The following is a 56,627-nucleotide window of genomic DNA, read 5'->3' as shown; positions in this document are numbered from 1 at the left end:
TAACAAAGTGCGCAAGGCGGCGCGCCGCGCGCCGCTTTGTGTTACTTCAGGTAGCCCGCCGAGCCGAACCAGTCGAGCGCGTCGCGCAGCCCTTCGCGGTACGGACGCGCACGGTAGCCGAGCTCGCGCTCGGCCTTCGCGGACGTGAAATACATCTTGTTCTTCGACATCCGCAGCCCGTCCACGGTGACGAACGGCTCCTTCTTCGTGAACTTCGCGACCGCTTCGGCGCCGACCGCGAGCGGGTACAGCGGCCAGCGCGGCAGCGCGATCGTCGGCGCCTTGCGTCCCGTCATCTGCGCGATGTCGGCGAGCATCTGCTGCAGCGGCAGATTCTCGCCGCCGAGGATGTAGCGCTCGCCGATCCGGCCGCGCTCGAGCGCGAGGAAGTGGCCGTGCGCGACGTCGTCGACGTGCACCAGGTTCAGCCCCGTATCGACGAACGCGGGAATCTTGCCGAGCGCGGCCTCGACGATGATGCGGCCGGTCGGCGTCGGCTTCACGTCGCGCGGGCCGATCGGTGTCGACGGGTTGACGATCACGGCCGGCAGCCCTTCGTCGGCGATCATCCGCTCGACCGCGCGCTCCGCGCGCACCTTGCTGCGCTTGTACACGCCGATCGCCTGCTCGGCCGTGAGCGGCCGGTTCTCGTCGGACGGATCGCCGGCGCTCGTCACCTTCAGCGTCGCGACGCTGCTCGTGTAGACGATCCGCTCGACGCCCTCCGCGCGGGCCGCGCGCATCGTCGCGACCGCCCCCTCGAGGTTCGCGCGTTCGATTTCGTCGGGATCGGGCGCCCACAGCCGGTAGTCGGCCGCGACGTGCAGCAGGTAGCGCACGCCGCGCAGCGCGGCGCGCATCGACGCCTCGTCGCGCATGTCGCCGGTGACGATCTCGGCATCGAGATCCGCGACGTTCGTGCGCGGGCTGGTCGGGCGCACGAGCACGCGCACCGCATAGCCTTTCTGCTGCGCGATGCGCGCGACGGCCGAGCCGACGAAGCCGGACGCGCCGGTGACGAGAACGAGATCGCGGGAGGTATCAGTCATGCGTTTCCTTCAGGGCCGCGCGCGGGCGGCGCGGCGGTTGAGCATCGGCGAGATTGTACGTGGTCGGCGCACGCGACGACGCCTGGCCGGCGCGTGTGCGAAGCGGCCGGCGCGACTACAATGCCGGGCTTGAATGCAACGGGAGGGCGACGCGATGAGCCGCAATGAACTGGACGAACGGATCGAAACCTACTACGTGCGGGTGCGCGGCGTCGTGCAGGGCGTCGGCTTCCGTCATGCGACGGTGCGCGAGGCGCATGCGCTGAAACTGCGCGGCTGGGTCGCGAATCTCGAGGACGGCAGCGTCGAGGCGATGATCCAGGGCCCCGGCGCGCAGATCGACCGGATGCTCGCGTGGCTGCGTCATGGGCCGCCGGCCGCGCGCGTCACCGAAGTGACGTTCGAGGAGCGCCGGACCGAGCGGCGCTTCGAGCGTTTCCAGCAGCAGTAAGCGGCGCGGAACGACCATGACGGGGTATCCGGAAGCCGGTCGCGGCCTCATGTTGTCGGTGACGGCGTCGACGCTGTTCGCGCTGATGTCGGTTTACGCAAAACTGCTCGCGCCGCTCACGGGGCTCGACATCTTCGCGTGGCGCGTCCTGTGGACCGCACCGGGCGCGCTCGCGCTGATCGCGCTGCGCGGCCGCTGGCCGGCGCTCGTCGGTCTCGTGCGCCGCACCGCGCGCGACTGGCGCCTGCTGCTCGCGCTGCCGGCGAGCGCGGCGCTGCTCGGCGTGCAGCTGTGGCTGTTCCTGTGGGCGCCGCTGCACGGCCGCATGCTCGAGGTGTCGCTCGGCTATTTCCTGCTGCCGCTGACGATGGTGATCGTCGGCCGCTTCTACTATCACGAGCGGCTCGACCCGCTGCAATGGGCGGCGGTCGCGTGCGCCGCGCTCGGCGTCGCGCACGAAGTGTGGGCGACACGCGCGTTCGCGTGGCCGACGCTCGTCGTCGCGCTCGGCTATCCGCCGTATTTCGTGCTGCGCCGGCGGATCAACGCCGATTCGCTGGCCGCGTTCGCGGTCGAGATCGTGCTGCTGTGCCCGATCGCGTTCGTGATGGTCGCGACGAGCGCGACGCGGGTCGACGGCCATCCGGTGCTGTGGGCCGCGCTGCTGCCGGGGCTCGGCGTGCTCAGCACGCTCGCGCTCGCCAGCTACCTGAAGGCGAGCCGGATGCTGCCGATGGCGCTGTTCGGGATCCTCGGCTACGTCGAACCCGTGCTGCTCGTCGCGGTGTCGCTGCTGCTGCTCGGCGAGACGCTGAGCGTCGCGAAGCTCGCCACCTACGGGCCGATCTGGGCCGCCGTCGCGCTCACCGCATGGCACAGCGCGATGCTGATGCGGCGCCTGCCCGCACGCGGATGAGCGCCGGTCGCGATGGCGCGGCCGCGCGGAACGTGCATCGCACCGCGCTTCCCGCCGCGATCGAACGGCGGCGATCCGGTGGCCGAACGAGGCGATGCTGACCGCAAGCTGGCGTCGCGCTGACGTGAATCTGGCGACGCCGACCGACGCGCTCCGTCAGGCTCGCGCGTGTAATCGAACAGAAGATTCGGTTGCACTTTGTTACTTAGGGTCTTCCCCGATCGGCCATTAGACTGACCTGACCGACTACCCTTCGTATGCAGCTTTTCGATGAACGGTCATCTCCGTGCCGGGCCAGCCGGGTTGGTGCGATGCGGGCATACGCGTATCGCCGCTGACCGCGCTCGCCAGCTTCTTCCCGATCCCTTCCCCGGTGCCCGTCGCACCGCCGTCGTGCCGGTGCGCTCATGTCGTTGAGCCCGTCGCCGTCCGTCACGGTCCTGCCGCCGCGCGGCGGCCGCCTGATCGAAATCGACTTCTTCCGCGGGCTCGTGCTGTTGATGATCGTCGTCGATCACATCGGCGCGAGCGTGCTGTCGCGCGTGACGCTGCATGCGTTCGCGCTGTGCGATGCAGCCGAGGTGTTCGTGTTTCTCGGCGGTTTCGCGACCGCGAGCGCGTACGGCGCGATCGCCGAGCGGCACGGCGCGCGCGCCGCGCAGCAGCGGTTCGTGCGGCGTGCGATGCAGATCTACCGCGCGTTTCTCGCGACGTCGACGCTGATGCTGGTCGTGTCGGCCGTGCTCGACCATTACGGAATCGATGCCCCGAACCTCGCGCTCGACGATGTCAGCGTGATGCTCGCGTCGCCGCTCACGGGCGCCGCCGAGTTGCTGACGTTCCAGCGCCAGCCATATCTGGCGTCGGTGCTGCCGATGTACGTGCTGTTCGCGCTCGCGTCGCCGGTGATCGTGCCGTTCGCGCGTCGCCATCCGTGGCTGCTCGTTGCGTTCAGCGTCGTGTCGTGGGGCGCGGCGGGCTGGCTCGGCCCCGAGCTGCTGGATACCGACGGCTTCCGCTGGAGCTTCAACCCGTTCGCGTGGCAGTTGATGTTCGTCGCCGGCGTGCTGGCGCGCTGCCAGCCGTTCTACCGGCGCATCGCGCTGGGGCGCTGGGGCGCGGCGGCGACCGGGCTCGCGTGCGCGGTCGTGCTCGGTTGCGCGAGCTACAAGCTGTTCTCGGGCTTGCCGTTGCCGGAAGGCGTGTTCAAGCGCGACCTGGCGCTGCCGCGCGTCGTGAGCTTCGCGGCCGTCGCATGGCTGATGGCCGATTGCGTGCGCTTCGGCTGGATCGCGCGGATCGCGCAGGGCGTGCGACCTGTCGTGGCGGTCGGCCAGCGCGGGCTGATCTGCTTCGTGGCGGGCGCGGCGATCTCGCTCGTCCTCGATTCGCTGCTGCATCCGGTCGTGGGCGGCGCCGACCTGCGGCATGTCGGCGTGGGCCTCGTGGCCGACGCGTGCGCGCTCGGGCTGATGATGGCCGTGGCCGGTTCGGGGACGTGGATCGCGCGGTGGCGCGGCGCGGCTGCGTGAGCGGCGCGGAAGGCGGCGCGTGCCGGCCGCGGCGTCAGTGAGGTGAGCCGATACGGGAGCGGGGCACGGCGATTGCGTCGTCGGATTCGGCGTCGTCGCGTTCGTCCGGTGCCGGATCGTCGCGCTCGGCGAGCACCGCGTCGGCTTCGGCTGCGGCCCGGGCGGCGCGTATCGCGGTGCAGCGCTGCGCGTGCCGGATGTCCGACAGTATCCTCAAGAGCCGAGTCGTCTTGTTTTTCATGATCTTCTCCCGCCAGTGCGCATCGCGACGGAGCGGATGCGCCGTTGCAACCAGTGTAGGACGTGCCGGCCGCGCTGGCGGGAGAATATGGCGTGCGGGCCGCACGCCGAGGGATAGTACTTACCGGGCCGGGGCGACGCCCTGCGCCTGCAGCGCTTCCTCGCGGCGCTCTTCCGCACAGCGCTGGTGCTGGCGCGACAGGCGGTTCATCAGCGGCAGCAGCAGCAGCGCGAGCACCATGCCGATCGCGGCGAGCCAGCCGAGCTTCTCGAACAGCGACAGGTAGAGCGGCAGCGATTCGGTGGCCGGCAGTTCGTGCGACGGCATCTGCGCGAAGTTCGCGACGACGCTGCCCAGATACTGCGACACGCCCGTCGCGACGAAATACGCACCCATCATGAAGCCGCTCATGCGCGCCGGCACGTAGCGGGCGATCATCGCGAGGCCGAGGCCGCTCACCAGCAGTTCGCCGAGCGAGTACAGGCCGTAACCCCACACCATGAACCACGACGACACGCGGCCGTCCACGGCATAGCGGCCGCTGATCGTGAACACCAGGTAGCCCGCGGCCACCGCGCCGAAGCCGAGCGCGTACTTCGCGGCGACCGGCAGGTCGCGGCCGCCCTTCGCGACGGCGTTGTAGACCCACACGAGCAGCGGGCTCAGCAGCATGATCCAGATCGGGTTCAGCGCCTGGAACTGCGCGGCGCTCCACGTGAACAGCGTCGTGCCGAACACGATGAAGCGCGGATCGACGTTGCGCAGCGCGAACAGCGTCAGCGACGTCGACATCTGCACGTAGAAGATGAAGAACAGGATCACCTGGCCGATCAGCACGAGCGCCGCGATCAGGCCCGCGCGCTCCGAGCGCTCCGACTTCGCGATCATGTACGCGAAGATCGCGAGGATCGCGAACGCGGCCGTCCATACGCTGGCCACGGCGAGCTGCTTGTGCTGCAGCACGTACAGCGTGACCAGCGCGAGCGCGACGCCGCCGGCCGCGACCGCGCCGAGGCGCTTCCAGCGGATCGGTTCGTCGTCCGGCTGCGAGCCGACGTGCGCGAGCGTGCGATGCATCAGCATGAAGTTGAGGATCGCGAGCAGCATGCCGCCGCAGCAGACCGCGAACGCGGTGTGCCAGCCCCAGTGATCCTTGATCCACGGCGTCGCGAGCATCGACACCGTCGAGCCGATGTTGACCGCCATGTAGTAGATCGTGAACGCGCTGTCGATGCGCGCGTCGTCGCCTTCGTAGATGCGGCGCACGAGGTTCGCCGCGTTGGCCTTGAACAGGCCGTTGCCGACGACGATCACGCCGAGCGACGCGTACATGTACGTCAGCTGGTCGTTCGGCACCGAAAGCATCAGGTAGCCGGCACACAGCACGGACGCGCCGACGATCATCGTGCGGCGGGCGCCGAGCACCTTGTCGCCGATCCAGCCGCCGATCGACGGCGCGGCATAGACGAGTGCGGTGAACGCACCCCAGGTCAGGTTCGCATGGCTGTCGGTGAAACCGAGCCGGTCGACCATGAAGAGGACCAGGAGCGCGGCCATGCCGTAGTAGCCGAAGCGCTCCCACATTTCGATGAGGAAGACCGTCGTGAACGATCGGGTTTGTGAAACAGGTGAATGCATCATCAATCTCGGTTGAAACGGACGGCACGGATCACGCGTCGTCTTGGGGTCGAACTGGCGCCGGAGCACTGAGGCCGGGTAGGCTTGCGTCGGCGATGGAGCAGTCGGGCGGTTAGCCCGGGCCGGGGTCGGACTCCGCCCGACAAGGCGGTGCGCGGCCCCGACCGGCGCGCGAATGGTAACGTTTGCCGGTCCGGTGCGTCGGGTCCGTGCCACTTAGGGAAACTCCCGATATGGCAACAGCTTTCAGGAACATTCGTCTCATCATGTATTTGTAAGCTTGACGCCCGTTCTCCGCAAATTCCCGGAGAGCCGCTTGCAGCTTGCCTGTGAAGCCCGCGAGTCTGGCAAGATAGCGCGTCGTTTCGTTCGCTTCGGGCCCTGTTTAGTGCACCGGGCTCAACGCCGAAGGCGTGTACGAACCCGAAGATTAAGCTATCTCCAATTAACTTAGTTACTTTCCATCAAACATTTTTTGACGACCACTTTTCGGCCTGCTATGGTTCCCCCCACTGAAAACTCGCGATCGGCAGACGCTGTCGCACTGGGCAGCAAGATTCGCGCGTTGCGCCAACGTCTGAAGCGCACGCTCGACGACACCGCTTCCGCCGCGGGGATTTCGAAGCCGTTTCTGTCTCAAGTCGAGCGCGGGCTCGCGTCGCCGTCACTGACGTCGCTGGCCGGTATTGCCCACGCGCTCGGTGTGACGGTGCAGTACTTCGTGGATACGCCGAGCGAGGAACGCTCGGTCTGCCGAGGCGATCAGTTGCGCTTCTTCGGGTTTGCCGATTCGGCGAACCTGTTCGCGCGGCTGACGAACGTGTCCGAAGGGCGCCAGCTGGAGGCGATCCTCGTGAGGATGCCGCCGGGGCAGAAGCGGTCGGAGGTGACGACACATGCAGGAGAGGAGTTCCTGTATGTGATTGAAGGGGAAGTGTCGCTGACGCTGGAAGGCAAGACGTTCGTCCTGCAGGCCGGCGACAGCTCGCACTATCAGTCGACGGTGCCGCATAGCTGGGTCAACACCGCGAAAATCGAGTCGGTGGTGGTCTGGGTCGGTACACCGAGGCTGTTCTAACGCACAGGTATTCCTTCGTTTCCAAGACGGAATGCCTGTCGAAAGAAACGTAAGGAATACTAAAATGCTACACGAGAATCACGGGCCTCCTCAATCGCTGCGCCCGTCAGCGTCTCACGCGTAATCCGCGGCATCCGCCGCGCGACGCGCACCGAACCAACCTTCTCAAGACTGCCACGATGAAATCCTTGCATGCCATGTCGGCCGTGCTGGCCGCGCTCGCCCTGACGACGCCTGTTGCCCACGCCGTTACCGTCCCGTCGAACGTCGCGCTCGCTCCTCAACAGGACCTGACGCGGCAGGTGCCCGCCGAAGTCGAGTCGCTCGATCCCGCGCACATCGAGTCGTGGACCGGCAACACGATCGGCCTCGACCTGTTCGAGGGGCTGGCCCGCATCGATGCAGCCGGCCAGGTCGTGCCGGGTGTCGCGCTGTCGTGGGAACGCAAGACGCCGACGACGTGGATCTTCAAGCTTCGCCATGACGCGAAGTGGAGCAACGGCCAGCCGGTGACGGCCGCCGATTTCGTCTATTCGTGGCAGCGCCTCGTCGATCCGAAGACGGGTTCGAAGTACACGATCCTCGTCGAGTTCGTGAAGAACTCGAAGGACATCATCGCGGGCAAGGCCGCGCCGTCGACACTCGGCGTGCGCGCCGTCGATCCGTACACGCTGGAAGTGACGACCGACGTGCCCGTCGCGTTCTTCCCCGAACTGACCGCGATGGTGCCGCTCGCGCCGGTGAACAAGGACACGGTGACGAAGCTCGGCGACGCATGGACGCGCCCGGGCAACATCGTCAGCAACGGCGCATACCAGCTCGTCGACTGGCAGCCGAACAACCGCATCGTGATCTCGAAGGACGCGAAGTACTGGAACGCGCCGAAGGTCGTGATCAACAAGGTCACGTACCTGCCGATCGAGAGCGACGAGACGGCGATGCGCATGTACCAGGCCGGCCAGATCGACTACAGCTACTCGATCCCGTCGGGGATTTTCCAGCAGGTCAGCAAGCAGTTCGGCGGCGAACTGCGCCAGGGCCTCCAGCTCGCGACCTACTACTACTACCTGAACAACAGCGATCCGGTGCTGAAGGACAAGCGCGTGCGCCAGGCGCTGTCGATGGTGCTCGATCGCGACGTGCTGACGCAGAGGCTCACGCAGGCCGGCGAGAAGCCGATGTACGGCCTGATGCCGAACGGCACGAAGGGCGTGCAGCCGTTCACGCCGGACTGGGCGTCGTGGCCGATGGCCAAGCGCGTCGAGACCGCGAAGAACCTGCTGAAGCAGGCCGGCTATTCGGACGCGAAGCCGCTGTCGTTCACGCTGACGTACAACACCAACGACCTGCACAAGAAGGTCGCGCTGTTCGCCGCGTCCGAATGGCGCACCAAGCTCGGCATCAACACGAAGCTCGAGAACGTCGAGTTCAAGGTGCTGATGAAGGAGCGTCACGACGGCAAGGTGCAGATCGCGCGTGACGGCTGGTTCGCCGACTACAACGACGCGATGACGTTCTTCGACCTGCTGCGCTGCGGCAGCGCGCAGAACACCGTCGGCTACTGCAACAAGCAGGCCGACGCGCTCGTCGACGAAGGCAACCAGAAGCTCGACGACAAGGCGCGCGCCGCGCTGCTCACGCAGGCGCACGACCTCGCGCTGAACGACACGCCGATGGTGCCGCTGTTCCAGTACTCGGCCGATCGTCTCGTGAAGCCCTACGTGGGCGGCTATTCGCTGAAGAACGTGATCGACATGCGTGCTTCGCAGGACATGTACCTGATCAAGCACTGAGCGGAGCGATCATGCTGGCCTACGCATTGAGGCGCACGTTGTGGGCGGTGCCGACGATCCTCGCGGTCGTCACCGTCTGCTACCTGCTGCTGCACTTCACGCCCGGCGGTCCGTTCGATACGGAAAAGCAGTTGTCCGCCGCGACGCTCGCGAACCTGAACGCGAAGTATCACCTCGACCAGCCGCTGTGGAAGCAGTACCTGATGTACCTCGATTCGCTGCTGCACGGCGATCTCGGTCCGTCGTTCCGCTACGTCGACTGGTCGGTGAACGACCTCGTGAGGAAGGCGCTGCCCGTGAGCCTCGGCGTGGGCGGCGTGTCGATCCCGATCTCGATCGGGCTGGGCGTGCTGCTCGGCACCGTCGCGGCGGTGCGCCGCGACAGCTTCATCGACCGCATCGTGATGCTGATCGGCAACGTCGGCAACGTCGTGCCGCCGTTCGTGCTCGGCCCCGTGCTCGTGTGGATCTTCGCGATCCTGCTGAAGACGTCGGCCGGCAACGGCTGGCTGCCGGCCGGCGGCTGGGGCGACGGCGGCTGGCAGTACCGGCTGCTGCCGATCGTGCTGCTGACCTTCATCAACATGTCGCTGCTCGCGCGCGTGATGCGCGGCTCGATGATCGAGACGCTGTCGAGCAACTACATCCGTACCGCGCGTGCCAAGGGCCTGCCGGGCTCGACGATCGTGCTGCGCCATGCGCTCAAGCCCGCGCTGATGCCGGTCGTGTCGCTGTTCGGCACGGTCTGCATCTCGTCGATCACGGCGGCCGTCGTCACGGAATCGGTGTTCGCGCTGCCGGGCCTCGGTCAGCTCGTCGTGAACGGCGCCATCAACCGCGACTACACGCTGGTGCTCGGCCTCGTCGTCCTGACCACCGTCTGCGCGGTGCTGTTCAACCTGCTGGTCGACCTCGCGTATGCGTGGCTCGATCCGCGCATCCGTTATTGAGCGAGGCACCGCGATGACTCCGACTACTCCCGTCGTCGGTCTGCCCGTGCAGACCGATTCGCCGCCGCGTTCGCGCTCGCCGCTCGCGCTCGCGATGGCGCGTTTCCTTCACAACCGCGCAGCCGTGTTCAGCCTCGTGCTGCTCGCGCTGATCACGCTCGCCTGCTTCGTCGGCCCGTGGCTGCTCGCGGCCGATCCCGCCGCGAGCGACTGGGGCGCGATCAGCCTGCCGCCGACCTGGGCGAACCAGCACTGGTTCGGCACCGACGAGCTCGGCCGCGACCTGCTGGTGCGCACGCTGATCGGCGGCCGCGTGTCGATCGAGGTCGGCGTGCTCGGCACGCTCGTGTCGGGCCTGTTCGGCGTCGCGTGGGGCGCGACCGCGGGCTTCGCGGGCGGCCGCGTCGACTCCGTCATGATGCGCGTCGTCGACATGATGTACGCGATTCCGTACCTGCTGATCGCGATCCTGATGATGACCCTGTTCGGCCGCTCGTTCATGCTGGTCGTGCTGACCATCAGCGCGTTCTCGTGGATCGACATGGCGCGCGTCGTGCGCGGCCAGACGCTGTCGCTGCGCAACCGCGAGTTCGTCGATGCGGCGCGCGCGATCGGCGTGACGCCGGCCACGATCGTGCGGCGCCACGTCGTGCCGAACCTGCTCGGCGTGGTCGTCGTGTACGCGACGGTCTCGGTGCCGGGCATCGTGCTGACCGAATCGGTGCTGTCGTTCCTCGGCCTCGGCGTGCAGGAACCGATGACGAGCTGGGGCGTGCTGATCCAGGACGGCGCGCAGAAACTGGAATCGATGCCGTGGCTGCTGCTCGCCCCGGCCGTCATGCTGTGCGTGACGCTTTATTGCGTGAATTTCGTCGGCGATGGCCTGCGGGATGCGCTTGACCCGAAGGATCGTTGAGATGGCCGCATTGCTCGAAGTAGACAATCTCGGCGTGCGCTTCACGCGCAAGGATGCCCCGCCGATCGACGCCGTCAGCGGCGTGTCGTTCTCGCTCGAAGCCGGCAAGACGCTCGGCATCGTCGGCGAATCGGGCTCGGGCAAGAGCCAGACCGTGATGGCGCTGCTCGGCCTGCTGGCCGGCAACGGCACGACGACTGGCGTCGCACGCTACCGCGGCGACAACCTGCTCGACATGGACACGCGCGCGCTGAACGCGGTGCGCGGCGACCGGATCGCGATGATCTTCCAGGATCCGATGACGTCGCTCAATCCGTTCCTGACGATCGAGCGGCAGATGACCGAGACGCTGCAGCTGCACCGCAAGCTGTCGCGCAAGGAAGCCACGAAGCGCGCGATCGAGGCGCTCGAATCGGTGCGCATTCCCGACGCGGCGCGACGCATCCGCATGTATCCGCACGAGTTCTCGGGCGGCATGCGGCAGCGCGTGATGATCGCGATGGCGCTGCTGTCCGAGCCGGAAATCCTGATCGCCGACGAGCCGACCACCGCGCTCGACGTGACCGTGCAGGCACAGATCATCGACCTGCTGCGCGAGCTGAACCGCGAACGCGGCACCGCGATCGTGCTGATCACGCACGACATGGGCGTGGTCGCCGGCCTCGCGGACGACGTGATGGTCATGTACTCGGGCCGCACCGTCGAATACGCGCCGGCCGAATCGATCTTCGCGGCGCCGTCGCATCCGTACACGATCGGCCTGCTCAATGCGCTGCCGCGCCTGACCGACGCGGACGATGCGCCGCTCGTCGCGATTCCCGGCAATCCGCCGATGCCCGGCACCGCGCCGGCCGGCTGCGCGTTCGCGAAGCGCTGCACGTATGCGGAAGAGCGCTGCGGCGCGGCGCGCCCCGCGCTCGAAACCTATGGCGCCGCGGGCGCGGTGCGCGCATGCCACCGCCCGGTGGCCGATCTGACGGGAGGTCTGCGATGAGCGTCAATGAACGCCGCGATGCCGGCGCGACGGACGACACGCTGCTGTCCGTCGACAATCTGAAGGTGCATTTCCGCGTGCCGCTCGGCGGCTATCCGTGGTCGCCGAAGGGCACGCTGCGCGCGGTCGACGGCGTGTCGTTCGACGTGAAGCGCGGCGAGACGGTCGGGCTCGTCGGCGAATCGGGCTGCGGGAAGTCGACGCTTGCGCGTGCGCTGATCGGCCTCGTGCCGATGACGGCCGGTACGGTGAAGTGGCGCGGCGAAGCCGTCACGCCCGATCACCTGCGCGGCTCCACGATGCGGCGCGAAGTGCAGATGATCTTTCAGGATCCGCTCGCGTCGCTCGATCCGCGCATGACGATCGAACAGGTCGTCGCCGAGCCGCTCGTCACGCACCAGGCCGGCCTCGGCCGTGCCGAGGTGCGCCGCCGCGTGGTCACGATGCTCGAACGCGTCGGCCTGAACGCGCATCACCTGCTGCGTTATCCGCATGAATTCTCCGGCGGGCAATGCCAGCGCGTCGGCATCGCGCGCGCGCTGATCGGCGCGCCGAAGCTCGTGATCTGCGACGAGCCCGTGTCGGCGCTCGACGTGTCGATCCAGGCGCAGATCGTGAACCTGCTGCGCGACCTGCAACGCGAACTGTCGTTGTCCTATCTGTTCGTTGCACACGATCTCGCCGTGGTGAAGGCGATCAGTCAGCGTGTGCTCGTGATGTATCTCGGCCGCGTGATGGAGTTCGGCACGCGGCATGACGTGTACGGCGTGCCGCAGCACCCGTACACGAAGGCGCTGCTCGATGCGGCGCCGACGCCGGAGCCGGCGCGCGAGCGTGCTCGCCGTCCGATGCTGCTGGCGGGCGAGATGCCCTCGCCGCTCAACCCGCCGTCCGGCTGCGCGTTCCGCACGCGCTGCCCGGTCGCGATCGACGCATGCGCGCGGGACGTGCCGCTGCCGGAAGTTCGGCAGGGGTCGGCGGCGCGTGTCGCGTGCATCCGCGCGGGCGTGGCGTGAAGTGAAGTAACTCGGCAAATAAAACCAGGCAGGTCAACAGGGGCAGTGGCGGCGCGAATGATCTTCGCGTCGCGGGTACAGGCGCGTCCTTAACCGGGCGTGCCGGGGGGCCGGGAGCGGATCGCGACCGGCGTGGACGGATATCAACACAAGACGAGAATGACGATGAAAAAACAGAAGACGATCGGGACGGCATCGAAGATGCTGCTCGCATGGGGACTGCCGGCACTCGCAGGCGTCTCGCTGACGGGCGTTGCGCACGCCGACGACGCGGCGCCCGCGCCGCTGACGGTCGCGCAGGCCGCGCCGGCCGCCGGTACGGCCGCGACCGTTGCGCAGGCATCGACCCCGAACGCCATCATCAACGCCGAAGCGAACCAGGCCGTCACGCCGCCGGACGAGCCGTCGGCGCAGTCGAAGTCGAATGGCTTCATTGCCGACAGCCATCTCGACTTCCTGTTCCGCAACTATTCGGACGTGCTCGACAGCAAGGGCGGGCCGCATCGCCACGCGTGGGTCCAAGGCGCGATGGCGAACTTCGAGTCGGGCTACACGACGGGCCTGATCGGCATCGGCTTCGACGCATCGCTGTATGCGGCGCTGAAGCTCGACGGCGGCCAGGGCGCCGGCAGCATGGTGCACATCGCGAAGGGCGGCGGCGGCGGGAACCAGCTGGCATGGGCGTACCCCGGCATCTACGACATCAAGGCGCGGATCTCGAACACGGTGGTCAAGTACGGTCTGCAGGCCGTCGACAACCCGTTCATGGAGCAGCACGACAACCGTGCGCTGCCGCCGACGTTCCTTGGTGCGACGATCGTCAGCAATGAATTCAAGAACGTGATGCTCGAGGCCGGCAGCTTCACGAAGACCAACGCGCGCGGCCACACGACGCTCACGAACCTGACGACGCAGTACGGCGGCACGCGTATCAATCGCCTGTCGTATGTCGGCGGCACGTGGGACTACTCGCCGAACGGCGAAGTCGCGCTGTATGCGAACCAGGCCGACGACGTGTGGCACCAGTACTACGCGTCGGTGAAGCACAGCATCGGCAGCCCGCAGACGATCAAGTGGACCGGCTTCGGCAACGTCTACTCGACGCACGACACGGGCGATGCGCTGCAGGGCAAGATCGACAACAACGCATACAGCCTGTCGGTGGCGGCGCAGCACGGCCCGCACGAGCTGCTGCTCGGCTTCCAGCAGGTGCTCGGCGACCAGTTCTTCGACTACCTGAACGAAACGAACGGCATCTTCCTGACCAACTCGATGGACGTCGACTACAACGCGCCGCACGAAAAGTCGCTGCAGCTGCGTTACACGTTCTACGGCAAGGAAGCGGGCCTGCCGGGCTTCAAGGCGATGGTCTGGGGCGTGACGGGCTGGGGCGCGGACGGCAGCGCGGGCGCGGCCAACGACCCGAGCAAGTCGAGCATCTATTGGAGCAACGGCGCGCCGGTGCAGGGCCGTCACCACGAGTTCGGCTTCATCCCGTCGTACACGTTCCAGAGCGGCAAGCTGAAGAACACGAAGGTCACGTTCATCGCGATGTGGCACAACGGTTCGGCACACTACTCGGACGCGACGAACAGGGAGTACCGCCTGGTCGTGAACCTGCCGCTGCACGCGTTCTGATCGACGGGGGCATCGCGCCCCCCGCATCGCGCGGCCGGCCCGCGGGCAGTGTGCTCAGGCCGGCTTGTGCAGCCCCGCGACCGGATCGTTCGCCGCGGGCATCTCTTCCGCGAGCGACGTGAGCTGGCGGCCCGTGTCGCGCCATGCGTCGAGGCCGCCGCGCAGCGCAAGCGCATCGGTGAAGCCCGCGTCGAGCAGGCGCTTCGCCATCAGCGCGGCCGTCACTTCGTTCGGGCACGAGCAGTACACGACGAACTTCTGCGAGAACGGATAGCGCGCGACGATGTCGGCGATCTGCCGCTCGTCGGCGAACTGGGCGCCGGGAATCGAGAACGGGTCGAGCTTGCGGTGCTCGGGCGAGCGCACGTCGAGCACCACCGGCGCGGTGTCGTCGCGCAGCAGGGTGTCGAGTTCGTCGACGCCGATCCGCGCATGGGCGAGCTGGCGGATCAGCGCGCGGCGGCGCATCCAGCGCACGGCCGCATAGATTGCCAGCAGCGCGACGATGACCAGCAGCACCGCGCGGCCGAGACGGCTCGCGCCGGCGAACAGCCAGTCGATCTGCCGGTAGAACACGATGCCGGCCGCCAGCCCGGCGATCGTCCACAGTGCGGCGCCGAGCGCGTCGTAACCGGCGAACGTGCGATAGCGCGTGCCGAGCGCACCGGCCATCGGCACCGACACGAGCGACAGCCCGGGAATGAAGCGGGCGACCGCGAGCACGCGCACGCCGTAACGGCCGAAGAAGCGTTCGGTCTTTCTCACGCAGGTATCGCGCGACAGCGACAGCCGGCAGATCGTCTTCAGCGTCGTGCCGCCGTAACGGCGCCCCGCGACGTACCACACGGTGTCGCCGATCAGCGCACCGAGCACCGACACCGCCACCACCGTCACGAGCTGCGAGCCGATCATGTCCGGGTGCATCCCGGCCATCGCACCGAACAGCACGAGCGTCGGCATCGCGGGCACCGGCAGGCCGATGGCTGCCGCGAGCACGTTGGCGAACACGAGAAGCGGCCCGTACTGGGCGACGAGGTCACGGAGCATGACGGCTGGCCGAAAAGGAAAGGCGTGGGCAGGAAACGCAGATGGGCCGATTATCGGCCTTTTTCAAGACAACGGCGGGAATGACGGAAAGCGCCTGACGACGGCAGGGGGATGTCGGTGAGCCGGCGCGCTGCGCGTGGCTCACCGACCGGAATCAGGAGAGGGTGCGCGCGAGCGAGGCGGCGCCATGGTTTTCGCCGGGCAGCTCGGCGCCGTGCGAGCGGATCGCCGCGATCAGTTCGGCCGGCGTGATCTCGTAGCGGACCTCGCGGTGGATGCCGGGCTTGCGTTCGTCGATCTCGATCAGCAGCACGCTTTTGCCGTCGCCCGTTGCTTCCAGCCGGAGCGAGCGCAGTTCGCGGCCGTCGGCCGGATCGTGTTCGGTGAGCAGGGTCATTGCCCCGGATGAGCCGGTAGTGCGCATCGAACCTATCCTCGTATCGTGTCGTGGATGCCGTGACGGCAAAGATGTCTTTGTTGACTACAGCTTGACGCAGTTTAACGCGAACGGGCCGCAAGACGGAGCATTTTCGTGCGGTGAAATGAGGGCTACACCACCCATCCTTCTGATGTTTGAGCCATGCGGGGCGGGCGTTTCAGCCGGATCGGCCGCCGCCGCGGCCGGCGCGCGACCGGCGTTCGCGGCCGCGCCGGCGCGGGCGGCGACACGCGGTGCGATGCGTGTCGCCGCGGTGCCGTCAGAAGCGGTCGGCGAGACCCATCGCAGGGTCGCTGACCGAGTGGCGGCCGGTTTCGACGCGGCCGGCCACGCGGCGCGAGAAGCTCGCGTCGCTGTCGGCCGTGACGATGAAGTCGTACCAATGGCCGGTCGAGTCGAGCGCCCAGTGCAGCTCGGCCTGGTCGCCGGCGCGTACCGCGACGGTCCACGTGGTACCGGTGCCGTGGCCGTGGCCGTGGTCGTCGTCTCCGCCGCGGCCGGACAGCGGCCCGTAGACCTGGTTCGACTTCACCGTGAAGCGCACCGTGCCGCCGCCGTGGTTGCGCAGCCGCAGGTGCAGGTTGCCACTCGCGCCCGCGTAGCCGACGCGCACTTCCGGATGCGGTGCGCGGGCGCCCGCCAGACGGCTCAGGTCGCCGGTGAAGCGGCGGTGATAGCCGTTCGGCCCGAGTACCCACAGGTCATATTTACCGCCATCGTCGGCGCGCGCGGCCCAGTCGCCGTGCAGCGTCTTGCCCGGCTCGACGACGTAGCGCTGCGGCAGGCGGTCGAGGTGGAGCTTGTCGTAGACGTGAAACACGGCGGCGGCGCGGCCCGTGTTCGCGAACTTCAGCGTGACCGTGCCGGCGCCGGCATCGGTGCGCGCGCTCGCATGCAGTTCGTACGGCAGCGCGCGCGACGGGCGCACGCCGGTGGCCTGCGCGGGCAGCACGGGCGCGGCGGGCGGCACGATCTTCGGGGCGGCCTGCTGCGCGGCGCTCAGCGCGTCGACCCGGCTTTTCGTCGTACGGCCCGCGAGCGTCGGCAGCGGTTCGTCGTTCGGCGTGCGGAAGTTGAACGCGCTCGTCAGATCGCCGCACACCGCGCGGCGGTACGCGCTGACTTGCGGCTCGGCGACGCCGAAGCGCTGCTCGAGGAAGCGCAGCGTCGACGTATGGTCGAACACCTGCGAGTTGACCCAGCCGCCGCGGCTCCACGGCGACACGACCCACATCGGCACGCGCGGGCCCGGGCCGTACGGACGGCCGTCGGTGGCCGGCTGGCTCGACGTGGCCGGCGTGAAGTCGTGGTATTCGACGGCGATGTCGGCGTCGCGCAGCGTATGGCCGCCCGCGAGCGTGCCGTCGGGGCGGCGCGACGGCACGGCCGGCGACGGCATGTGGTCGAAGAAGCCGTCGTTCTCGTCGTAGTTGACCAGCAGCACCGTCTTGCTCCACACCTCCGGGTTCGCCGTCAGCGCGTCGAGCACGGCCTGCACGTACCAGCCGCCCTGCGCCGGGCTCGACGGCCCCGGGTGTTCGCTGTACACGGACGGCGGGATGATCCACGACACTTCCGGCAACGTGCCGTTGCGAATGTCGTCGCGCAACGTTTCGAGAAAGCCGTACGGCATCGTGTTGCCGAAACCTTTCGCGAGCGGGCTCAGCGGATCGTCGATCGCCGGGTCGTAGAACGCGCCGGCAGCCGTCACAGGTTGCGTGATGTCCGTCGACGCCACGTACGCGGGCCGGCGCGCGGCCGGCATCTGCTCGATCGCCGCGCGCCAGTGGCGGAAGCTCATCATCTCGTTGCAGCCGAAGTTGTCGATCAGGCTCTGATAGACCTTCCAGCGCACGCCGGCCTGCTGCAGCCGGTCGGCATAGGTCGTCCAGGTCCAGCCCTGGCTCGACGGGCCGATGTCGTTGCCGCCGTTGAACTGGTTGTTCAGCGCGGCGATCTTCACGCGGCTGCCGTCGGCCGGGCTGATGCCGTTCGGGCCGTTGGTGCCGCTCCAGTAGAACAGGCGGTTCGCGATCGTGCCCGTATGCATCCCGCAGTGATAGTGGTCGCACAGCGTGAACGCATCGGCGAGCGCGCGCTGGAACGGTACTTCCGCGGCGTCGTAATAGCCCATCGACAGCGGCGTCTTCGCGTCGGGCCAGCGGTTCATCCGGCCGTGATCCCAGGCGGCCTGCGCATCGGCCCACGTGTGCGGCGTGCCGCCCGCCCGCTGCGCGTTGCCCTGGCTCGCGTCGAGGTGATACGGCGTCACGGTCGCGGCGGGCGTCGCCTTCGTGTACGACTGGTAGAACACGTCGCGGCCGTTCGGCGACGGCACCGCGAAGCGGTCGCCGTAGCCGCGCACGCCCTTGAACGTGCCGAAGTAGCTGTCGAACGCGCGGTTCTCCATCATCAGCAGCACGACGTGCTTGACGTCCTTGATGGTCCCCGTTTCATGAAACGCGGGAATGGCGAGCGCGCGGCGGATGCTCGGCGGAAACGCGGACAGCGCGGCGGCGGCGAGGCCGGAAGCGGCGGTCTGTTGAAGGAATGTGCGGCGTGACGTCATGGCGTTCGGATCCTGTGAGGGTGGGAGCGTTCGTGACTTCTTCTGGCGGTGCCCGTGCGTCGTCCCGCAAGGGACGATCCGCGATGCGTGTGCGTTCGGTGCGCCGGCCGCCGGTGGCTCAGGTGCGCGCATCGCGTTCGGCAGACGGTGTCGCACCGAGGCGGCGGCCGTCGTCGCGATCCCGCTCACCGCGCGCTCGTGATGCGCGGGGCAGGGTGTCGGCACACGCCGGCCCGGTGCATGCCGGGCTGGGCGGCGCCCAGTCTAGGGAGGCGACATGACGTCGACGTGATGAAGGCGTGACATCGCGTGTCGCGTTGATGACGTTGCGTGCACAACGATTGGTGTCGGCGCGATGCGTGGTCGAAAAAGGTCGGAAATTACCGGTCGCCGCATGCGCGACCGGGCGGATTTTTCCGATTTCCGGACGAGTCGCGGGATCACGTTCGTTGCGGATGCAACCCGGCGTGAGGCGACGTGACCCCCATGTTTCAAATGCATGAAATCGGATAAGCTCGACACGTTGCTGCGCATACGCGCAGTCCGCGCCTTCAGCGCGCCTTTCCGGAACCGGCCCACCCATGACCGACATCACGATCCGGCACAGCGAGACGCACGACGTCGACGCAATCCGGCAAATCGCCGCGCATCCCGCGGTGTACACGAACACGTTGCAATACCCGTTTCCGTCGCTCGAAAAATGGCAGAAGCGGATCGAGAACGTGCACGAGCGCGGCGTGAGCCTCGTGGCCGAAATCGACGGCACGGTGGTCGGCCATCTGGGCCTGCACTTCGAGCCGAATCCGCGCCGGCGCCATGCAGCGGGGCTCGGCATGATGGTCGACGCGGCTCGTCACGGGCACGGCATCGGCGGCCGCCTGCTCGCGGCGGCGATCGACCTCGCGGAAAACTGGCTGAACATCACGCGTCTCGAGCTGACCGTGTTCACCGACAACCGCGCGGCGATCTCGCTCTACGAGAAGCACGGTTTCCGGATCGAAGGCGAATCGCCGGACTACGCGTTGCGCGACGGCGTGCACGCGCCCGTGTACCACATGGCGCGGCTCAAGGCGCGGCAGTGATGCGCCTGCTGACACGCATGTGACCGCGCGCGCGGCCACGATCCCGCGTGTCATATTCATTCGAGAATTCGTTCGTTTCCCACTGGCTTCACGCGTCGTATCGTCGAACGATTTGCCGGTCGACTCGGCCGGCGTTCGCTGTTCCGATTCGATGCATGCGCGGCGTTGCACGCCGGCCGGCTTCATCGTCACGGCTTCCCGGCCCTCGTTTCGTGCGCCGCCCTTTCTCGCAACCGTCTCCTTCAACGGAACCCGCTTCGATGAAAACCGCTTCGATGAAAACCGCTCTCCGGAATCTGACTGCCGCCTGCCTGTTCGCCGCCGCCGCGGGTGCGGCCTTTGCCGCCGCCACGCCCAGCGGTGCCCCGGTGGCGAGCGCATCGCCCGACGGTACCCATCTGCCGCCCGGCATCGCGTGGCAGCACGGCGACGTCGATGCCGCGTTCGCGCTCGCGAAGCGCACCGGCAAGCCGCTGCTGCTGTACTGGGGCGCCGTGTGGTGCCCGTCGTGCAACCAGGTGAAGTCGACGATCTTCAGCCAGCAGGCCTTCAAGACGCGCTCGTCGTTTTTCGTGCCCGTCTATCTCGACGGCGATACCGAAAGCGCGCAGAAGCTCGGCGAGCGTTTCAAGGTGCACGGCTATCCGACGATGATCCTGTTCCGCCCGGACGGCACCGAAGTGACGCGGCTGCCGGGCGAAGCCGATCTCGACCGCTACATGCAGGCGCTGTCGCTCGGGATGACGGCGGCGCACCCGGTGCGGCAGACGCTTGCCACGGCGCTGAAGAACGGCGCGTCGCTGACGCCCGACGAATGGCGCCTGCTGGCCGACTATTCGTGGGATACCGACGGCGCGCTGCCGGTGCCGGCCGATCGCGTCGCCGAGACGCTGCAGTCGCTCGCGCAGCGCGCGCGGGCGGCCGGCGCGAAGGCCGAAGCGGCGCGCTTCGCGTTGAAGTCGGCGGTGGTTGCCGCCTCGGGCGATCCGGCGCAGGCCGGTGCGCTCGACAAGGCGGCGCTCGCCGAATCGCTGCGCGGCGTGCTGCACGATCCGGCGCTGTCGCGCGCCGATTCGGACGTGCTGGTCGCGGCGCCCGCACGCGTGGTCGCGTATCTCGGCGGCGGCGACGATGCGCCGCGCGCGAAGCTGCGCGGCGCGTACGACACGGCGCTCGCGCGCCTGTCGACCGACACGACGCTGTCGTCGATCGACCGGCTGATGGCATTGCACGGCCGCGTGCTGCTCGCGCGCGGCGACGCGCGCAAGGGCGCGCCGCTCGACGCGCCGGCGCTGGCCGACACCGCACGCAAGCAGATCGCCGCGTCGGTGCAGGGCGCCGCGAACGCGTACGAGCGGCAGGCGCTCGTCAGCGAAGGCGCGGACACGCTGACCGACGCGGGGCTGTACGACGAGTCGGATGCGCTGCTGAAGGCCGAGCTGCCGCGCTCGTCCACGCCGTACTACTTCATGTCCGGGCTGGCCGCGAATGCGAAGGCGCGCGGCGACAAGGCCGCCGCGCTCGACTGGTATCGCAAGGCGTACGACGCGGCGAGCGGGCCGGCGACGAAGCTGCGCTGGGGTGCCACCTACTTTGCGAATGCGGTCGAACTGGCGCCGGACGATTCGGCCCGTATCGAGGGCATTGCCGCGAACGTGCTCGCGCAGGCCGACAAGACCCGCGACGCGTTCTACGGAGCGAACCTGCGTGCGTTGACCAAGGTCGTCACGCAACTGAACCACTGGCGCGGCAGCGGCGCGCACGATGCGTCGGTCAGGTCGGTCGTGAAGCAGTTCGACGGCGTATGCGGGAAACTGCCGGCGGGCGATCCGCAGGCAACGGCATGCGCGAAGCTGATCCAGCCCGTGAAGGCGTAACGGCGCAGGGATGCATCGCCGGGCGGGCCGGACGCCGGATTACTGGCCCGACTCCGACGACGCGCCGCGATCGCTGCCGTACCCGGCGGCGTCGTGCTGGCGGGCAATCTTCGCTTCGGCGGAAACGATGCTGGCCGGGTAGAACCAGTCGCTCGACTGGAAGCCGGCCTGCTTCAGCGCCTTGACCTCGGCGCGGACCTGCGCGCGCGTCAGCGGCTGGTTCGACTGGGCTTGCGCGGCGAGCGGGGCCGAGATGGCAAGGGCAATGGCAACGGCTTGGATCAGGCGCTTCATGATCGGGACCTCCAGGATTCCGGTGAATCGCTGCACTTCGTTCGTCGAAGCGCCGCGCGACGTTTAACCCAGTGTAGGCCGGAGCACGCGTGCGAAAAATGCGATCGCGCCCAACGCAGTGTTTTGTTGCGGGTAACAATGGGTGTGCGGCGGCGCGCCGGATGGCGGCCTGGGGAGCGGCGCAAACGCGCGGCGGTGCGGATCGACCGCGGCCGACGAGCGGAGAAATGAAATCGGACCGGATGCGATTTCCGGAAGGCGTTCCGGTTCGCAGGCGGTCCGATCCCGATACGCGGGTCAGGCGGGAGACGGCGTACGGAACGCCGCCTCATACCGGCACTTACACGAGCCCCGTCGCGTAGTACACGGCGATCACGAAGAACACCGCGAGCGTCTTGATGACGGTGACCGCGAAGATGTCGCGATACGACTCGCGGTGCGTGAGGCCCGTGACCGCGAGCAGCGTGATGACGGCGCCGTTGTGCGGCAGCGTGTCCATGCCGCCGCTGGCCATTGCGACGACCCGGTGCAGCACGTCCATCGGAATGTTCGCAGCCTGCGCACCCTTGATGAACAGGTCCGACATCGCGGCGAGCGCGATGCTCATGCCGCCCGACGCGGAGCCCGTGATGCCGGCGAGCGAGCTGACCGACACGGCTGCGTTGACGAGCGGGTTCGGGATGCTCTTCAGCGCATCGCTGACGACGAGGAAACCGGGCAGCGCGGCGATCACGCCACCGAAACCGTATTCCGACGCGGTGTTCATCGCGGCGAGCAGCGCGCCGCCGACGGCGGCTTTCGAGCCGGCCGCGAAGCGCTCGCTGACGCGCTTGAACGCGGTCAGCACGACCAGCACGATACCGAGCAGCAGCGCGGCCTCGACCGACCAGATCGCGACGACGGTCTTGATCGACGTCGTGACCGGCGCATGCACGCCCGGCAGCACGTCCGGCGCGACCGTGTACGACGCGGCGCCGTACCACTGCGGGATCAGCTTCGTGAACGCGAAGTTCGATACGCCGACGAGGATCAGCGGCAGGATCGCCAGCGCGGGATTCGGCAGCGACGTCGCCTCGACGCGCTCCGGCTCGTTGACCAGCGACGTGCCGTAACCCTCGCCCTTCGCCATGGCCGAACGGCGGCGCCATTCGAGATACGTGAGGCCGACGACGATGATGAACAGCGAGCCGATCGTGCCGAGCGCGGGCGCGGCCCACGCCGTCGTCTTGAAGAACGTGGTCGGGATGATGTTCTGGATCTGCGGCGTGCCGGGCAGCGAATCCATCGTGAACGAGAACGCGCCGAGCGCGATCGCGCCGGGCATCAGCCGTTTCGGAATGTTGCTCTGGCGATAGAGTTCGGCCGCGAACGGATAGACGGCGAACACCACGACGAACAGCGAGACGCCGCCATAGGTGAGCAGCGCGCACACCGCGACGATCACCGCATTCGCGCGCGAGCGGCCGATGTAGCGGATCGCCGCATGGACGATCGACTCGGAGAATCCGGACAGTTCGATCACCTTGCCGAACACGGCGCCGAGCATGAAGACCGGGAAATACAGTTTGACGAAGCCGACCATCTTCTCCATGAAGATGCCGGAGAAGACCGGTGCGACGGCGGCGGGTTCGGTCAGGAGCACCGCGCCGAGCGCGGCGATCGGCGCGAACAGGATCACGCTGTAGCCGCGATACGCAGCGAACATCAGGAACGCCAGCGCGGCGAGGACGATCACGAAAGACAAGGGAGTCTCCTAATGGCTTTGGTTGTTGTTCGATCGCGCGACGCGCCGCGGACCGGCTCAGGTTCGTGCAGGTTTCGTGCCATCGGCCGGATTGCGCCGCCGGACATGGGTCCGCCGCAGGCAGGCGGGCCCGCGCCGGCCAATGTCTGACGATTCTACAGAAAACGTCTCCATCTGGAGACGATATGGCCGTCCGGCCAGCGCGCGAATTCGCGCAGGGCATGCCCGGGCAACGCATTGCGGCGTGTCTCCGGAGTGAGATAATCCGTCTCGTTCCGGAGACATCCGGTCGAAAATACATGGAGACGAAGACACGATGATGAACGACTGGGCCCGCCTGCCCGTCAACTACGGCGACGTGCTGCGGCGTGCCGCCGAGTCGCTGTTCCGGACCTTCGAGGATTCGAGCGCGGGCACGGTGGTCGTCGATCGCGATGCGCGCGTCGTGTGGATGAACGATCGTTACGCGGCGCGCTTCGGCTTCGCCGATCCGCAGCAGGCCGTCGGCCTCGACTGCGAAGCCGTGATTCCGAACAGCCTGATGCGCGAGGTTGTATCGACCGGGCAGCCGATCCTGCTCGACATCATGGAGACGGGCCGCGAGCCGCTCGTCGTCACGCGCCTGCCGCTGAAGAACGAGGCCGGCGAGACGGTCGGCGCGATCGGCTTCGCGCTGTTCGACCAGTTGAAGACGCTCACGCCGATCTTTTCCCGCTATGCGCAGCTTCAGCAGCAGCTGATCGCGACGCAGCGTTCGCTCGCGCAGGCGCGCCGCGCGAAATACACGTTCGCGAGTTTCGTCGGCACGAGTGCCGCGAGCCTCGAAACCAAGCGTCAGGCGCGGCGGGCCGCCCAGGTCGATTCGCCGGTACTGCTGCTCGGCGAGACGGGCACCGGCAAGGAATTGCTCGCGCATGCGATCCACGCGGCGTCGGCACGCGCGCTCCAGCCGCTCGTGACCGTCAACGTCGCCGCGATTCCCGATACGCTGCTCGAAACCGAATTCTTCGGCGCGGCGCCCGGCGCGTATACGGGCGCCGACCGCAAGGGGCGCGTCGGCAAGTTCGAACTGGCCGATCGCGGCACGCTGTTTCTCGACGAGATCGGCGACATGCCGCTGCCGTTGCAGGGCAAGCTGCTGCGCGTGCTGCAGGACAAGGAGTTCGAGCCGGTCGGCTCGAACCGGATCGTGCGCGCGGACGTCCGGATCATCGCCGCGACGTCGGCCGACCTGCCGGCGCTCGTCGCGGCCGGGCGTTTTCGTGCCGATCTCTATTACCGGCTGAACGTGCTGACGATCCATGCGCCGCCGTTGCGCGCGCGCGCATCCGACATCGCGGCGCTCGTCTACGCGACGCTCGAGGAGCTGGCCGCGCAGCACGGGCGCGCCGCGCACTGCGAACTGACCGACGACGCGCTGCGGATGCTGTGTGCGTATCCGTGGCCCGGCAACGTGCGCGAGTTGCGCAATACACTGGAGCGCGCGTTGATGCTGTCGGATCGTGCCGTGATCGATGCGCGCGCGCTCGCGCCGTTCCTCGGGCCGGTGCGCGTCTCGACGGACGCCGCGGCGCCCGCGCAGCGGCTTGCCGCGACGCCGGTCGAGCCGCGCGCGGGCGAAGCACCCGGCGCATCCGGGGCGCCGGTCGCCTCGTATGCGGATGCGTTGGCGGCGTGGGAGCGCCAGTTCCTGACCGATGCGCTGGCGGCCTGCGACGGGAAGGTCGTCGAGGCGGCCGCGCGCATCGGGATCGGCCGCGCGACGCTTTACAAGAAGCTTGCGGCACTGGGTATCGACCGGTAGGCCGATCGGCGATGCCGAGGCGCCCGGACGTGAAGCATCGAACAGGAGATCACGATGAAGCGGATCGGCATCGCTGGGTGGCTGGCCCTGTTGCTGGCGACTTCCTCGTTCGCGCAATCCGGCGACGCCGACGCGCCCGAGGCGCGGCGCAACTGGTACAACGATCCGTTCGTCGCGCTGTCGCGGGACGTGGCCGAATGCCCGCTGCCGCTCGGCCCGTGGATGACGCGTGCCGAGATGACGGACGATGCGCATTACCGCGCGGAACGCGGCACGACCTGCTGGCTCGCGCACCGCTGCACGAAGCCGAACTCGTATATGTATGACGCGTCGATCGCCGATGCCGCGAAGGCGCACTTCGCCGGCTCGGATCGCCTGCGCGGCACGAGCCTGTGGATCACCGTGCAGCGACGTTTCATCTACGTCGAAGGATGCGCGGATACGGCGTTCGATCGCCAGGCGCTGCAACGCGAATTCGAGGCGCTGCCGGACGTCGAGCAGGTTTTCGTTCGCATCACCGACGATCCCCGCCGGAGCTTGCCGTACAAGGCGCGCGGGCAACCGGACCGCGCGCCGAATTGACGACGGAAAGGCCGCGCATGGCATACTCGCGACATTCAAAAAAAGGTTGACGGGAAGAACAATGAAACACATGCTTGCGTCGGTCTGGCGGCGGTCTCGGGCGGCCGCATTGTTGGCTCTGGTTGCGGGGCTTGGCGGGTGTGGCGGCAGCGCGCCGCTGTTCACGTCCGACGGACGCCCGACGACACAGGTGCAATGCACCGGTCGCGACTGGAGCAATTGCACGGACAATGCCCGGGCGATGTGCAACGGGGATTTCGAAGTGATCCAGCAATCGACGGATGACGCCGTGCGAAATCTTCTCTTCGCATGCAAGAAGAAAAGCGGTTATTGATCCCGACATGACCGGCTGAGGAGACCACGATCGGGCGAAGCGCTTTTCTGTTTGCTTGGAGTTACCTATTTTTCACGAATAACACTCACGGAGTCCCATCCATATGGCGACCTACAGGCAACTGTCCGCACAGCTCGAACGGCTTCAGCAAAAGATCGACAAGGAACGTGAAAAGGCGATTGCCGAAGCGATTGCCGAAATCCGCGCGAAAATCGAGGAATACGACATTACGCCGGAGGAGCTCGGTTTTCGTCCGATAGGGTCCGCCGTCGTTGCCGCCGCGAAGCCGAAGCGGTCGTTGCCGCCGAAGTACCTGAATCCGAAGACGGGCGAGACGTGGAGCGGCCGCGGGCGGGCACCGACCTGGCTCGGCAAGAACCGCGCACGTTTCCTGATCAAGGACTGACTCCCGAAAATCCTCACCTTTCGCGTGCCGACCGACGGTGCGAATGGCCATGCGGCCGTCGCACCGTTTTGTTTTTGCGCAGTCGCCGTGCGATTTTCTCTGCCGAATGGATGCGCGATGCCGCGCAATTGACGGCCTCCGTTTTGCGGATTCACCGCGATTCGGCCGTATATCGCGTCGAATTCCCGTAAACAACCGTGCAATTACGCCGCGCATGCGCATGGGCATGCGCGATTTTCGCGGTGCAGGCGTGCCGCGGATTCTCATCACCTTTCGCGTATTTGCGCACGGCGTCGTGCTGATCCCGAAGATACTCACCATGGCTCCTGTAAACCCTCACCTTTGAGGAAGCGGCTGCAGCGTCGAGCCGGGTTGTGCGCGTTGTGCGGCGATGGGCTGCCGCGTGTGTTGCAGGTCCATGATGCGAGCGTTGATGCGCGTCGAGTAGTCAGCCGTTCGGCATATAGGCAGCCGCATGCGCTTCGCCTATGCTTGGGGTTCGCGTCGATCGGCGCACGGCCTGTCCGGCCGCATGCCGATCGTGTCGTCTTTCGTCACCGCAGGGAGTCGATGTGACCGTTCGCCATCTCGATGCGTTGTTCCAGCCCAAGTCCGTTGCCGTCGTCGGCGCGTCGTCGCGCGCGGGCAGTATCGGCGCGATGGTGTGGTCGCGTGTGCTCGACGGCGCGTTTCAGGGGCCCGTGTGGCCCGTCAATCCGAAGTACCGGGAACTGGACGGGCATGCGGTCGTGTCGGACGTCGACCGGCTGCCCGCGCCGCCGTCGGTTGCCGTGATCTGCACGCCGCCCGCCACCTGGGCCGGCATCGTGCGCAAGCTCGGCGAGCTCGGTACGCGTGTCGCGGTGATCGTCGGCGAGGCGCGCACGGACGCCGATCGTGCCGCGGTCGATCGCATGCTGAAGGCGGCGAAGCCGTTCGTGCTCCGTATCGTCGGGCCCGGCAGCCTCGGCGTGTTGTCGCCCGCGCGGCACGCGCATTTCGGTGCGCCGGCCTATACGGCGCGATCGGGCGGCGTTGCGTGGGTGTCGCAATCGAACGCGCTGACGAACGCGGTGCTCGGCTGGGCCGACGCGCGCGGCCTCGGCTTTTCGCATGTCGTCGCGCTCGGCAGCGAGTCCGACGTCGATGCAGGCGACGTACTCGATTATCTGGCGAGCGATCCCGGCACGCGCGCGATCCTGCTCGAACTCGATACCGTGCGCGCGGCGCGCAAGTTCATGTCGGCCGCGCGCGCGGCCGCCCGCAACAAGCCGGTCCTCGCGTTGCGCACCGGGCGTGCCGATCCCGGCGACGCACTCTATACGGCGGCGTTCCAGCGCGCGGGCATGGTGCGTGTCGATGCGCTCGACGATCTGCTCGACGAGATCGAGACGCTCGGCGTCGGCCGCGTCACCGCGCGCGGCGCGGCGACGCTCGTCACCAGCGACGCGGGTGTCGCGAAGCTGGCGGTCGATGCGGTCGCGGAAGTACGCGTCGCGCTGGCCGACTGGCCGCCGGCGGCAACCTCGGCCGTATCGGCCGCGCTGCCGCATCTGGCCGCGCCCGGCAATCCGCTGACGCTGGGCGACGATGCACGCCCCGAGCACTTTGCCGCGGCGATCCAGGCGCTTGCGCCATTCCCGCAAACGGGCACGCTGTTCGTCGTCCATTCGACGTCCCACAGCGCGCCGGCCGATTCGGTTGCACGCACGCTGATCGACTCGCGGCAATACGCGCATCGCGGCATCCTCGCGTGTTTCTTCGGCGCGGTCGATGCGGCGACGCGCGATGCGCTGCACGCGAACGGCATTCCGGTCCATACGACACCGCAGCGGCTCGCGCGCGCGTATGCGCGTCTCGTCGACTACAACCTCGGGCGACAATTGCTGATGCAGACGCCCGAAGGCACGCCGCCGCAGCCGGCCGAATGCGTCGCGTCGGCGCAGGCGGAAGCGCGCCGGATGGTCGAAACCGGCCAGCATGAACTGGCCGGCGATGCCGCGTTGCGCTGGCTGTCCCATTTCGGCTTGCATGGCGAGCAGGCTGACGAGCCGGCGGGCAGGAAAGTCGTCGATATCACGGTCGACATGTACGACGATTCGAACTTCGGTCCGGTGTTCCGCTATGCCGTGCCGCCCGCGGACGGTGTCTCGGCGCCATTCGTCGTCTACGGCCTGCCGCCGCTGAATACCGTGCTTGCGCGTGCGGTGATGGAGCGTTCGCCGTATGCGCGCAGCACGCCCGTCGAGCCGACGCTCGACGCGGTGACGGCGTTGTCGCAGGTCGTCTGCGACGTCCGCGAAGTTGTCGCGCTGTCGGTCACGCTGCGCGTGCTGTCCGACGGCGCGCGCGTGATCGCGCCGCGCATCACGCTGGCCACGGGGCGCAGCCGGCTCGCGATCATGCCGTATCCGCGGCACCTCGAACAGACGCTCGAGTGGCGCGGCGAGACGGTGACGATCCGCCCGATCCGTCCGGAAGACGAAGCCGCGCACAACGAACTGCTCGGCGCGATGACGCCGGACGATCTGCGGATGCGTTTCTTCGGCGCGGTGCGCAGCTTCGATCATTCGCAGGTGGCGCGCATGACGCAGATCGATTACGACCGCGAGATGGCTTTCATCGTGTCGTTCACCGACGCGTCGGGGCGCGACCACACGCTCGCGGTGGTGCGCGCGGTCGCCGACCCCGACAACGAGACGGCGGAGTTCGCGATCGCGGTACGTCCCGATCAGAAGGGCAAAGGGCTCGGCAGGCTGATGATGGCCCGCATCATCGACTACGCGCGTTCGCGCGGAACCGCCTGGATGGTTGGCGAGGCACTGCGCGAGAATTCGGCGATGATCTCGCTCGCGAAGTCGTGCGGCTTCACGGTGTCGACCACGGAGGAGCCTGGCGTCGTGGGCTTCAGGATGAAGCTGCAGCCGTAGCGGTGGCCGGCTGCGTGAAGCGAGGAGGCACCGTATGCAAGTGGACGGCTCCGGCATTCACCATGTTGCGCATTCATTCACTCAGGAATGCAAAGTATTGGCATGCGCTTTCGGAAGAAGCGCCTGAATGTACCGAGCCGTTGCCAGGTCGATGCCGGCGGCGTCTGGAGGCGCTTGCCGAGCATCGCGTTGCCTGCTCCGCATGGCCTTTACGCGAGGTATTCAAGCGTTTTGCGCACCGTATGCCGGCGTCGCCAATTCGGATCGACCGTAAAGGTGAGATTTTTCGGGAGCGGCCAGTGAGCGTTTCCGTGAATGTGTGGTGAGCCGATACGGGAGCGTTCGGTGAGCCTTCCCGGGGGCGACCGGTGAGCCCTTGCGGGAGCCGCCGGTGAGCCTTTCCAGGACGTCTCGGTGAGGGCTTGCGGGAGCATCTGGTGAGGATATTCGGGAGGCCTTGGTGAGCGTGTTCGGGAGGTGTCGGTGAGCGCCTGCGGGAGGCTGAGGTGAGACTTTTCGGGAGCGGGTGGATGCGCCGCTCCCGGGAGCGCGGCGCCGGTCAATGCGGGCGCCGCGCCGGGGTTCGGGCACGCATGAACCGTGCCCGAGGCCGCATTTACGCGGCGAGTTTCGACGCCGCGTCGTTCACCTGGTCGCGCGAAATCGCGAGTTCCTCGAGGTGCGGATCGGCATAGACGGCGCCGGTTTCGCGCTCGAGGCGGGCGATCGTCAATGCACAGCGCGCGGTGTCTTTCGGCATCGCGATGAAGCGCTTGACCGATTCGCCGGACGTGAATGCGTCGAACAGCGCGCCGCGCACGTCGTCCGGAAGCGTTTTGGTCCACTGGTACGGCTTGCCGTTGAACGTGATCGACGGCGGCAGCGTGCGTTCCTTCTTGGTCGCCGTGATGAGCCCGTAGGTGCGGGCCGCGTCGCCGATCTGCTCGGGCGAGAAGAGTTCGTCGGGTGTGATGTCGAACTGCTCGATGTAGTTTTCGATCGCCTGCATTGCGGCGGCGCGATCGTCGCGCTTCTGCTGCGCGCGCGCGACGATATCGCGCAGCTCGTCCGCTTCGTCGGGCGTGATCGTGAAGCTTGCCTGCTTCTGCTGAAGTTCGGAGAAACGCTGGAATTCTTGATCGTTCAGAAGTTTGGCCATGACATCCATCGGACACGACGGCCGCGACAACCGGCCATCGTAGTTTTTGAGAGGGCCGCTATTTTAGCGTAGCGCCGCGAGCGCACGATATGGCACCGCAAATCGTGCATCGCATATCGCGCACCGCACCGGCGTCGCGCGCAACCGGGGGGCGGTGCCGCTGCGCCGTCCCCCGGTGTGCATCGAGGAAGCATCCGCGTGTCAGCAGATCTCGATGCGTCCCATCGACAGATGGGAGGCCGTGTCGCGCAACCCTTCGACGACGAGGTCGACGGACGGGGCCGCATGCGCATCGATCCGGCGCATGTACGGGCAGGTCAGCACCGCGATCGCATGGCCGGACGGCCCGAGGATCGGCGCGCTCAGGTCGGTCACGCCATAGGCCTGGCGGCTGTCCTGGCGCAGGTAGCCATCCTGCCGGATGGACTGGCACGCGTACGCGAGTTCCTGCTCGTTCAGCGGCGCCTCGCCCTTGACCTTGCGATGCTCGGCCAGCATGTGCGCGCGTTGCTCGGGGCCCTGGAACGACAGCATCACGCGTCCCGACGCCGTATCGGCGAGCCCGATGCGCGAGCCGAGCCGGACCGACACGCCCCACGGGCCGGGCCCGTCGACCTGTGCGATCACCAGCAGGTTGCCGCGATCGTAGACCGACAGGTGGCACGACTGTTCGGCCGCATCGGCGAAGCGCTGCATCGGCGGCAAGGCTTCGGCGATCAGCCGGCTCATCGGCGGATGCCGGTGCGCGAGCGCGAACAGCTTGAGGCTGAGCGTGTAGCGATCGCCGCCGGTCGAGCGCATCACGTAGCGGCGAGCGACGAGGCGTTCGAGCATCCGGTAGATCTCGCTCGCGTTGCGGCCGAGTTCCTTCGTGATTTCGGTGCGGGTGAGTCCTTCTTTCTGCTCGGACAGGAGTTCGAGAATGTCGAGCCCCTTGTCGAGCGCGGGGGCGCGATAGCGGTCGATAGCGGCCATCGATTCCCGTGCGTCGCAGCCGGGAAGCGGGTCGTTGGTTGTCTGCATTGTCGATGTGAGGTTGGGGGATTACCGTCAGTCGGTTGGCGACGCACGCTGGCCGGTTCTGCACGCGCATAGGGTGGGCCCGCGAATGGCGATGAAAGCCATCTGTTCGAGCTTAGCAATAAACATGCAGTGTGCAATGCAGCGTCTTTTTACCGATCATTACCGAACAAGAACGGATTGGCAAACGTTCTCGATGACAGGGGCACCCCGAATATCCAGTATTCATGGTCTGATGGCAGGCGATGCCGGCCAGCCCGACCGGTCGGTCGAGGGATGCGTATCCCATGCTGCGCCGCAATGTCCGCAGGCACGCCAATAGTCGGTATCCGTTGCGCGCCATTTCACGGTGCGCGGCCGATGGTACAAAGTCGGGCGGGCCAGCGACGGCGCGGCCGCGCGTGAAGCCGGCCGGCATGGTCCGGCACGCGTCGCGGGTGCCGGGCCGTCGTCGCCGATGCGCAGACCGGCGGCCGCCCGCTCGATGCGCGCCGTACTGTTCGTACGACGCCGCGATCGCTGCGCCCGCGCGACCTTCGCGCGTCGACGGCCCGCCGGGTGCGGTGTCGACGCGCGCAATCGACGATCGACAATCCGTCCGGTGCGCGGCCACGAAGGGCCGCGTCGCCGGTATCCTGTCCCATTCGACAACAGAGGTAGCACGATGAAACTGCTTCGCTATGGCCCGTCCGGCCAGGAAAAGCCCGGTATCCTCGACGCGGCCGGCCGGATTCGCGACCTGTCCGCACACGTGCCGGACCTTGCCGGCGACGTGCTGTCCGACGCGGGTCTCGCGCGGCTGCGCGCGATCGATCCGGCCACGCTGCCGCTCGTAGCCGGCGAGCCGCGCATCGGCGCGTGCGTCGGGCACGTCCGCAAGTTCATCGGCATTGGTCTGAACTATGCCGATCACGCGGCGGAAGCCGGCATGCCGGTCCCGAAGGAGCCGGTCGTGTTCGGCAAATGGACGAGTTCGATCTGCGGTCCGAACGACGGCATCGACATTCCGAAGGGTTCGGTCAAGACCGACTGGGAAGTCGAACTCGGCGTCGTGATCGGCACGACCTGCAAGGACGTCGCCGAAGCGAACGCGCTCGATTACGTCGCGGGCTATTGCGTCGTCAACGACGTGTCCGAGCGCGAATGGCAGATCGAGCGCGGTGGCCAGTGGGACAAGGGCAAGGGTTTCGACACGTTCGGCCCGATCGGCCCGTGGCTCGTCACGCGCGACGAAGTGCCCGATCCGCAGCGTCTCGATCTCTGGCTCGAAGTCGACGGCCACCGATATCAGAACGGCAACACGCGCACGATGGTGTTCACGGTCGCACAGTTGATCGCGTATCTGTCGACCTGCATGACGCTGCAGCCGGGCGACGTGATCACGACCGGCACGCCGCCGGGCGTCGGCATGGGCATCAAGCCGTCACCGGTGTTCCTGAAGGCCGGCCAGACGGTGCGCCTCGGGATCGACGGGCTCGGCGAGCAGTTGCAGCCTGCGCGCGACGCGCGGTAACCGGCGCCGGCGTGCCAACACCCGAAAGGGCCCGATTCCGCAGGATGCGGAATCGGGCCCTTCGCATTTGTCTACGGTGAATCCACGCGGCGTCACACGATGTTGTCGAGTTCGCAATGCGCTTCCAGCCGATATCCGTCGGGATCGACGACGAACGCCGCGTAATAGCCGGGACCGTAGTGTTCGCGCTTGCCCGGCCCGCCGTTGTCCTGGCCACCGTGCGCGAGCGCGGCGCGGTAGAACGCGTCGACCTCGACCGGCGACGCGGCCTTGAACGACAGGTGCAACCCCGAGTCGGGATCGGCGACGACGGGGCGCGCCGCGTGCTGCAACCACAGCTCCGGCTCGGTCGTGCCGTACCCGATGGAACCGTCGTCGCTATACAGCCGCTTGTAGCCGAGTGCGCCGAGCGCGTGGTCGTAGAAGGTGCGGCTGCGGCCGATGTGTGCAACGCCGAACGAAAGGTGATCGATCATTTGTGGCTCCTTGGACTGAAAGGGGACGTCGGTGCGGCAAACCTGCTCATGACCGCCATGCAAGCCGCTTGTAGCGGAGTGTGCCGAGCGTGCTGTCGTGGAACGTGCGGCCGTTGTGGATAACGCCATACGAAAGACGATCGATCGACTGTGGCTCCCTGGACCGAGGCGGTTGTCCGTGCAGCAGACCCATTTATAACTACCATGCCGGTTATGTTAGAAAGTGCCCGGAGGCTTGTCAACCGGCATGGTGGTTAGATACGATCGCATCATGAGCAAAACGCAACCTTCCGTCGCGACGGACTGCCTGATTCCATCGCCGCCCGAAACGCTGGGCATCGATTTCATGAACACGCTGTACTGGCGCGGCAGCGATCCGCCGACGGAAACCTTCGGCACGCTGGACGACCTGCTGGCGTGGTGTCGCGAACACGCCGGCGTGCCGGCCGGCGTGGCGGAAGCCTGTCGTGCACGTGGGGTGGAGGAAGGCGAGCCGGCGATGCTGGCGCGTGCGCTCGCGTTGCGCGAGGCGTTGTATCGGCTCTTTCATGCGCAGGCCGAGCAGCGCGAGCCGCACGCGGACGATCTCGCGCTGCTCGGCGGCTTTCTGGCGGAAGCGTCGCCGCGCGTCGCGCTGGCGCGCATCGACGGCGGTTATGCGTGGCGGGTCGGGAGCGCGGGCGCGACGCTCGCCGGGTTGCTGAGCCCGGTGCTGTGGTCGGCGATCGACCTGCTCGGCGGCGCGCGGTTCGCGAAGGTCAAGCGCTGCGCGAACGACGCGTGCCAGTGGTTGTTCATCGACGACAGCAAGAACGGCAGCCGCCGCTGGTGCTCGATGTCGTCGTGCGGCAATCGCGCCAAGGCGTACCGCCACTATCACAAGGCCGACTGACAGACCGGCCGTCCGCCGGGCTTATTTCCCCGACAGCTTCCGCCACAGCGTCGTCTTGCTGATGCCGAGCATCGCGCACGCGCGGTCGCGGTCGCCGCCGCACGCGTCGAGCACCGCGCGGATCTCGTCGGCTTCCGCGCGACGGCGGCGCGCGTGCAAGGTCTGCGCGTCGTCGGTGTCGGCCGCGTCGGGCGCCGCCGCGAACAGTTCGGGGGCGATCGTCCGCAGCGCGTCGGGATCGAGCGTGCCGCACGCGGCCGCGGGATCGTTTTCATCGGCTTCCTCGGCGAGTTCCACCGCGATCCGCTCGATCACGTTCTGCAGCTCGCGCACATTGCCGGGCCACCGGTAGCGCGCGAGCGTCGCCCCGGTCGCGTCGAGCACGCGCGCGGCGTCGCCGGCATCGCGCAGGCGTTCGGCGAGACGCGATTCGCGCCGTGCAGCCTGCACGAGCAGCGCCGCGGCGAGCGCGGGGATGTCGGCCGCGCGCTCGCGCAGCGGCGGCAGGCCGACGTTCAGGATGTTGAGCCGGTAATAGAGATCGGCGCGGAACGTGCCGGCCTCGACGGCCGCGAGCAGCGGCCGGTGCGTCGCGGCGATCACGCGCACGTCGATGCGGATCGGCTCGGTCGAGCCGAGCCGGATCACTTCGCGCTCCTGCAGCACGCGCAGCAGCCGGCTCTGCAGCGACGGCGGCATCTCGCCGATCTCGTCGAGAAACAGCGTGCCGCGATGCGCGGCCTCGAACAGGCCGGTCTTGCCGCCGCGCCGCGCGCCGGTGAACGCGCCTTCCTCGTAACCGAACAGCTCGCTCTCGAGCAGCGCTTCCGGAAACGCGCCGCAGTTGACCGCGACGAACGGGTAGCTGCGCCGCGCGGACAGCCCGTGCAGGCTCTGCGCGATCATTTCCTTGCCGGTGCCGCTTTCGCCGAGCACGAGCACGGTCGCATCGGATTTCGCGTAGCGGCGCACGAGGTCGCGCACGCGCGTCATCGGCGCCGAGGCGCCGACCACGTCGTCGAGCGCGTAGCGCGCGGCGAACTGCTGCGTGGTCGGCTGCGAACGCAACGCACGGTCGAGCCGTTCGACCGCCCGCGATTCCTGGAACGTCAGCACGCTGCCGGACGTCACGCCGCGATCGACGAGCGGCCCGCGATGCACGACGTAGCGCACGCCGCGTACGGTGGCGAGCGCGTCGCCGTCCTCGCCGCGCAGCGTGCGCAGCTCGGGCCGCAGGTCGACGAGCGCGCGGCCGACCGCCGCCGCGGGTTCGACCCCGAGCGCCGACGCGAGCCGCTCGTTGATCGCCTCGACGCGGCCGTGTGCGTCGAGCGCGACCACGCCGTCGCGCAGATGCTGCAGCAGCGTGTCGAGCCGCTGGCGGCGGAACGCCTCGGCGTGCGTCGCATACGCGACCTCGAGCGCCGTTTCGACAGCCTTGCGCACGGAGGCGTGCGAATACAGGAACACCGCGCCCATGCCGGCACTCGCCGCGAGATCGGTGACGAGGCCGGGGCCGACGATCGTCTCGATGCCGCGATCGTGCAGGTCGTGCACGCAGGCTTCCGCTTCCTGCGCGGACTGATATGACGCAAACTGCACGTCGAGGCCGTACGCGGCGACGAAGCGGCGCACTTCAGGTGGGGTGTCCCCGGCGCTGACGAGCGCGATCCGCGACGCGTCGCGCCGGGCGCGCGCGAGTGCCTGCATCACGTCGAAGCCGGTCGGCGATACCACCACCACCGGCACCGGCGCACGCGTCTTCAGGAAGCCGCCGTTCGAGCCGGCCGCGACGATCACGTCGGGCCGCGCGGCACCGGCCTCGGCGATCGCGCCGAGCGCATCCTCATACGCGCGCGTCACGATGCGCACGTCGGCGCGTTCGTCGAATTCGCCGGCGATCTCGCGAAACAGGTCGCGCAGGCGGCTGATGCCCATCGCCCAGATGCGCGGGCGCACCGTGCGATCGGCCGGGCCGACGGGCTTGGTCGAGGAGAGGTCCATGACGATCGATTATGCGCGTGAGATTTCATTTTTGAAACATGAAATTGCCGAATTGAAATCGGTGGACATCGTGCCGCCCGGACCGGTTGCTTAAGAATCAGGGGGTTAGCGACGTTTCGCGCGCTGGCCCGGTCCTTGCTGTTATCAGGCATTCCATCAGGAGGCCGTTCATGAGCAATACGCATCTTCAGAGCGCCGGCGCGAAATTCCGCGCGGCAGTCGCGGCGGAACAGCCGCTGCAGGTGGTCGGCGCGATCACCGCGTACGCGGCCAAGATGGCGCAGGCCGTCGGCTTCAAGGCCGTCTACCTGTCGGGCGGCGGCGTCGCCGCGAACTCGCTCGGGATCCCCGACCTCGGCATCAGCACGATGGAAGACGTGCTGATCGACGCGAACCGGATCACCAACGCGACCGACCTGCCGCTGCTGGTCGACATCGACACGGGCTGGGGCGGCGCGTTCAACATCGCGCGCACGGTCCGCTCATTCATCAAGGCCGGCGTCGCGGCCGTGCACCTCGAGGACCAGGTCGGCCAGAAGCGCTGCGGCCACCGCCCGGGCAAGGAAGTCGTGCCGACCGAGGAAATGGTCGATCGTGTCAAGGCCGCGGTCGATGCGCGGACCGACGACCAGTTCGTGATCATGGCGCGCACGGATGCGGCCGCCGCGGAAGGGATCGACTCGGCGATCGAGCGCGCGGTCGCGTACGTCGAAGCCGGCGCGGACATGATCTTCCCGGAAGCGATGAAGTCGCTCGACGACTACCGCCGCTTCAAGGCAGCCGTGAAGGTGCCGATCCTCGCGAACCTGACCGAGTTCGGTTCGACGCCGCTGTTCACGCTCGACGAACTGCGCGAGGCGAACGTCGACATCGCGCTGTACTGCTGCGGCGCGTATCGCGCGATGAACAAGGCCGCGCTGAATTTCTACGAAACGCTGCGCCGCGACGGCACGCAGAAGGCGGCCGTGCCGACGATGCAGACGCGCGCCGAGCTGTACGACTTCCTCGGCTATCACGAATACGAACGCAAGCTCGACGAGCTGTTCGCGCAGGGCAAGAAGTAACGCGGCCCGCCCCCCGATACAGGCATCTGGAACATTGGAGAACGGAAACATGAGCGAGACGAAAGACGCAGCAGCACCGGCCGCCGCAGGCGCATTCAAGCCGAAGAAATCGGTGGCGCTGTCGGGCGTGACGGCCGGCAACACGGCGCTGTGCACGGTCGGCAAGACCGGCAACGACCTGCACTACCGCGGCTACGACATTCTCGACGTCGCCGAATCGTGCGAATTCGAGGAAATCGCGCACCTGCTCGTGCACGGCACGCTGCCGAACCTGACCGAACTGGCTGCATACAAGACCAAGCTGCGCGCGCTGCGCGGCCTGCCGAGCGCGCTGAAGGCGGCGCTCGAGCAGATCCCGGCGTCCGCGCACCCGATGGACGTGATGCGCACGGGCGTGTCGGTGCTGGGCACCGTGCTGCCGGAGAAGGACGACCACAACCTGCCGGGCGCGCGCGACATCGCCGACCGCCTGATGGCGTCGCTCGGCTCGATGCTGCTGTACTGGTATCACTTCTCGCACAACGGCAAGCGCATCGAGACGGAAACCGACGACGACTCGATCGGCGGCCATTTCCTGCATCTGCTGCACGGCAAGACGCCGTCGAAGTCGTGGGTCGAGGCGATGCACACGTCGCTGATCCTGTACGCGGAGCACGAATTCAACGCATCGACGTTCACGGGCCGCGTGATCGCGGGCACGGGCTCGGACATCTACTCGGCGATCACCGGTGCGATCGGCGCACTGCGCGGGCCGAAGCACGGCGGCGCGAACGAGGTCGCGTATGACATCCAGAGCCGCTACAGCTCGCCGGACGACGCCGAAGCGGACATCCGCCGCCGCGTCGAGAACAAGGAAGTCGTGATCGGCTTCGGCCACCCGGTCTACACGATCTCCGATCCGCGCAACAAGGTGATCAAGGGCGTCGCGCACAAGCTGTCGAAGGAAGCGGGCGATCTGAAGCTGTACAACATCGCCGAGCGCCTCGAGTCGGTGATGTGGGAGGCGAAGAAGATGTTCCCGAACCTCGACTGGTTCAGCGCGGTGTCGTATCACATGATGGGCGTGCCGACCGCGATGTTCACGCCGCTGTTCGTGATCTCGCGTACGTCGGGCTGGAGCGCGCACATCATCGAGCAACGCATCGACAACAAGATCATCCGCCCGAGCGCGAACTACACGGGCCCGGAAGACCTGCAGTTCGTGCCGATCGAGAAGCGCTGAAACACCTGCCGCGCGCGCCGATGCCCGTGATGCGGGCGGCCGGCGCGCGCGGAACGTCATACCCCGATTCCCGCCCCACATCATGAATACCGCCAACCGCAAACCCCTGCCCGGCACGTCGCTGGACTATTTCGACGCGCGTGCCGCGGTCGACGCGATCGCGCCCGGCGCCTACGACACGCTGCCGTACACGTCGCGCGTCCTTGCCGAAAACCTCGTGCGCCGCTGCGACCCGGCGATCCTCGCCGATTCGCTGAAGCAGATCGTCGAGCGCAAGCGCGAACGCGACTTCCCGTGGTTCCCGGCGCGCGTGGTGTGCCACGACATCCTCGGGCAGACGGCGCTCGTCGATCTCGCCGGCCTGCGCGACGCGATCGCCGACGGCGGCGGCGACCCGGCGAAGGTGAACCCGGTCGTGCCCGTGCAGCTGATCGTCGACCACTCGCTCGCCGTCGAATGCGGCGGTTTCGATCCGGACGCGTTCGCGAAGAACCGCGCGATCGAGGATCGCCGCAACGAGGATCGCTTCCACTTCATCGAGTGGACGAAGAAGGCGTTCGAGAACGTCGACGTGATCCCGCCGGGCAACGGCATCATGCACCAGATCAACCTCGAGAAAATGTCGCCGGTGATCCAGGCGCACGACGGCGTCGCGTACCCGGACACCTGCGTCGGCACCGACAGCCACACGCCGCACGTCGACGCGCTCGGCGTGATCGCGATCGGCGTGGGCGGCCTCGAGGCCGAGAACGTGATGCTCGGCCGCGCGTCGTGGATGCGCCTGCCGGACATCGTCGGCGTCGAGCTGACCGGCAAGCGCCAGCCCGGCATCACCGCGACCGACATCGTGCTCGCGTTGACCGAGTTCCTGCGCAAGGAGAAGGTGGTCGGCGCGTACCTGGAATTCCGCGGCGAAGGGGCGGCGAGCCTCACGCTCGGCGACCGCGCGACGATCTCGAACATGGCGCCCGAATACGGCGCGACGGCCGCGATGTTCTTCATCGACGGCCAGACGACCGACTACCTGCGCCTCACCGGCCGCAGCGACGAGCAGGTCAGGCTCGTCGAGACCTACGCGAAGGCGGCCGGCCTGTGGGCCGACACGCTGGCCAACGCGCAGTACGAACGCACGCTGACGTTCGACCTGTCGAGCGTCGTGCGCAACATGGCCGGTCCGTCGAACCCGCACAAGCGGCTGCCGACGTCCGATCTGGCCGCGCGCGGGATCGCCGGCCAGTGGGAAGAGAAGCCGGGCGAGATGCCCGACGGCGCGGTGATCATCGCCGCGATCACGAGCTGCACGAACACCAGCAACCCGCGCAACGTGATCGCCGCGGCCTTGCTCGCGCGCAACGCGAACGCGAAGGGCCTCACGCGCAAGCCGTGGGTGAAGAGCTCGCTCGCGCCGGGCTCGAAGGCGGTCGAGCTGTACCTGGAAGAAGCGAACCTGCTGCCCGAACTCGAGAAGCTCGGCTTCGGCATCGTCGCGTTCGCGTGCACGACCTGCAACGGGATGTCGGGCGCGCTCGACCCGAAGATCCAGCAGGAAATCGTCGATCGCGACCTGTACGCGACGGCCGTGCTGTCCGGCAACCGCAACTTCGACGGCCGCATCCACCCGTATGCGAAGCAGGCGTTCCTCGCGTCGCCGCCGCTCGTCGTCGCCTACGCGATCGCCGGCACGATCCGCTTCGACATCGAGAAGGACGTGCTCGGCCACGACCGGGACGGCAAGTCCGTCACGCTGAAGGACATCTGGCCGACCGACGAGGAGATCGATGCGATCGTCGCGTCGAGCGTGAAGCCCGAGCAGTTCCGCAAGGTCTACGAGCCGATGTTCGCGCGCAGCGCCGACGCCGGCGAGCGTGCGGCGCCGCTGTACGACTGGCGCGCGCAGAGCACGTACATCCGCCGCCCGCCGTACTGGGAAGGCGCGCTGGCCGGCGAGCGCACGTTGAAGGGCATGCGTCCGCTCGCGGTGCTCGGCGACAACATCACGACCGACCACCTGTCGCCGTCGAACGCGATCCTGCCGGACAGCGCGGCCGGCGAATACCTCGCGAAGATGGGCCTGCCGGAAGAAGACTTCAACTCGTACGCGACGCACCGGGGAGACCACCTGACCGCGCAGCGCGCGACCTTCGCGAATCCGACGCTGATCAACGAGATGGCGGTCGTCGACGGCGCGGTGAAGAAGGGCTCGCTCGCGCGCGTCGAGCCGGAAGGCAAGGTCATGCGGATGTGGGAGGCGATCGAGACGTACATGAACCGCAAGCAGCCGCTGATCGTCGTGGCCGGCGCCGACTACGGCCAGGGCTCGTCGCGCGACTGGGCCGCGAAGGGCGTGCGGCTCGCGGGCGTCGAGGCGATCGCCGCCGAAGGCTTCGAGCGGATCCACCGCACGAACCTGATCGGGATGGGCGTGCTGCCGCTCGAGTTCAAGCCGGGCACGAACCGCACGACGCTCGGCATCGACGGCACCGAGACCTTCGACGTGATCGGCGAGCGTACGCCGCGCGCCGACCTGACGCTCGTGATTCACCGCAAGAACGGCGAGCGCGTCGCGGTGCCGATGACGTGCCGGCTCGACACGGCCGAGGAAGTGTCGATCTACGAGGCGGGCGGCGTGCTGCAGCGTTTCGCGCAGGACTTCCTCGAATCGTCGCAGGCGGCCTGACGGGCGCACGGAGAGAACACAGACATGGCTCATATTCCTCAAATCAGGATTCCCGCGACCTATATCCGCGGCGGTACCAGCAAGGGCGTGTTCTTCCGGCTGCAGGACCTGCCGGACGCCGCGCAGGCGCCAGGCGCCGCGCGCGACGCATTGCTCCTGCGCGTGATCGGCAGCCCCGATCCGTACGGCAAGCAGATCGACGGGATGGGCGGCGCGACGTCGTCCACCAGCAAGACGGTGATCGTGTCGAAGAGCACGCGGCCCGGCCACGACGTCGACTACCTGTTCGGCCAGGTCGCGATCGACAAGGCGTTCGTCGACTGGACCGGCAACTGCGGCAACCTGTCGGCGGCCGTCGGCCCGTTCGCGATCAGCGGCGGGCTCGTCGATCCGGCGCGCGTGCCGCGCGACGGCGTCGCGACCGTGCGGATCTGGCAGGCGAACATCGGCAAGACGATCGTCGCGCACGTGCCGGTCACGAACGGCGCGGTGCAGGAGACGGGCGATTTCGAGCTGGACGGCGTCACGTTCCCGGCCGCCGAGGTGCAGCTCGAATTCATGGACCCGGCCGCCGAGGAAGAGGGCGCGGGCGGTTCGATGTTTCCGACCGGCAATCTCGTCGACGATCTCGCGGTGCCGGGCGTCGGCACGCTGAAGGCGACGATGATCAACGCGGGCATCCCGACGATCTTCGTCGAGGCGGAAGCGATCGGCTATACGGGCACCGAGCTGCAGGACGCGATCAACGGCGATGCGAAGGCGCTCGAGAAGTTCGAGACGATCCGCGCGCACGGCGCGCTGCGCATGGGCCTGATCGATACGCTCGACGAAATCGCGACGCGGCAGCACACGCCGAAGATCGCGTTCGTCGCGAAGCCGGCCGACTACGTCGCGTCGAGCGGCAAGCGCGTGAACGCGGGGGATGTCGACCTGCTGGTGCGCGCGATGTCGATGGGCAAGCTGCACCACGCGATGATGGGCACGGCGGCGGTCGCGATCGGCACGGCCGCGGCGATCCCCGGCACGCTCGTCAATCTGGCGGCGGGCGGCGGCGAACGCAACGCGGTGCGCTTCGGCCATCCGTCGGGCACGCTGCGCGTCGGCGCGGAGGCGCGGCTCGAGAACGGCGAGTGGACCGTCACGAAGGCGATCATGAGCCGCAGCGCGCGCGTGCTGATGGAAGGCTGGGTGCGGGTGCCGGGCGACGCGTTCTGACGCGCCTACCGGCACGCGCATGACGCGCCGCGATCCCTGCGAAGCGGAACCCGCTGCGCAGGGATTTTTCGTTTGAGGCGCGCGTGCCGGATGCAAGCCGCCGCACGAAGCACCGCGCCGGCGCAAGTGCCGACGCGCCGACCGGGACAGGAGAATCGCATGCCACTCGATACGCCGCTTTCCGGCATCCACATCGTCGAATTCGAAGGTCTCGGCCCCGGCCCGCTCGCGGGCTGGATGCTCGCCGGGATGGGCGCGCGGATCACGCTGATCGCGCGTCCGTCCGGCCGCACGAGCGCGCCGGACGCGTTGCGGGCCCGCGACGGCGATCTGCTGCGCGAAGGCAAGACGATCGTCGAACTCGACCTGAAGGCGCCGGCCGGCCGCGACGCCGCGCTCGACCTGATCGCGCGGGCCGACGCGCTGATCGAGGGGCTGCGGCCCGGCGTGATGGAGCGGCTCGGCCTCGGGCCCGACGCTTGCGCGCGCCGCAACCCGAAGCTCGTGTACGGACGGATGACCGGCTGGGGCCAGCACGGCCCGCTCGCGGCTGCGGCCGGGCACGACCTGAACTACGTCGCGCTGACGGGGCTGCTGTCGCTGTCCGCGCCGCGCGACGGCCGGCCGGGGCTGCCGCCGACCGTCGTCGGCGATGCCGGCGGCGCGCTCGGGCTCGCGTTCGGGATCGTCTGTGCGCTGCTCGACGTGCGCGGCGGCGGCCCGGGGCGCGTGGTCGACGGCGCGATCGTCGATATCGTGTCGATGCTCGGTTCGCTCGCGCTGTGGGCGCGCGCGAACGGGCAGCTCGACGGCGCGCAGCCGAGCCTCTTTCACGATGCGCCGTTTTACGACGTGTACCGCTGCGCGGACGGAGAGTGCGTGACGATCGGCGCGCTGGAGCCGCCGTTCTATGCGCTGCTGGTCGAACGGCTCGGGCTGGCCGACGTCGATCCGGCATCGCAGTACGACCGCGCGCGCTGGCCGGCGCTGAAGGCGCGTTTCGCCGACGTGTTCGCTCGCCAGCCGTCCGCACACTGGCGCGCGCTGCTCGAAGGCACCGACGCGTGTTTCGCGCCGCTGCTGAGCGTGGCCGACGCGGCCGCGCATCCGCATAACGTGGCGCGCGGGATTTATCGTACCGACGAGAGCGGGAACCTGAGGGCGCGTGTGGCGCCGCGCTTTTTGCCGCTGGCGGGGGAGGAGGCGGATCCGGCGTAGCGTGCACGTCGATCTGGCCTGGTGCGTGAAAAACCGCGGTTCGGCACGGCCGCGGTGGATTTAATGGGTGCTTATTCAGGTGCTGAATTTGGGGCCAAATAAAGCATAATCGTTGCCTGGCTGGAGAAGGAATCGACATGCCTCACACCATGCTGGCCAGCGTGACCGCGAGCGTTTCGGCGCTGAAACGGAACCCCGATGGGGACGGTCGCGGCAGGAGAGGGCTTCCCGGTCGCGATTCTGAATCACAACGAGCCTGCGTTCTATTGCATTCCGGCGAAGACGTGGGGCGAACGTCTGCAAGACATTGAAGACAATGCGTTGGCCGATTCGCGCGCCAAGGAGAGGGTCGTCAAGGTCACGCTGAATGACCTTTGAACGTGCCTTTCTCGAATCTGCATTGAGGGAGTGGAAGCAGCTCGATCGCACTGGTCGCGATCAATACAAGGCCAGGCTTGCCGAGCGGATCGAGCATCCTCGCGTTCCCTCGGCCGAACTGCATGGCCACCCGGATCGTGACAGGATCAAGCTGCGCGGCGTCGGCTACCGACTCGTCTACGAAGTACGCGATTCGGAAGTTGTCGTTCTGGTCGTCGCAGTCGGGCGGCGTGAAGGCGATGCAGTCTATCTTGCCGCGATGAAACGTTAGGTCGGGACGCGCTGTACATGTGAGCGGCGTGAGCGGTCTTGCTGCGGCGCCCGGCCATCGGGTTCGAATCCACCCACGTCGTTCGGCGTGCCGACAATCGCTTTCGCCCGTTCAGGCCGTTTCCGCCGGGCCATCCGGCATCTTGCCGTCGCCGACGCGGTTGATCGTGCCTTGCGCGATCGCGACGAGGCGTTCGTGATCGCCGTCGATGACGAACACATGACACTGGCAGGTCGCCTGATGCCGCCCTGCGTAGACGAGCTTCGCGCGCGCGACGAGCGTGCCGTTCACGGCCGGCCGCAGGTAGTTGATCTTGTATTCGGCGGTGATCACGCGCGGGCCGAGCACGAGCGCGCCGGCGAACGTCAGCGCATTGTCCGCGAGATAGCTGATGACGCCGCCGTGCACGAAACCGTGCTGCTGCCGCAGTTCGTCGCGCACGGGCAGACACAGCGACACTTCGTTGTCGCCGATATGCATCAGCTCCGTGCCCAGCAGCATGCTGAACGGTTGCGCGCGCAATGCGCCGCGCGCGTGGTCCGTGATGTCGGTCATCGAACTTCCCTCGAAATGCGTGCCCGCTTGCGCTGAACTCTAGGAAGGGGGCTGCGGATAAGCAAGGAAATTCGTTCACGTTTCGTGCAAATTCCGGCGTGACGCGACGCGATTATTGCGTCGAATACCGAAGATCTCCCCTGTTTGCGGGCGATTCCGAGGGAATGCGCGGGCAACGCGAACATTGCCGCCTTCCGCTCCTAAAGTCCGACGAAGAAATGCCGCTAATGCCGGGGCATTGCCTCATCGTCCGCTTTCCAGGAATCTCCCCATGTTCGGAAAAATCAAGCTCGCGTCGGGTCTGCTCGGCGTGTTGACCGTGTTTTGCCTCTTCCTGCTCGCGATCGAAGCGCTCGGCTTCTGGGCGCTCACGTCGACGCGCAGCGGCGTCGACGATCTGTCGAACGTTGCGATCGCGCAGGTCGACGCGGCCAGCCGGGCGACCGAGCAGCTGCTCGACGCGCGCATCAACCTGTCGCGCGCCGGTACGCGGATGGTGCGCGGCGGCCCGAAGCCGGAAGACATCATTCGCCATGCCGGCGCGTCGCTCGCGGAAGCGGACAAGGCGTTCGCCGTGCTGACGGCCGCGCAGCCGGTCGACGACACGAACCGCGCGCGCGTCGCGGCGCTCGCGGAGCGCTATCGCGCGCTGCGCGGCGCGCTGGGCGAACTCGTGCAGTTCCTCGACGCGGACAACATCCAGGCGTTCCTCGACCAGCCGACGCAAGGCATCCAGGACGCCTATATCGCCGAGCTGCACCGCTTCACCGACTATGGCGGCGCATCGAGCCGCGCGGCGCTCGACACGATCGACGGCGGCATGCTGTGGTTCAAGTCGGTCGGCATCGTGCTGCTGGTGGCGATGCTCGCGGCGAGCGCCGCGATCTACGCGGCCGCGCGGCGCGCGGTCGTCGCGCCGCTGGAGGACGCCGGCCGCCATTTCGAACGGATCGCGCAGGGCCGGCTCGACGAAACCGTGCGCGCGGGCGGCGTGTTCGAGATCGACCGGATGCTGCGCGGCCTTGCCGCGATGCAGACGAGCATCGCAAGCACCGTGCGCACGGTGCGCCATGCGTCAGACGCGATCCACCTCGGCGCGGGCGAGATCGCGGGCGGCAACGCCGACCTGTCGGCGCGCACGGGCACGCAGGCTGCGTCGCTCGAGGAAACCGCCGCGAGCATGGAGGAGCTGACCGCGACCGTCCGGCAGAACACCGACAGCGCCCGCGCGGCGAGCGCGCTGGCCGACGCGGCGCTCGAGGCGACGAGCCACGGCGGCGGCGTGGTCGACAGCGTGATCGACCGGATGCGCGGCATCGCGCAAAGCTCCGGGCGGATCGCGGAGATCATTTCGGTGATCGACGGCATCGCATTCCAGACCAACATCCTCGCGCTGAACGCGGCGGTCGAGGCTGCGCGGGCCGGCGAACAGGGGCGCGGCTTCGCGGTGGTCGCGGGCGAGGTGCGCTCGCTCGCGCAGCGCAGCGCGCAATCGGCGAAGGAGATCAAGGCGCTGATCGAGGATTCGGTTGCGCAGATCAACGGCGGCGCGGAACTCGTCGAGCGCGCCGGCGACGCGATGCGGACGGTGTCGGCGTCGATCACGCGCGTCGTGCAGACGATGTCGGAGATCACGGCCGCGTCGGTCGAGCAGAGCGTCGGGATCGAGCAGGTGAACCAGGCCGTCACGCAGATGGATCAGCTTACGCAGCAGAACGCGGCGCTGGTCGAGGAAGTCGCGGCGGCGGCGGCGTCGCTGAACGACCAGACCGCGCACCTGATGCAGGCCGTGTCGGTGTTCGAACTGGGTGACGGACGCGCCGCCCGCGGCGAACGCGCGGCGCCGTCGTTCGCCGGGACGGGTTACGAGCCGGCCGGCAGCGCCGCGTAGGCGGTGGCGAGGTGGTAGGGCGTCGTCGACGGCATGTCGGCGCGCGACACCTGCCCGTCCGCCGTCTTGCACTCGAACCAGCCGCGCGGATGCAGGAACCGCGCGGCGAACCGCTCGATCTGCCGCGCCAGCGGCGCGGAGGCCGGCGTGCCGCCGTGCGTCGCGAGCGCGCGCAGGTATTCGGTCTGCGCCCAGATCCGCTGTGTGCCGTCGACGCACGCGCCTTGCGCGTCGAGCGCCGCGCGGACGCCGCCCGTTTGCGGATCGACGCCGTATTGCTCCGCGAACGCGAACGCGCGCGACAGCGCGGCGGGGAGCCCGGTCTGCGCGAGCCGCGCGCCGGCCGCATCGACCAGATAGAACCACTCGAATTGATGGCCGGGCTCGAAGCGGTTGTCGGCCGCGCCCAGCGGCAGCTCGGCCACGCAGCCGGTCGCCGCGTCGACGAACGTGCGCTCGACGGCCTGCGCGGTGCGCAACAACGCATCGTCGAACGCCGCGTCGCCGAATGCATCGGCGGCCGCGAGCCATGCTTCGGTCAGGTGCATCAGCGGATTCTGCAGCGCACCGCTGCCGGATGACGAGAAATCGGCGTGGCGCGCCGCATCGAGCAGTGCGTCGCCGGGGCGCGGGGCGAAGCGATCCTGGATCAGCGCGGCCGTCTCCGCGGCCACCGTGCGCGCGTCGGCGTCGCCCGAAGCCGCATGCCATGCGGCGCACGCAAACACGACGAACGCGTGCGTATAGAGATCCTTGGTCGTATCGAGCGGCGCGCCGCGCGCATCGACGCTGTAGATCCAGCCGCCGTGGCGCGCGTCGCGAAAGCGGCGGCACAGCGCGTCGAACAGCGTGGCCGCGTGCGCGGTGTCGCCGGCCTGCGCGAACACGAACAGTTGCCGAGCGCACGCCATTGCGCGATAACGGGTGACGGGCAGCGGCGCGTGGGTGGCCGGATCGACGGCCTCGAACGGCAGCTGCAATGACGGGTCGAACCCTGAACCTCGCCAGATCGGCAAGACGACGTGCGCGAAATGGTGGCGCAGCTGGGCGGCCTGGGCGGATGCGGAGTCGGAAACGGGCATGGCGGGGTTGAGCGCTTGGATCGAAACGTGTCGGCACGGCCCGGAGGATCGGCGCGGCCGGGGCCAAGGATAAAACATTCCGCGCGGCCGGCACCAAAAAAAGGAGAGAAATCGGATGCTCAGCAACCTGGAACTCGTGATGCGGCTCGTTCTCGCGGCGGCGCTCGGCAGCGTCATCGGCTTCGAGCGCGAGCGCCTGTCGTGGGCGGCGGGCCTGCGCACGCACATGCTGGTGTGCGTCGGCTCGACGCTGATCATGATCGTGTCGGCGTTCGGTTTTGCCGATGTGCTCGGCAGCAGCGACCACATCATGCTCGACCCGTCGCGGATCGCCGCGCAGGTCGTGTCGGGCATCGGCTTCCTCGGCGCGGGCTCGATCCTGCTGCGCGGCGAGATCGTGCGCGGGCTGACGACGGCCGCGAGCCTGTGGTCGGTCGCCGCGATCGGTCTCGCGGTGGGCGGCGGGCTCTACGTCGCGTCGATTTCGGCGACGATCATCATCCTGATCATCCTGGCCGGCATCAAGCCGCTGGAGCGGCGCTACTTCACGGTGCGCCAGCGGCGCCAGCTCGCGCTGACGGTCGTGAGCGGCACGCTGACGTTCGACTCGCTGCATGCGGCGCTCGGCCCGGACAGTGCGCGCGTGAAGCAGTTCATCGTGCAGCGTGCCGACGACACGGGCGAGCACGACGAGGTGCGCATCGCGCTGGCGCGGGTGTCGGAACTCGAGTACCGGGCGATCTGCGACAAGCTGCGCGGGCTGAAGGGGGTGACGCGTTTCGAAGAAGGCAACGGATTGTCGGGCGACGAATAGGCCGAAGCGGTTGCGGGGCTGGCGACGATGGCCGATCACGGATTCCGTTCGACGACCGGTTGCGCGTCCGTGGCCCCCAACTCCTTTCCATGACCGACGCTTCGTAACGGGCCACGCGGTTCCGATGAACTGCGGCGCGCGGAACAACGCGACGCTCGATCAATGCCGCGTGTCGCTGCCGGGATCGGACTCGCACAACGTCGACACGGTAATGTGGTCGATGGCGAGACACGCGAACGGATGACCGGCGATGTGCGACCGCCCTTGCCCGGGCGGCCTGGATGCATGGCGGGCGTCGGACCTGCCTGTCTGGCTGGCGAGGCCCGACGCCCGCGCGCGTTCCCGTTTGGCTGAGTCTTCCGGACGACCGGCGCCGATGCTGGTCCCGACCGATGATTGAAGGCTGGCGATACGGTTCTAAGTATTAGTTAAAAATCCGGAAATAGTTTCTGTCCTATTTGTATATAGGAAGAGAACTAAAAATATTCAGCGCATCGAAGTCGCCATTGGCCACATGAAGGCCGACGGCAGGCTCTGTCGCAACCGGCTCAAGGTGCCGAGGCGAAGCAACTCATGCGGTGCCGTGTTGCGCCGGTCACGACTTGCGGATGATCCTGCGCAAGCTGCCGCTCCCTTTACCCCCCCGATTCTCATCGCTTTGCTCGGCTCGAAACCGTCGGGCTATCGACGGGCCGACCTCGCTCACATGCGGAAACGAATTTTTCGGAAACTCAAATATATATAGTACGAATACTATTAAATGGAGATGAGGATTGGTACAAGTATTGTTATTGATTGCGGGTTGCGATGGCTATCATTGCAGGTCGTGACCATGCTGCATCGAATTTTGTTATCCAATATGGCCGAGGGAAATTTCATGGGCTTCCGTGCGGTAGTTGATGTATTTAAGAAATATGGCGAACGTGATAATTCGAGGCAGTGTGGGTTTCGGAAGTGGAGTTGGGGAGAGTGGTGATGAAGTATCTTATTTTTATCGTTGCTATCGCTATGGGGAATGTTGCTCAGGCGACATGCACGATTCAGAGAACCGACGGTGTATATGTCGAGTCGCTTATTGTCACGCTGCCGAAGTTCAATCCTCCTCCGTTCGATCCGGATATTCCGGAGGGGGCCGTGATCTTTTCATCCGGTGGAGCATCGACTGGCTTGGGTGGATCCCTGAATTGCACGTCTCAAATCGGTGGGCTCAGATATGTTGGAACGCTGAGCGCCACTCCCGGAAAATATAGCACCTATCCTACTCCGGTCGCCGGGGTGGGCGTGCGAATCAGAGGTGGGATTAAAGATGCGGAGTGGTGGCCGGTATCGGATTATTGGTATGGCACTACGGGGCGTTTTGAGCCGGGAGCCAGCTTTACGATTGAGCTTGTAAAAACAGGTGACATTACGGCGCCAGGTACTTTGATCGGTGAAATTGGAAAAACCGAAGCGTGGCTTCATAATGCGAAAGTTCGTTCGATTGTAACGAACGGTGCGATCAATATTATCCCTCGCGTGCCGACCTGCAATCTGCTCACCTCAAAAATTGCGGTTAATTTGGGAGTAGTCTCGTTGGCTGATTTTAAAGGCCCCGGCACAAGCTCGCCGCCGAAATCCTTCGAAGTGCGCCTCAAGTGCTCCGGCGGCAATCCGGGCACGGCAACGAGAATGTTCATGACGCTGACGGACGCGGCCAATCCCGCGAATCGTTCAAACACGCTTTCTCTTGCGCCAGGCTCCAAGGCCGAAGGCTTCGGCATTCAGATAGTGCGTGGTGCGGACAATACGCTGGTCAGTTACGGTCCGGATTCGTCGGCAGTCGGCAATCCGAACCAATGGGAAGTCGGAAAGTTCGGCAACGTCGGCGTGACGATTCCGTTCAAGGCGCAGTACGTACGAACGTCCGCGCAACTGAAGGGCGGCAATGCGAATGGCTTTGCGACTTTCACGATGAGCTATCAATGATGAAGGCGTAGGTGCGTTGACGAAAGCCAGGGTGGCAACCGAAACACGCTGGCCGGACAACCTCGCCGTGCAGCGTGATGTTGAACAGTGGGCTGGCCGATCGACCGTTACCCGATCTCGACGTCGCGCGCGTTCCTTCAGCCGCCCTAGTTTCGCATGAGCGCTGGAGCACGGTCGATCCGGAACGCTCGCGCTCAAGTCGTTGCGCCGCAGTCGAGACCGAAGCGGTGCACGGGTTCGATGTGCGGCCGGTGGTCGAACTGACCTGCCCCTGCAAACAGGGCCAGCCGGAGTCTAGTAAAGTTCGTTTTCTGAACGGTCCCGGTTTTCAGTGCCAAAGGCAATGTTAGTCTTCGGCGTTCTGTTGGTCCGTCAGTGGGGCCTGCAGGCCCAACTGACGGACGTATTCGGCAGGCGGCACTTCACCGAGAGCCCTGTGAGGCCGACTCTCGTTGTATTCGACCCGCCATCGCTCAATCTGCTCCCTGGCGTCGGCCAGCGATGTGAACCAGTGCACGTTCAGGCATTCATCGCGTAGCGTGCCGTTGGACGACTCCACGAATGCGTTATCCGTTGGCTTGCCGGGCCGGCTGAAGGCAATCTCGACCTTGTGATGGTAAGCCCACAGGTCCATCACCTGACTCGTAAATTCCGAGCCGTTGTCACAAAACAGCGTGCGGGGCGCTCCGCGTTTGCTCCTCAGTTCATCCAGTGCACGCACGACATCTGTAGCGCTCAGTCGCTGGCCAACATCGATGGCTAGTGCTTCGCGCGTAAAGACGTCGATGATGGTCAGCGCGCGGAACCTCTGGCCGTTCGAAAGCTGGTCGGCGACGAAGTCCAAACCCCACGCCTGATTTGCCGCCGTCGACTTTGCACGTGCCGGGTGGCTCATCCGTGCACGTCGCTTGCGATTTGGTCTGTAGCACAGCGACAGCCCTTCTTCACGATACAAACGGTACAGCCGACTCTTGCTGACCTGATAGCCCTCGGTCAGCATCGCCTTGTCCAACGTCAGCTCCGCGACCACCTTCTTCAGTTGGGCGTTCTCGTCTTGAAGCTGCTTGGGCTGCCGCACCTGGTCCGTCTGCAAACCGGCATATACCTTCTTCCAGCGATAGAAGGTTTGCATCCGAAATGCCCAAGTGACGAATCAGTTCCGCTACCGGCATGCCTGCTTCGGCCTGTTTCAACACCGCCACAATCCGCTCGACACTGAAGCGCTTGCGTTTCATCGTACGGCTCCTTGCATACTGAAAAAGTCCGCCGAAAACTCGCTTACATCAGGGCACTGTTTACTGGGGGTCGCTCACCGTCGAAGACGGGTTTGTCGGTTGGTTTGAGTGCTTTGGCTTGTTTGTCGGTTAGCATCGGTTTCCTGGCCCATCACGTAGCCCATCGAGGATCACTGGATAGGGCTGGAAATTGGACGAATTGATGATGCAAGCTATTGATTTGTTGGTGAATAATTGGATTTCAATGGATGTTCCTGGACGATAATTTGGCAGACATGACCGAATCCGTTTCCACGCCTCGCCCCCGTTCCCGTTCCACCCGTTCGTCGGCCCGTTCCCGCCAGCGCTCGGCCGCTGCCGCAGGCAGCACGTCCGCCCGGGCGACGGCACGATCCGGCAGTGCGCCGGCCGGCGACGTGCCGCGGGACGAACGGACGCTCGACCTGTTCGGCGATCCGGTGCTCGAGCCGGGCGAGCGCATGCCGGTTGCGGCGCGCGATGACGCGATCGGGGAAGCCGATGCGGCCGGTGCCGACGACGGGCGACAGGCCACGCTGGACGGGTTCATCGCGCCGGAGCCCGAGATTGCGGCCGGACACGCGGCAGCCGAAGGCGCGGCGCAGCCGGAAGGCGGGGGCGCGGCCGAGAGTATGTCGACACCTGAAGGCGGTTTGGCTGCGAACGTCGACGGTCCATCCGCCGATGGCGGCGCCATGAAGTCAGCCGATTTGCCTGCCGCCGACGGTGTTACGACGACGGCCGAGGTCTTTGCGGCCGACGGCGCCGGGAAGGCGGCGGCCACGCTGCAAGCGGCCGATGGCGCCGCGGCGAAGGCAGCCGAATCGCCAGCGGCAGAGGCTGAAGTTGCGAAGCCGGCGGCCGAGGTTGTGGCCGTCAAATCCCGCGAGGGGAAATTTTCCGGCGAGGCCGTGAAGGAGCGCCGCCCATCGTCGGGCGGCAAGCGCCGGGCGGCTGCCGGTACGAGCGAAACGGCGGCGAAACAATCCGCGCCGGCTGCGACGCGCGTCGACGCGGCGCCGGAGGCGGCTGAAGCGAACCGCTCGCCGGACATCGCCACCGCGCCTGTCGCGTCACCGATGCCGGTAGAGGCTGCCGAGCCGGCAATCATCACGAATTCGGCGACGGCCAAGGAGGCTGCCGCGCAGCCCGACGTTCCGCAGCCGCCCGTCACGCAGCCGGTGGCCTCCGTTGCGTCCTTCGTCATGAAGCCGTCGTCGGAGCGCGCGCACCCGGCCGCGCCGGCCTTCGATCCGGATACGCACCTGCGCCCGCTGACCGACCGGCTCGCCGTGCTGCAGTCCGACGTGGACGGCGTGACCCGCGCGGCCGATCGCGAGATGCGTCGCGTCAACCGTCTGCTGCTGGCACTGGCCGTCGTCGTGTTGGCGGGACTCGTCGCGCTGGTGATGCAGACGCGGCAGATCGCGCACCTGAAGCAGGACGCGGCCGCGAAGCAGCAGCGGATCGATCGACTCGCGGCCGACCTGTCGACGCAGCAGGCGACGCTGATGACGCTCGAGGAACACCACGAAGCGCTCCTGTCGCAAGTCGACCGGCTGCAGCGCACGGCGAACCGCGAGGCGGCGGTTGCCAAGCGAACCCGTCGAACGCGTTAATTACTCCGACCCTATCCTGCGGCCCTTACGGGGCAAGGATTACCGTTTCGCGCCGACGATCCGCTGTCGCGCGCGTGCGGCAAACTGATGCGGCCCGCTGGCAGAGTTCAGGGAAAACCCTTAGAATGGAGTCAATCTAAGGGAAAACCCTAGCCATCTGTCAGGAGTCTCAAATGAGCTTCATCTTCGCCCTGCTGCAAAAGATCGACGACCTGTTCGTGTCCCCGCACCTGCCGCTCGACGCCGAATATTCGTATGCCGCGCGTCGCGCCGAAGCCGAGCGCGTGCGTCGTGCGCACCTCGTACCGATCGTCCTGTATCGTCGCTGATTCGCTGATTCGCTGATTCGCTGATTCGGCGCGGCGTCCGCCGCACCTGTCCGCCCGTTTTCCACCGCCGCATCGCGCGCCGGTGCGACTGTCCCGCTACACTGGAAGTCCGATTCCGTTCACGGCGACCGGGCCATGCTGCAGATGCGGCCGATGACGGCCGGCGAATTCCACGCGTACCGCACGCGCGCCATCGACGGCTACGCGCGCGATCTCGTGTCCTCCGGACAAAATGCTGTCGAAGATGCGGCCGAGCGTGCGCGCGCCTGCTTCGATACGCTGCTGCCGGACGGCCTGCTGACCGCCGGCCAGACCCTCGTCATGCTCATCGACGGCGCCAGCGGCGACGCGGTGGGCGACCTCTGGTACGCGATCGTCCCCGAAGGGCCGAACCGCACGCTGTTCATCTACGACCTCGACATCGTCCCGTCCCGGCGCCGCCAGGGCTGGGCCACGCGCGCGCTCGATGCGCTCGATGCCGAGGCGCGCCGGTATGGTGTCACCGAGATCGGGTTGTCGGTGTTCAATCACAACGCGGCGGCGCGTGCGCTGTATCGTGCGTGCGGCTTCGCGCCGATCACCACGACGTTGATCAAGCCGGTCGTGTCGGACTGAATCCGCCGACCGGCCCGTCCTGCCGATCCGGGGCGCCGCAGCCGGCATATGCCGGCTACCCTCCCGACCCTTCCGGCTGGACGATCGCCGAACGGCCATTCTGCCGTCCGGCCATCGCCCCCCGCACGCATCAGCGTGCGCGGCCTTTCCATCTCCGCAGCAGCAATGCGTTGGTCACGACGCTGACGCTGGAGAACGCCATCGCCGCGCCCGCGATCACCGGGTTCAGCCAGCCGAGCGCCGCCAGCGGCACGCCGACCAGGTTGTAGACGAACGCCCAGAACAGGTTCTGCTGGATCTTCCGGTACGTGCGTTTCGAGATGTCGATCGCGTCGGCGACGAGCGCCGGATCGCCGCGCATCAGCGTGATGCCGGCCGTGTGCATCGCGACGTCCGTGCCGGTCGCCATCGCAATGCCGACATCGGCCGCGGCGAGCGCGGGCGCATCGTTGATCCCGTCGCCGACCATCGCGACGATGCCGTCGTGCGTGCGCTTCAGTTCGGCGACGACGCGTGCCTTGTCGTCGGGCAGCACCTGCGCATGCACTTCGCCGATGCCGAGCGCCGCCGCGACGGCCGCCGCGCTGCCGCGGTTGTCGCCGGTCACGAGGACGCTCGCGACGCCGCGCGCCGACAGCGCCGCGATCGCGTCGCGGGCGCCCGGCTTCACGGTGTCGCCGAATGCGATCAGCGCGAGCAGTGCGCGCGGCGCATCGGCACGCATCAGCCACGAGATCGTGTTGCCTGCGCGTTCGAGTTCGGCCGCGCGCGCGCCGAGCTCGGGCGGCACCGCGATGCCGAGTTCGTCGCGCCAGCGCGTGCTGCCGAGCGCGAGCCGCTGCCCGCCGACGCGCGCTTCCACGCCGCGTCCGGCCACCGCGCGGGCATCGGTCGCGACGGCCGGCGGCGTCGTGTCGCCGCGCGCGGCAACGCCCGCATCGTGTGCGGCGACCACGGCACGCGCGAGCGGGTGATCGCTCTGGCGCTGCACCGCCGCCGCGAGCGCGAGCGCTTCGTCGCGCGGCACGCCGACGGCGTCGAACGCCGTCACGGACGGCTTGCCTTCGGTCAGCGTGCCGGTCTTGTCGAAGGCGATCACGGTCGTGCGCTGCGCGAGTTCGAGCGCCTGCGCGTCCTTGATCAGCACGCCGTGCCGGGCCGCGACGCCCGTGCCGGCCATGATCGCGGCGGGCGTCGCGAGGCCGAGCGCGCACGGGCAGGCGATCACGAGCACCGCGACCGCGTTGAGGATCGCGGTTTCCGTCCCGGCGCCGGCGATCAGCCAGCCGACCAGCGTCAGCACGGCGATGCCGAGGATCGCCGGCACGAACACTTCGCTGACGCGATCGACGAGCCGCTGGATCGGCGCCTTCTCGGCCTGCGCGGATTCGACGAGGCGGATGATGCGGGCAAGCGTCGTTTCCGCGCCGATCGCGGTGGTTGCGACGACGAGCGCGCCTTCGCCATTGATCGAGCCGGCCGTGACGGGGTCGCCGTCGTCCTTCGGCACGGGCAGGCTTTCGCCGGTGATCAGCGATTCGTCGATGTGCGAGCGGCCCGACACGATCCGGCCGTCGACGGGCACGCGCTCGCCCGGCCGGATGCTGACCTGCGTGCCGACGCGCACCTGCGCCAGCGGCACGTCGCGTTCGACGCCGTGCTCGACGACGCGCGCACGGTCGGGCCGCAGCGCGTTCAGCGCGCGGATCGCCTCGGTGGTCTGGCGCTTCGCGCGCGATTCGAGCCATTTGCCGAAGCGCACGAGCGTGACGATCACGGCCGATGCCTCGAAATACAGGTGGCCGGGATGCGCGGGATCGCGCAGCAGCATCCACAGGCTCAAGCCATAGGCGGCCGACGTGCCGAGCGCGACGAGCAGGTCCATGTTGCCGGTGCGCGCCTTCACCGCGTGCCAGGCCGCGCGGTAGAAGCGCGCGCCGAAGCCGAACTGGACGAGCGATGCGAGCACGAGCTGGAGCCAGCCCGGCAACATCAGATCGATGCCGAACGGCGCGACGAGCATCGGCGCGATGAGCGGCGCGCTCAGCACGGCGGACCCGATCACGAGGTTGCGT

Annotated in this window: 47 protein-coding genes and 2 pseudogenes (1 of these 49 cut by a window edge); 33 read left to right on the top strand and 16 right to left on the bottom strand. The window is 67.4% G+C overall.

The annotated features are described in order from the left end of the window. Positions 1-41: 41 nt before the first annotated feature. Positions 42-1,049: a hopanoid-associated sugar epimerase gene (gene hpnA, locus AC1VVG_RS19550; RefSeq protein WP_034187638.1), complete on the bottom strand. Its 1,008-nt coding sequence runs from the start codon at positions 1,047-1,049 to the stop codon at positions 42-44. A 154-nt stretch (positions 1,050-1,203) separates the two neighbouring features. Between hpnA and AC1VVG_RS19545 the strand changes: the two genes are divergently transcribed. The 3 genes from AC1VVG_RS19545 to AC1VVG_RS19535 all read left to right on the top strand — a co-directional run bounded on the left by AC1VVG_RS19545 (position 1,204) and on the right by AC1VVG_RS19535 (position 3,948). Continuing rightward, positions 1,204-1,500, top strand: a complete 297-nt coding sequence (locus AC1VVG_RS19545; RefSeq protein ID WP_034187849.1) for an acylphosphatase — start codon at positions 1,204-1,206, stop codon at positions 1,498-1,500. Between the two features lie 16 nt (positions 1,501-1,516). Beyond that, entirely contained in the window at positions 1,517-2,416 is a 900-nt protein-coding gene (gene rarD / locus AC1VVG_RS19540; RefSeq protein WP_049036058.1) for an EamA family transporter RarD, read from the top strand. Between the two features lie 407 nt (positions 2,417-2,823). Beyond that, positions 2,824-3,948: an OpgC domain-containing protein gene (locus tag AC1VVG_RS19535; RefSeq protein ID WP_059559149.1), complete on the top strand. Its 1,125-nt coding sequence runs from the start codon at positions 2,824-2,826 to the stop codon at positions 3,946-3,948. A 34-nt stretch (positions 3,949-3,982) separates the two neighbouring features. Here the strand turns inward: AC1VVG_RS19535 and AC1VVG_RS19530 are convergent, their stop codons facing one another. Both AC1VVG_RS19530 and AC1VVG_RS19525 read right to left on the bottom strand, forming a co-directional pair. Next, positions 3,983-4,189 (bottom strand): hypothetical protein, encoded by a 207-nt coding sequence (locus AC1VVG_RS19530; RefSeq protein WP_034187641.1) that lies wholly within the window; start codon positions 4,187-4,189, stop codon positions 3,983-3,985. A 120-nt stretch (positions 4,190-4,309) separates the two neighbouring features. Continuing rightward, positions 4,310-5,830 carry a peptide MFS transporter gene (locus AC1VVG_RS19525; protein WP_034187642.1) on the bottom strand — a complete coding sequence of 507 codons (1,521 nt, stop codon included), beginning with the start codon at positions 5,828-5,830 and terminating at the stop codon, positions 4,310-4,312. A gap of 496 nt (positions 5,831-6,326) precedes the next feature. On the opposite strand from AC1VVG_RS19525, the gene AC1VVG_RS19520 reads away from it, so the two are divergent. From AC1VVG_RS19520 to AC1VVG_RS19490, 7 genes are all read left to right on the top strand, one after another. Then, positions 6,327-6,905, top strand: coding sequence for a cupin domain-containing protein (locus AC1VVG_RS19520; RefSeq protein WP_034187643.1), 579 nt, complete (start codon positions 6,327-6,329; stop codon positions 6,903-6,905). A gap of 179 nt (positions 6,906-7,084) precedes the next feature. After that, positions 7,085-8,698: a peptide ABC transporter substrate-binding protein gene (locus tag AC1VVG_RS19515; RefSeq protein ID WP_034187644.1), complete on the top strand. Its 1,614-nt coding sequence runs from the start codon at positions 7,085-7,087 to the stop codon at positions 8,696-8,698. 11 nt (positions 8,699-8,709) lie between these two features. Further along, positions 8,710-9,648, top strand: coding sequence for an ABC transporter permease subunit (locus tag AC1VVG_RS19510; protein WP_034187645.1), 939 nt, complete (start codon positions 8,710-8,712; stop codon positions 9,646-9,648). 13 nt (positions 9,649-9,661) lie between these two features. Continuing rightward, entirely contained in the window at positions 9,662-10,564 is a 903-nt protein-coding gene (locus AC1VVG_RS19505) for an ABC transporter permease (RefSeq protein WP_034187646.1), read from the top strand. Between the two features lies 1 nt (position 10,565). Then, positions 10,566-11,558 carry an ABC transporter ATP-binding protein gene (locus tag AC1VVG_RS19500; RefSeq protein WP_034187647.1) on the top strand — a complete coding sequence of 331 codons (993 nt, stop codon included), beginning with the start codon at positions 10,566-10,568 and terminating at the stop codon, positions 11,556-11,558. Next, positions 11,555-12,574, top strand: coding sequence for an ABC transporter ATP-binding protein (locus AC1VVG_RS19495; protein ID WP_034187648.1), 1,020 nt, complete (start codon positions 11,555-11,557; stop codon positions 12,572-12,574). Before AC1VVG_RS19500 ends, AC1VVG_RS19495 begins: the two co-directional genes overlap by 4 nt. A gap of 165 nt (positions 12,575-12,739) precedes the next feature. Beyond that, on the top strand, positions 12,740-14,212 hold the full coding sequence (locus AC1VVG_RS19490) for an OprD family outer membrane porin (RefSeq protein WP_049029118.1): 1,473 nt from the start codon (positions 12,740-12,742) through the stop codon (positions 14,210-14,212). A gap of 54 nt (positions 14,213-14,266) precedes the next feature. Here the strand turns inward: AC1VVG_RS19490 and AC1VVG_RS19485 are convergent, their stop codons facing one another. The 3 genes from AC1VVG_RS19485 to AC1VVG_RS19475 form a co-directional block, all read right to left on the bottom strand. Continuing rightward, positions 14,267-15,259 (bottom strand): DedA family protein/thiosulfate sulfurtransferase GlpE, encoded by a 993-nt coding sequence (locus AC1VVG_RS19485; RefSeq protein WP_034187649.1) that lies wholly within the window; start codon positions 15,257-15,259, stop codon positions 14,267-14,269. Between the two features lie 154 nt (positions 15,260-15,413). Continuing rightward, positions 15,414-15,683, bottom strand: coding sequence for a hypothetical protein (locus AC1VVG_RS19480; protein WP_034187650.1), 270 nt, complete (start codon positions 15,681-15,683; stop codon positions 15,414-15,416). Positions 15,684-15,957: 274 nt separating this feature from the next. Next, a complete protein-coding gene (locus AC1VVG_RS19475; protein ID WP_301741364.1) occupies positions 15,958-18,267 on the bottom strand; it encodes a phosphocholine-specific phospholipase C in 2,310 nt (769 codons plus the stop codon). A gap of 581 nt (positions 18,268-18,848) precedes the next feature. Here AC1VVG_RS19475 and AC1VVG_RS19470 point away from each other — a divergent pair. Together AC1VVG_RS19470 and AC1VVG_RS19465 are read left to right on the top strand one after the other, a co-directional pair. Further along, entirely contained in the window at positions 18,849-19,349 is a 501-nt protein-coding gene (locus tag AC1VVG_RS19470; RefSeq protein ID WP_482836047.1) for a GNAT family N-acetyltransferase, read from the top strand. A gap of 275 nt (positions 19,350-19,624) precedes the next feature. Next, entirely contained in the window at positions 19,625-21,226 is a 1,602-nt protein-coding gene (locus tag AC1VVG_RS19465; RefSeq protein WP_482836046.1) for a thioredoxin family protein, read from the top strand. A 39-nt stretch (positions 21,227-21,265) separates the two neighbouring features. Here the strand turns inward: AC1VVG_RS19465 and AC1VVG_RS19460 are convergent, their stop codons facing one another. Beyond that, complete coding sequence (locus tag AC1VVG_RS19460; RefSeq protein WP_034187851.1) at positions 21,266-21,520, bottom strand: DUF4148 domain-containing protein; 255 nt, start codon at positions 21,518-21,520, stop codon at positions 21,266-21,268. A 340-nt stretch (positions 21,521-21,860) separates the two neighbouring features. Continuing rightward, positions 21,861-23,264, bottom strand: coding sequence for a GntP family permease (locus tag AC1VVG_RS19455; protein WP_034187654.1), 1,404 nt, complete (start codon positions 23,262-23,264; stop codon positions 21,861-21,863). A gap of 316 nt (positions 23,265-23,580) precedes the next feature. Between AC1VVG_RS19455 and AC1VVG_RS19450 the strand changes: the two genes are divergently transcribed. The 5 genes from AC1VVG_RS19450 to AC1VVG_RS19430 all read left to right on the top strand — a co-directional run bounded on the left by AC1VVG_RS19450 (position 23,581) and on the right by AC1VVG_RS19430 (position 29,320). Further along, entirely contained in the window at positions 23,581-25,068 is a 1,488-nt protein-coding gene (locus AC1VVG_RS19450; RefSeq protein WP_034187655.1) for a sigma-54 interaction domain-containing protein, read from the top strand. 54 nt (positions 25,069-25,122) lie between these two features. After that, the gene (locus tag AC1VVG_RS19445; protein ID WP_034187656.1) at positions 25,123-25,650 is read left to right on the top strand and encodes a BON domain-containing protein; all 528 of its coding nucleotides are present in this window, start codon (positions 25,123-25,125) and stop codon (positions 25,648-25,650) included. Positions 25,651-25,711: 61 nt separating this feature from the next. Then, positions 25,712-25,984, top strand: coding sequence for a hypothetical protein (locus AC1VVG_RS19440; RefSeq protein WP_080287802.1), 273 nt, complete (start codon positions 25,712-25,714; stop codon positions 25,982-25,984). 103 nt (positions 25,985-26,087) lie between these two features. After that, positions 26,088-26,390, top strand: coding sequence for an H-NS histone family protein (locus tag AC1VVG_RS19435; protein WP_482836045.1), 303 nt, complete (start codon positions 26,088-26,090; stop codon positions 26,388-26,390). A 572-nt stretch (positions 26,391-26,962) separates the two neighbouring features. Further along, positions 26,963-29,320, top strand: a complete 2,358-nt coding sequence (locus AC1VVG_RS19430; RefSeq protein ID WP_034187658.1) for a bifunctional acetate--CoA ligase family protein/GNAT family N-acetyltransferase — start codon at positions 26,963-26,965, stop codon at positions 29,318-29,320. Between the two features lie 616 nt (positions 29,321-29,936). Here the strand turns inward: AC1VVG_RS19430 and AC1VVG_RS19425 are convergent. Further along, positions 29,937-30,488 (bottom strand): hypothetical protein, encoded by a 552-nt coding sequence (locus tag AC1VVG_RS19425; protein WP_034187659.1) that lies wholly within the window; start codon positions 30,486-30,488, stop codon positions 29,937-29,939. A gap of 192 nt (positions 30,489-30,680) precedes the next feature. Beyond that, complete coding sequence (locus AC1VVG_RS19420; RefSeq protein WP_124608506.1) at positions 30,681-31,502, bottom strand: IclR family transcriptional regulator; 822 nt, start codon at positions 31,500-31,502, stop codon at positions 30,681-30,683. A gap of 661 nt (positions 31,503-32,163) precedes the next feature. Here AC1VVG_RS19420 and AC1VVG_RS19415 point away from each other — a divergent pair. Continuing rightward, positions 32,164-33,012: an ureidoglycolate lyase gene (locus AC1VVG_RS19415; protein WP_034187661.1), complete on the top strand. Its 849-nt coding sequence runs from the start codon at positions 32,164-32,166 to the stop codon at positions 33,010-33,012. Positions 33,013-33,104: 92 nt separating this feature from the next. Here the strand turns inward: AC1VVG_RS19415 and AC1VVG_RS19410 are convergent, their stop codons facing one another. After that, a complete protein-coding gene (locus AC1VVG_RS19410; RefSeq protein WP_034187662.1) occupies positions 33,105-33,488 on the bottom strand; it encodes a VOC family protein in 384 nt (127 codons plus the stop codon). A 247-nt stretch (positions 33,489-33,735) separates the two neighbouring features. Between AC1VVG_RS19410 and AC1VVG_RS19405 the strand changes: the two genes are divergently transcribed. Further along, a complete protein-coding gene (locus tag AC1VVG_RS19405; RefSeq protein ID WP_051700966.1) occupies positions 33,736-34,380 on the top strand; it encodes a CGNR zinc finger domain-containing protein in 645 nt (214 codons plus the stop codon). A 21-nt stretch (positions 34,381-34,401) separates the two neighbouring features. Here the strand turns inward: AC1VVG_RS19405 and prpR are convergent, their stop codons facing one another. Then, positions 34,402-36,384, bottom strand: coding sequence for a propionate catabolism operon regulatory protein PrpR (gene prpR / locus AC1VVG_RS19400; RefSeq protein ID WP_069705679.1), 1,983 nt, complete (start codon positions 36,382-36,384; stop codon positions 34,402-34,404). Positions 36,385-36,554: 170 nt separating this feature from the next. Here prpR and prpB point away from each other — a divergent pair, with 170 nt between their 5' ends. The 7 genes from prpB to AC1VVG_RS19365 all read left to right on the top strand — a co-directional run bounded on the left by prpB (position 36,555) and on the right by AC1VVG_RS19365 (position 44,429). After that, a complete protein-coding gene (gene prpB / locus AC1VVG_RS19395; protein ID WP_059559132.1) occupies positions 36,555-37,448 on the top strand; it encodes a methylisocitrate lyase in 894 nt (297 codons plus the stop codon). A 49-nt stretch (positions 37,449-37,497) separates the two neighbouring features. After that, a complete protein-coding gene (gene prpC, locus AC1VVG_RS19390; RefSeq protein WP_034187666.1) occupies positions 37,498-38,670 on the top strand; it encodes a bifunctional 2-methylcitrate synthase/citrate synthase in 1,173 nt (390 codons plus the stop codon). 82 nt (positions 38,671-38,752) lie between these two features. Beyond that, complete coding sequence (gene acnD / locus AC1VVG_RS19385; protein WP_482836044.1) at positions 38,753-41,347, top strand: Fe/S-dependent 2-methylisocitrate dehydratase AcnD; 2,595 nt, start codon at positions 38,753-38,755, stop codon at positions 41,345-41,347. 24 nt (positions 41,348-41,371) lie between these two features. Continuing rightward, a complete protein-coding gene (prpF, locus tag AC1VVG_RS19380) occupies positions 41,372-42,562 on the top strand; it encodes a 2-methylaconitate cis-trans isomerase PrpF (RefSeq protein ID WP_034187668.1) in 1,191 nt (396 codons plus the stop codon). Between the two features lie 159 nt (positions 42,563-42,721). Continuing rightward, positions 42,722-43,780: a CaiB/BaiF CoA transferase family protein gene (locus tag AC1VVG_RS19375; RefSeq protein WP_049034620.1), complete on the top strand. Its 1,059-nt coding sequence runs from the start codon at positions 42,722-42,724 to the stop codon at positions 43,778-43,780. 198 nt (positions 43,781-43,978) lie between these two features. Next, entirely contained in the window at positions 43,979-44,158 is a 180-nt protein-coding gene (locus AC1VVG_RS19370; protein WP_482836043.1) for a plasmid stabilization protein, read from the top strand. Further along, positions 44,148-44,429, top strand: coding sequence for a type II toxin-antitoxin system RelE family toxin (locus AC1VVG_RS19365; RefSeq protein WP_482836042.1), 282 nt, complete (start codon positions 44,148-44,150; stop codon positions 44,427-44,429). Before AC1VVG_RS19370 ends, AC1VVG_RS19365 begins: the two co-directional genes overlap by 11 nt. 111 nt (positions 44,430-44,540) lie before the next feature. Here the strand turns inward: AC1VVG_RS19365 and AC1VVG_RS19360 are convergent, their stop codons facing one another. Continuing rightward, positions 44,541-44,984, bottom strand: a complete 444-nt coding sequence (locus tag AC1VVG_RS19360) for a PaaI family thioesterase (RefSeq protein WP_034187670.1) — start codon at positions 44,982-44,984, stop codon at positions 44,541-44,543. Between the two features lie 271 nt (positions 44,985-45,255). Between AC1VVG_RS19360 and AC1VVG_RS19355 the strand changes: the two genes are divergently transcribed. Further along, a complete protein-coding gene (locus tag AC1VVG_RS19355) occupies positions 45,256-46,875 on the top strand; it encodes a methyl-accepting chemotaxis protein (protein ID WP_034187671.1) in 1,620 nt (539 codons plus the stop codon). Here AC1VVG_RS19355 and AC1VVG_RS19350 read toward each other — a convergent pair. Next, entirely contained in the window at positions 46,848-47,957 is a 1,110-nt protein-coding gene (locus tag AC1VVG_RS19350; RefSeq protein ID WP_124608512.1) for an AGE family epimerase/isomerase, read from the bottom strand. The genes AC1VVG_RS19355 and AC1VVG_RS19350 overlap by 28 nt on opposite strands. Positions 47,958-48,072: 115 nt before the next feature. Here AC1VVG_RS19350 and AC1VVG_RS19345 point away from each other — a divergent pair, with 115 nt between their 5' ends. From AC1VVG_RS19345 to AC1VVG_RS19335, 3 genes and pseudogenes are all read left to right on the top strand, one after another. Then, on the top strand, positions 48,073-48,771 hold the full coding sequence (locus tag AC1VVG_RS19345) for an MgtC/SapB family protein (RefSeq protein WP_034187673.1): 699 nt from the start codon (positions 48,073-48,075) through the stop codon (positions 48,769-48,771). 493 nt (positions 48,772-49,264) lie between these two features. Beyond that, positions 49,265-49,403 (top strand): annotated as a pseudogene (locus AC1VVG_RS19340) (IS5/IS1182 family transposase); the annotation flags it as partial. Positions 49,404-49,746: 343 nt separating this feature from the next. After that, a complete protein-coding gene (locus tag AC1VVG_RS19335; protein WP_124608513.1) occupies positions 49,747-50,736 on the top strand; it encodes a fimbrial protein in 990 nt (329 codons plus the stop codon). Positions 50,737-51,082: 346 nt separating this feature from the next. Here AC1VVG_RS19335 and AC1VVG_RS19330 read toward each other — a convergent pair. Then, a pseudogene (locus AC1VVG_RS19330) lies at positions 51,083-51,971 on the bottom strand (IS3 family transposase). 275 nt (positions 51,972-52,246) lie between these two features. On the opposite strand from AC1VVG_RS19330, the gene AC1VVG_RS19325 reads away from it, so the two are divergent. From AC1VVG_RS19325 to AC1VVG_RS19315, 3 genes are all read left to right on the top strand, one after another. Further along, the gene (locus AC1VVG_RS19325; RefSeq protein WP_482837187.1) at positions 52,247-53,608 is read left to right on the top strand and encodes a flagellar hook-length control protein FliK; all 1,362 of its coding nucleotides are present in this window, start codon (positions 52,247-52,249) and stop codon (positions 53,606-53,608) included. A gap of 173 nt (positions 53,609-53,781) precedes the next feature. Continuing rightward, entirely contained in the window at positions 53,782-53,937 is a 156-nt protein-coding gene (locus tag AC1VVG_RS19320; protein WP_167361908.1) for a hypothetical protein, read from the top strand. 135 nt (positions 53,938-54,072) lie between these two features. Continuing rightward, positions 54,073-54,552, top strand: coding sequence for a GNAT family N-acetyltransferase (locus AC1VVG_RS19315; RefSeq protein WP_482836041.1), 480 nt, complete (start codon positions 54,073-54,075; stop codon positions 54,550-54,552). Positions 54,553-54,682: 130 nt separating this feature from the next. On the opposite strand, the gene AC1VVG_RS19310 is transcribed toward AC1VVG_RS19315, so the two are convergent. Next, a protein-coding gene (locus tag AC1VVG_RS19310; RefSeq protein ID WP_482836040.1) for a heavy metal translocating P-type ATPase crosses the window boundary here: on the bottom strand, positions 54,683-56,627 show its 3' portion. Its footprint extends 1,103 nt past the window's final position; 1,945 of the gene's 3,048 nt are visible here — the last part of the coding sequence; its start codon lies off the right edge, out of view; the stop codon is at positions 54,683-54,685.

The organism is Burkholderia sp. L-4, from assembly GCF_056856535.1.
This window is presented reverse-complemented; position numbering and strand designations above follow the sequence as displayed.

What these genes read in the sequence shown, in the direction of transcription:
- hpnA (WP_034187638.1), bottom strand. Translation starts at nt 1,049, where the DNA reads ATGACTGATACCTCCCGCGATCTCGTTCTCGTCACCGGCGCGTCCGGC.
- AC1VVG_RS19545 (WP_034187849.1), top strand. Translation starts at nt 1,204, where the DNA reads ATGAGCCGCAATGAACTGGACGAACGGATCGAAACCTACTACGTGCGG.
- rarD (WP_049036058.1), top strand. Translation starts at nt 1,517, where the DNA reads ATGACGGGGTATCCGGAAGCCGGTCGCGGCCTCATGTTGTCGGTGACG.
- AC1VVG_RS19535 (WP_059559149.1), top strand. Translation starts at nt 2,824, where the DNA reads ATGTCGTTGAGCCCGTCGCCGTCCGTCACGGTCCTGCCGCCGCGCGGC.
- AC1VVG_RS19530 (WP_034187641.1), bottom strand. Translation starts at nt 4,189, where the DNA reads ATGAAAAACAAGACGACTCGGCTCTTGAGGATACTGTCGGACATCCGG.
- AC1VVG_RS19525 (WP_034187642.1), bottom strand. Translation starts at nt 5,830, where the DNA reads ATGATGCATTCACCTGTTTCACAAACCCGATCGTTCACGACGGTCTTC.
- AC1VVG_RS19520 (WP_034187643.1), top strand. Translation starts at nt 6,327, where the DNA reads ATGGTTCCCCCCACTGAAAACTCGCGATCGGCAGACGCTGTCGCACTG.
- AC1VVG_RS19515 (WP_034187644.1), top strand. Translation starts at nt 7,085, where the DNA reads ATGAAATCCTTGCATGCCATGTCGGCCGTGCTGGCCGCGCTCGCCCTG.
- AC1VVG_RS19510 (WP_034187645.1), top strand. Translation starts at nt 8,710, where the DNA reads ATGCTGGCCTACGCATTGAGGCGCACGTTGTGGGCGGTGCCGACGATC.
- AC1VVG_RS19505 (WP_034187646.1), top strand. Translation starts at nt 9,662, where the DNA reads ATGACTCCGACTACTCCCGTCGTCGGTCTGCCCGTGCAGACCGATTCG.
- AC1VVG_RS19500 (WP_034187647.1), top strand. Translation starts at nt 10,566, where the DNA reads ATGGCCGCATTGCTCGAAGTAGACAATCTCGGCGTGCGCTTCACGCGC.
- AC1VVG_RS19495 (WP_034187648.1), top strand. Translation starts at nt 11,555, where the DNA reads ATGAGCGTCAATGAACGCCGCGATGCCGGCGCGACGGACGACACGCTG.
- AC1VVG_RS19490 (WP_049029118.1), top strand. Translation starts at nt 12,740, where the DNA reads ATGAAAAAACAGAAGACGATCGGGACGGCATCGAAGATGCTGCTCGCA.
- AC1VVG_RS19485 (WP_034187649.1), bottom strand. Translation starts at nt 15,259, where the DNA reads ATGCTCCGTGACCTCGTCGCCCAGTACGGGCCGCTTCTCGTGTTCGCC.
- AC1VVG_RS19480 (WP_034187650.1), bottom strand. Translation starts at nt 15,683, where the DNA reads ATGCGCACTACCGGCTCATCCGGGGCAATGACCCTGCTCACCGAACAC.
- AC1VVG_RS19475 (WP_301741364.1), bottom strand. Translation starts at nt 18,267, where the DNA reads ATGACGTCACGCCGCACATTCCTTCAACAGACCGCCGCTTCCGGCCTC.
- AC1VVG_RS19470 (WP_482836047.1), top strand. Translation starts at nt 18,849, where the DNA reads ATGACCGACATCACGATCCGGCACAGCGAGACGCACGACGTCGACGCA.
- AC1VVG_RS19465 (WP_482836046.1), top strand. Translation starts at nt 19,625, where the DNA reads ATGAAAACCGCTCTCCGGAATCTGACTGCCGCCTGCCTGTTCGCCGCC.
- AC1VVG_RS19460 (WP_034187851.1), bottom strand. Translation starts at nt 21,520, where the DNA reads ATGAAGCGCCTGATCCAAGCCGTTGCCATTGCCCTTGCCATCTCGGCC.
- AC1VVG_RS19450 (WP_034187655.1), top strand. Translation starts at nt 23,581, where the DNA reads ATGATGAACGACTGGGCCCGCCTGCCCGTCAACTACGGCGACGTGCTG.
- AC1VVG_RS19445 (WP_034187656.1), top strand. Translation starts at nt 25,123, where the DNA reads ATGAAGCGGATCGGCATCGCTGGGTGGCTGGCCCTGTTGCTGGCGACT.
- AC1VVG_RS19440 (WP_080287802.1), top strand. Translation starts at nt 25,712, where the DNA reads ATGAAACACATGCTTGCGTCGGTCTGGCGGCGGTCTCGGGCGGCCGCA.
- AC1VVG_RS19435 (WP_482836045.1), top strand. Translation starts at nt 26,088, where the DNA reads ATGGCGACCTACAGGCAACTGTCCGCACAGCTCGAACGGCTTCAGCAA.
- AC1VVG_RS19425 (WP_034187659.1), bottom strand. Translation starts at nt 30,488, where the DNA reads ATGGATGTCATGGCCAAACTTCTGAACGATCAAGAATTCCAGCGTTTC.
- AC1VVG_RS19420 (WP_124608506.1), bottom strand. Translation starts at nt 31,502, where the DNA reads ATGCAGACAACCAACGACCCGCTTCCCGGCTGCGACGCACGGGAATCG.
- AC1VVG_RS19415 (WP_034187661.1), top strand. Translation starts at nt 32,164, where the DNA reads ATGAAACTGCTTCGCTATGGCCCGTCCGGCCAGGAAAAGCCCGGTATC.
- AC1VVG_RS19410 (WP_034187662.1), bottom strand. Translation starts at nt 33,488, where the DNA reads ATGATCGATCACCTTTCGTTCGGCGTTGCACACATCGGCCGCAGCCGC.
- AC1VVG_RS19405 (WP_051700966.1), top strand. Translation starts at nt 33,736, where the DNA reads ATGGTGGTTAGATACGATCGCATCATGAGCAAAACGCAACCTTCCGTC.
- prpR (WP_069705679.1), bottom strand. Translation starts at nt 36,384, where the DNA reads ATGGACCTCTCCTCGACCAAGCCCGTCGGCCCGGCCGATCGCACGGTG.
- prpB (WP_059559132.1), top strand. Translation starts at nt 36,555, where the DNA reads ATGAGCAATACGCATCTTCAGAGCGCCGGCGCGAAATTCCGCGCGGCA.
- prpC (WP_034187666.1), top strand. Translation starts at nt 37,498, where the DNA reads ATGAGCGAGACGAAAGACGCAGCAGCACCGGCCGCCGCAGGCGCATTC.
- acnD (WP_482836044.1), top strand. Translation starts at nt 38,753, where the DNA reads ATGAATACCGCCAACCGCAAACCCCTGCCCGGCACGTCGCTGGACTAT.
- prpF (WP_034187668.1), top strand. Translation starts at nt 41,372, where the DNA reads ATGGCTCATATTCCTCAAATCAGGATTCCCGCGACCTATATCCGCGGC.
- AC1VVG_RS19375 (WP_049034620.1), top strand. Translation starts at nt 42,722, where the DNA reads ATGCCACTCGATACGCCGCTTTCCGGCATCCACATCGTCGAATTCGAA.
- AC1VVG_RS19370 (WP_482836043.1), top strand. Translation starts at nt 43,979, where the DNA reads ATGGGGACGGTCGCGGCAGGAGAGGGCTTCCCGGTCGCGATTCTGAAT.
- AC1VVG_RS19365 (WP_482836042.1), top strand. Translation starts at nt 44,148, where the DNA reads ATGACCTTTGAACGTGCCTTTCTCGAATCTGCATTGAGGGAGTGGAAG.
- AC1VVG_RS19360 (WP_034187670.1), bottom strand. Translation starts at nt 44,984, where the DNA reads ATGACCGACATCACGGACCACGCGCGCGGCGCATTGCGCGCGCAACCG.
- AC1VVG_RS19355 (WP_034187671.1), top strand. Translation starts at nt 45,256, where the DNA reads ATGTTCGGAAAAATCAAGCTCGCGTCGGGTCTGCTCGGCGTGTTGACC.
- AC1VVG_RS19350 (WP_124608512.1), bottom strand. Translation starts at nt 47,957, where the DNA reads ATGCCCGTTTCCGACTCCGCATCCGCCCAGGCCGCCCAGCTGCGCCAC.
- AC1VVG_RS19345 (WP_034187673.1), top strand. Translation starts at nt 48,073, where the DNA reads ATGCTCAGCAACCTGGAACTCGTGATGCGGCTCGTTCTCGCGGCGGCG.
- AC1VVG_RS19335 (WP_124608513.1), top strand. Translation starts at nt 49,747, where the DNA reads ATGAAGTATCTTATTTTTATCGTTGCTATCGCTATGGGGAATGTTGCT.
- AC1VVG_RS19325 (WP_482837187.1), top strand. Translation starts at nt 52,247, where the DNA reads ATGACCGAATCCGTTTCCACGCCTCGCCCCCGTTCCCGTTCCACCCGT.
- AC1VVG_RS19320 (WP_167361908.1), top strand. Translation starts at nt 53,782, where the DNA reads ATGAGCTTCATCTTCGCCCTGCTGCAAAAGATCGACGACCTGTTCGTG.
- AC1VVG_RS19315 (WP_482836041.1), top strand. Translation starts at nt 54,073, where the DNA reads ATGCTGCAGATGCGGCCGATGACGGCCGGCGAATTCCACGCGTACCGC.